This is a genomic window from Paenibacillus sp. J22R67, assembly GCF_059692175.1.
Window position 1 is genome coordinate 115344 of record NZ_JCAUAX010000014.1, and the last position, 55383, is coordinate 170726.

Below are 55383 nucleotides of genomic sequence, written 5' to 3' on the forward strand. Positions count from 1 at the left end.
ATATTATTGTAGTTAATGGAAACACCAACAGACCCATAACCGTAATATCCCCCCCTACTCTCCATGAAATCATTGATCCCGCTTTAAATGAGCGAACAAATCGACTGTATTCTGCAGATCCTGATGGTGGCACGGTAAGTTCAGTAAATTTGCGAACAAATCGGATAATCCAGACGGTACGTACTGGCGAATCTCCAGCTGTTATCAATGTTGACCCTATAAGAAACCTTGTATATGTTCCGGAATTTGGCGGCAATGTTATCGTGATAAATGGGGCGGATAACACGATTCTTACACGTATACGTACGGGAGTCGAACCTTTTAACGGTGTTTTGAATGCCCGAACCAATCGTTTGTACGTCCTGAGTAACAGGGATCGTAAGGTTGTCGTTATACAAGGCTTATGATTACGACTTTATTTTAAACCAGCCTCAACTTTTCCTGTCACTCACTAATTAACCTACATTAATTGAGATAGGCAGCGATCATATGACCGGCTGCCTTCCGAATGGCGGATGTTCTCTTACTTTCCTGGATTGATCCGCAGCACAGATGTGATCTGATTGAATTCCATGAGGACATCCCCCGCTGTTAAATCCAACTGTTCTGCAGTTCGCGGTGTAACTTGGATGAATGGTTCAACAAATATGTCATTTCCTATAAGTATACGGAGGCTTTTACTATCTAGGCCGTGCTTTAATAGCAGTCGTTCACCGATGATCCCTAACGCAACTTCTCCGATGGCGGATATATAGATCTGCCCGTCCCGGATCGTAATGACCTTAGGATTTTCGCTATCTCGATCCTCAACGACTTGTCTGCCGACTCTCAAGAAATGCCTCCCTCTTGTAACCGGCTTACTGAACATGTCCATTACTCTGGTCTCCGTATCAAACACAACACGGTACCGTCGGTTCTTCAGCATAAGCTTCTGTGCAATATTGTGTCCGACCGTAAGAGTTTGATCGATACATTCCCCACCCTCCTCTCTCTCCAGCTCGGCATTGACAATCGTATTTCTTCTCCTCATTATTACTGGCCCAGAGGAAATAGCTAATGAATCAAACGGATAACCACCACAGTCAGTTAACAGATTCACATTATTGTTACCGTTGCGGATAACACCTACATCCACTATCCCTTTTACGATCATCGAGATCACATCCTTCTCTTTGGCTAGACTAATCTATGAGGGAAATAAGTTGTTGGTATGGACGTTTGCCCGAAAAATGTAATAAGCGTTCACCCAATTGAGTAAACGCCTACTTTAAGTGCTTTTTCGTCCATAGTTATCGCCTTTTCAATCGTAAGCATTCGATGCTTACAATTTGACTTATTGGGATAATGTGATTAAAAATGGTAATTACTTGTTGTGGATGCTCCGCTATTATTTGAACAAATTCAACATAGTCTTTCCCCTTTTTTACATTAAAAGCAACAAAACTTGCTTGGATCGCATGAATAACAGCGACATTTTTTATCGGCGGAACTCCTGTTGTTATTTCAAATCTGTAATCAGCCAATCTTGTGAACGGAATTATCCTTAGCCGATTAGTATCCAGTTCCCTTAGTACAAAGGCTTTGTTTCCCACTTTTCGAATGACTCCGTTAATTGACCTACCATTTGTAGTTGTAAAAACAGGATCTGAACCAAATCCGATTTGCTGGGCGAGACGTTGTTTTAATGTCAGATTAACGGGAATGGGGCATTTTCCAAAAATTTTCGAGTGATTTTCATTTCGTGACACTCTCCTTAAACTCTTATGATTCATGGTATGAGCATGGTTTTTATCCGATTGGGTATTCTGTCAACAACTTTTACCTCTCTCGTTGAAAGTGTTTAAGTTCATTCGTTACTGCACGTTTAGTTGAGAAGGCACTGAAATCTTGGTGTCAGCAGCCTTTTTTGATATTTATTCAGCTATTCTGCCCGTTCGTATTATGAGGTCAAGGATTAACTGCCTAACCACTGGCAATATCAACCACGCTCTACTGCCCGTTAGGTGAGCGAAAGGCTGCCGATCGTGCCGGCAGCCTCCTATTGCTGTGTAATTAAACAAACATTCACCAATAGTTTAATCAAATACGACCCTATGGCTTGGGTGGTCTATAGAAAAAATTACTTGTTCTTCATCAAATCGAGTAACTCTTTTTACTTCATAAAACCCAAGTTTCTTTAATAAGGCACATGACGAAGTGTTTGCCGATTGCGCCTCAGCAAGTATCTTTTTATATGCTTTATCTTCAAAAGAATGGCATAATACTTGACTTACCGCTTCCAATGCAAAACCATTACCCCAAAAACATGATAAAAACATATATGAAATTTGAGTATATTCTCCATCATAATGTGGTGTTAATAAAATGCTTCCTACGAATGCACCTGAACCTAGTTCTTTAACTGTCCAATAATGGCAGTTTTCTTGGGGATTTATCCATTCTGTAATTCTATCTTCAATTTGCTGTGAACTTCTTTGACCGCCCAAGTAATCCCATACTTTAGTTAAATTTATTAGTTATTCTTATGAAGCTAACTAATCTCGTCCTATTCTAACACGACTTCCTCAACTAATACTCCCGTTAACAACAGGCCATCTGAGTTTATCACCAGCAGCCTGTTTGATTTTTGTTATGAATTTATCGTTCTTTCGTTAGTTCAATGTGGTTCAATATTCTCCTATGTGTAATTAAGGTTTTCATTAACGATGAGTTGCATAATACTTTTTATAAATTCAAAAGATCTCTTATTCTCTCAAACAACACATATGAATTTACCTTCTCATAGTTCCACAACATGATTATATTCACTTTTTTCTCAGGAAATTGCCAAATGTCTGCTTTATATCCCGGAGATCCTCCAGGAATCCACCTGAAATTATTACCCAAAAACCAACCATAACCATACTTAAATTTAGGATCAAAATCTACAGATGCATATGGTGTAAACATAATATCTCTAGAAGCTCCTGATAGAATTGTTTCGTTTAAAATAGCTTCACACCATAAATTGAGATCCCTAACAGTTGAATATAATTCACCTGGTGCTTCAATTTCAACCAATTTATCGTAATCTGCGTTCCTAAATTCTCCATTTTCAATCGTGTATCCATACGCGCGATTAACAACAATTTGTCTGGGATTATGAAGTCCAGTACTTTTCATATTTAGTGGATTAAAAAATAATTCATTTAGTAAGGTTTCAAATGTTTTTCCTGTAACTGCCTCAAGTACATACCCCATCATAATAAAACCAGTACTGTTATATTTCCATCCTACACCTGGGACAAACAGTTGTTCCTGATTGCTCAAATAATTAAGAAAATCACCTTTTTCGTTGTTTAACTTGCTCATTTCAAATCGAATGTTCGGTATCGCATAAATATCATATAATCCAGAGGTATGAGATATTAGATGGTGTAATGTGATTTTATGATGCACATTTTTGAGCGTATCAATATAAATTCCTGGATGTGCATGTAGTTTAATTACAGCTTCTTCATGTAGTTTAATAGCAGCGGCAGCTATGAACATTTTTGTTACTGATGCAATGAAAAACTTCATATCCAGTGTATTTTCAACACCGAACTGCATATTAGCCTTACCATATGCTTTCTCAAATAATACTTTACCATCTTGTGACACTAGTAAAGTGCCACTCAAATGGTTTTCTATTTTATAATTTTCAACTATCTTGTTTATTTCATCCCAAACATTAACCATACAAATACCTCCCCTTTAGTTGAGCAAAAGCTGCCGATCATGCCGGCAGCTCCATTTTGATTGTTATTTATAAACTAACGTTCCCTTTAGGTTAATCATCCGGTTTTACGGCTGTCAATTTTTTAACAATTGTAAATTGAAAACCTTCGTAATCTCGGCATGGCCTACAATTCTAGATCCTTCTTGAATATTTATTATTTTACCAATCCACAGAGTATTCGGATAAGCTTCTGGAGAAATGAAGGTAATCGTTCCTAGTACAGTCTCACCCATTTCAACTTTGTCTCTTTCATAATAATGGTGTGCTCCAGAAGTTAGGTAATTGTCAGTAACCAGATGGTTAGGACGATAACCTGTAAACACAGGTCTTGTTCTTATGCCATTCTTTAAAAAAGTTATTTTCGCTTCTACATCAGGTGTAGACATGTTCATCACTCCTAGACCCTGTGCATTATCCTATACGTCGCTCTTGCTGCTGATTGAACTATAGTTCTTTCGTTAGCGTAGTGACTTTTTCACTCGTATGCTTTACCAGCCAATAAAGAGGTTGCAAGCAGACTCCAAGTAGGCGTTTTAGAATTAGCATCATCAGAATCATTTAACCATGCAGCTATAGCCTCCAAAAAGCCTTCCAGTGTTTGGTTCTCCCAGCTCGTAGCATTATTAGTTAGATCACGTCTCAATGTATGAAGAAATGCAACCAACTCATCTTTACTGGATACATCAATAGGGTTCAAGGTTTCAGATCCTCCTCGTATTATTCAACAAACGTTATTCCGTTAGTTTAGCGGAGAAGAGGTCTTATCAAGAACTCCCTGATCATTTGCAACATACCAAGTGTGATCTGGTGATTCACTCTCGGGTATTCGATCAATTGGATATGGTCAGCTGTTTTATCCTTATTTGACATCGCATTCACAAAATATCTTTGACTATCGATAGGTATTGAAGTATCATCTTGGCAATGCAGTAGTAATAATGGTTTTAATGGATTTAAAGAAATATTTGAAAGCGGATCATTTTGTTCTAAATTTTCTTTGTCGTTTGCTTCCATTGGATTCAAACCGAGTTTTTCGCGATAAAGTTCTTCAAATTGAACCCAAGCACAGGACGCATTAATAACAATTGCAGAGTGAACCTTTTGATGTTTAGCAAAGGTACCAGCAGTAATAAAACCGCCTGTTGAGTGACCAATTAAAGTTAATGGAGTATCATTATTTTGTGATAGTTCCGATGCAATTTCCATTGCTTCTTGTACACCTTGAAAAACGACTGTCCAAAAATGAGTTTGTAAGGTTGTTTCATCAAAATAATTAAGGTTTCCACGCTCTCCATGGCAAGGTAGTTCAGGAATAATTACTCTATATTGCCAATTTGAAATCAATGACGCAAAGAACTTATAACTTTCCATCGTAGATCCCCATCCATGATACAACAATACTTGACCAACAGGTTCTGACGTAGGGTCAAGTATTATGCAGGGCACTCCACAAATGTCGCGATATTCAAAGTGTTCCATTTGATTGTCTCCTGTGAGTATTTATTAACGCTGCCCAATTTTGCCACAACTAAGGTACTGAGTATCAATTTCAAAATACTCGTTTATTGTTTTAAACTGCCCTTAAATTAAGAAAGGGCTACCTCGCGGCAGCCCTTACTGCCTTTGTTTTCGTGGCGGAAGCCTCATTTTGTAGTTTATTGAAGTAACGTTATTCGCTAGTTCTATGATCTGATTAGAACAACTTGGCAAGTTTAATATCTTCTAAAGGTACGTTTGTTTTGATATCAAATACCCGCACGAATGTTACATCGAAACTTGGAAAAGGAAGTAATGCTTCTCTCGCAGCCAATTTCATTTCTATAATTTCTGCTTCATTCATACCCCATTTTGTTTGACCCAAAGTCAAATGTGGAATGAAGTTATCCAACTCTATATTACTGTCAATAAGTTCGGTTGGTGGGGAAACCGCATCTACCAAATTCTTGTGTAGATTATATATCTCTTTCGATTCAACGCTAAGGAATGTAACCTCTGTTCCAAATGTTCCTGGTTCAGACAAAGTTAACTGGAAGATTGGAAATGAAGAACAAGTTTCTCTTACCTTTTCAAGCCAATTCATATCCTCCGCAAGTCCATTTGAGAGTTTAACAGTAATATGAGGCTCCACAGGTGCCCTAAATCCGTTATTATCCCATCGATTTCGAAATGTCTTAGCCCATTTATTACGAAATACCAAAATTTGCTCTTTATAATCTTCAGGTGGAACGATTCCTATGAAAAAAGGCATTTTTACACCCCTTTATAAATAATATGTATTTTTCTCGGAGCATTCCTATTCATTTCAATCTTCAACTTTCGAAACATTTATGTTTTTAGAACGTATTCCTCAAATATTTTCCAAATACTGCTTTAGTTTTAAACTACCTTTAGCTTAAAGAGGCTGCCAATCAAATTTCGCGGCAGCCTCACTTTGTAGTTTATCTAACTAGCGTTCTTCCGTTAATTCAATGAGGATTGATCCACTTTAATTTAGCCCCGCCGTATCAATTCGGTTCATTATGATATTGCCATTCCGTATCAACATAACCTCTTTCAATAAAAAACTCCGCAAGCATTCTTCTCTGACGAATCTCTAAATCCCGATAAGGAGCTGATTCAATAAGAATCTTACTAAATCGTTCTAAGAAATGAGGCCCTCCCGAAAACTTTCTCATAGCCCCCATCCCAACATCATTCGCAGCCCAAACAACCCTATCAATGCTAAAAGATAATAAAATAGTACAAGTACACATAGGGCAAGGTTCACATGTTGAATACAATGTGTAGCCTTTTTTTAAAAATTTCTTTTTCTTGATGTCCAGCATGGTTGATCCCGCTTTTCTTATTGCATCAACCTCTGCATGCGCTGTCGTATCTGCTTCCGAAAAGACCCTATTACGTCCCCTACTGATAATTGTGCCCTCAGAATCAACAATGACAACGCCAATTGGATATGTCCCTTCGTCTCTAGCTTTGTCAGCTTCAGTGAATGCTTCTAATAGAAATTTACGATCAACATCCAAGATTATTTACCCCCTATATGATTAATAGATATCCTCGATAAAAGGTTCTTATTAAACTTATACATTCTATTTTAACCCATATAATTCCTTTTTTACTCAACTCTACTGCCCGTTAGGTGAGCGAAAGGCTGCCGATCGTGCCGGCAGCCTCCCATTATTATGTATTAAACAAACGTTCTCCGTTGAATCATGCCCAGTTCAGTAAAGGTATTAAAAGGTCCTATATATTACTTCAGAATAATCTAAATTAGGAATTTTATATTCACCTTTCGGACTTAATCTGTTGTCATGTTCATTCCAAAATAAATTCGAGCCGAGCTTATTGATAATTTTCCTCTCTATATCACTTCGAGTCACTAAGTTTCTAGGATCATCGTTAATAGTCAAGGTAAAACCTTCGTTCGTGAATATATCAACTTTGCAGGTTCCTTCGAAGTCAATTTCATTAACTGGAATCAATTGTTTATAAGCTTCGCCAAAATATGTTTTCCAATGCAGTCTAGGAATACATCTACCGAAACCCCAGCCAAGATAATTATTGCTGCTCTCAAGATTACTATACAAGTGGCATTCTCCATACCAAGAATTCAAAAACTTACACAAGTCCAGCCAAATACTCTCAACTATACTAAATTCCTTTGAATTATTTATTAATCCCATTCCGTCATCAAAGTGAATCCAGATTGTGTTATAAACTAAATCATTTTCGGAAACTAAACTTTCAGGGCACCTTGTCCACTTGATATAAATTGAGAAGATCTGTCTGAATTTATATAAAGATGCGTATCCCCCATATCTATAGTCACCAGGTACCTTACTGATAAATTCATTCGGATTATCAAATGAGAATTTTCCCTTATTCTTGCTTGTATAGTATTCAGATTTGGTTGGGTGGTATTTAGTCGGGAGCTGTCTAAGTTTTTCAAAAATGTAGCGTGCAACTTCCTCAGATCCCAAGAATTTTGTAGTCGTTATATGCATTCCTAAGGTTTGTGGTTGACCTTTTTCAGCCATATTAATCTCCTTTTACAGTTCGCTCTACGCATATCCATATTTATCACATTCAAATAAAGAATATAGTTTGACATCCTCACGTTATAGCCCCTTAGTGTTTTATTCGAGACGAGATTAAAACTATCCTGCCCGTTAGCGGGGAAAAGGCGGCCTCTGGATCTCGGCTGCCTTCAATGGTGTTTTATTAAGCTAAAGTTCGCCGTTAGCGGAATGAGTTTTTTTCAACTTTTCGGGACAATCCCGCAAAGGATAGACCTTAAAGATATTATTTATTAATATATTGTAGAACATCACTAATGTAATAGTCTACAGGTTGTGAGGTGTCTACTTTTATACATTCCAAGTGTGTTGGCTTTTTCGCTCGGTCGATAACCTCTTGCCATCTTTCTTCAGGTATATCGACTGGTCCAATTTGAGTAATCATTCGCTCGCGATTTTTCAACCTATTGTTAAGTTCATGAATGTCGTTCAATACACACTCTATATACTTGTATTTGGCACTATGTTTTTCAGCCAATACAGTTCCTTTCTCAACCAACACTTCGTACAAGCAAGGACTATCTAGAATAACGTTATGTCCTTGCGAGAGATAGAAATCGACTAATGACCATTCAATATGATAAGCAACCCCGCCAGCACGTTTGGAATCTACATTTAGTTCCTCTAACCCTAGTCCCTCTAATAATCCTGTTTTCACGATATCATGGTCTATAATTACTACTTTAGTGAACTTCGCAATTTCCCTGGCAAGAGTTGATTTGCCCGACCCAGGAAATCCGGACATTTGCAAAAAAAACATGTTTACGCCCCCATATTTGTGTCCTAGTGTCTCATTATTAATTCTAAATAAATAGACTAAGGGAAAAGGTAATATGTTCACATTTTATAACTTAACTGTATTACACGCTGACAGTTCCACTAAACTCCCGTTAGCCATCCATGCACCTGGTATTTGCACCACAGAGCATTAAAGTTAATTCGTTCTTTCATGGTAGTTCAACAAAAAAAAGGACAGCTGCCTGCCATGGCGATCTGTCCCTTATTTCTGCACTTTTGTTATTCGTTACTTCAATGACTTTCGTTCATAAACATGAAAGTAATAAGTGTAGGGATTTTTCAAATCAGTAATCCCTGCTGTAACAGATACTTCTTTCCATTCACCAAAATCGATATCCGGAAAATAGGTATCCCCTTCAAATTCATGGTATATCTTTGTAATATACATCTTTGTAACATATGGCAAAAACATCTTATAGATCTGTTCTCCTCCAAAAATGAAGACTTCTTCCTCACTTTGACAAATATTAAAAACGTCATTAATGGAATGGGCAATTTCGCAGTCTTCTATCCTCAGTTCTTTATCACGGCTTAGGATAATATTACGACGATCAGGAAGAGCCCTTCCAATAGATTCATAATTTCTTCTCCCCATCACGATTGTATGCCCTTTTGTCGTTTTGTTAACGTGCCGCCAATCATTAGGTATCCTCCAAGGAATGTCGTTGTTTTTTCCTATTACCCTGTTTTTGTCCATGGCAGCGATTAGTTTGAATTCCACATAAATCTCCCCTTTAAAACCATGAGTCTGCTCTGCTCCTGTGACGTACCACTAACGTATCCGTTAGCGTAGTGACTCCAAAAAGCCTTCCAGTGTTTGGTTCTCCCAGCTCGTAGCATTATTAGTTAGATCATGTCTCAATGTATGAAGAAATGCAACCAACTCATCTTTACTGGATACATCATTAGGGTTAAAGATTTCAGATCCTCCTCGTATTATTCAACAAACGTTCTTTCGTTAGTTTAACTACTCGGCATTTTCAAATAATCCCAACACTGCTATTACCTCTGGTTACCCTATCTTTCTCTAACCCTCCAAGAAAACCCTTTAGCTTCAAGCATATTTTTTTGTATAAGTTGTTAATCCCTACAAGCAGCTCTGCTTTTTCGTGTATATTTTTAGAAAGTTTATCCTATGACTTGTTAAACCCTGTAGACTTAATACTGATGTATCCGCATGCACTTCATGAAACAGTTCTCATACATACGAACCCTAAGAGTATAAATGATCCAGTCATGGATAAATTATAAAGGCATAACCAATATTTTCGATTTTTACTACCCACTTTGTAAGGATGGTGTTTATGTTTTGGAAGAAGCTTAAGATTGGACACCATTTTGAGAAACCTGAACCTCAGAATACTGTCCTAACGATAGATTCATTTAGACAAATTTTGGCCAACATGGACGATGCAGAAATCATCGAACGCAGGACCAATAATGATCAAATGGTGATGTTTCTCTACATTAGAACATTAATTGACCAAGAACGCTTAAATGAATCCGTTATCGAACCGCTGCTGCACTGTGATCTTGAAGAAATAAATGAATGCATAGCCACAGCTAAGGTATCCAGAATTATCACGATGGAGGAAGGTCAGCAGAAACTATTAACGGGATCCATCCTTCTCTATGAACCTATGAAGAATCAGTGGTGGGCAGCACTTCTTCCAAATCCATTGACTCGTGCCATCGAAACATCGGAAACCGAAACCATTATGTTTGGACCCAAGGACAGCTTCAGTGAGCAAATCGATCAAAATGTGACAATGATTCGCAGACGGCTTCCATCGACATCTTTAAAATCAGAAAGGTTTTCTGTCGGTTCTGTAAGTAAAACAGAGGTTGTCATGTTGTATATGGAAGGGGTGACCAATTCCGAATTTATTTCCATTGCAAGAAGTAAACTATCTACCATTGATTTTGATGTTTTTATGGATTCATCCCATGTTGCGGCATTCATGGAAGATAATTATCATAGTATATTCCCGCAATTTCAACAAAGCGACCGCCCGGATCTATGCGCTTTCACTTTATCGATGGGAAAAATTACTTTTTTAGTAGCCAATACACCATTTGCGTTAGTGGCTCCCATCACATTTTTTCATCTATTTCAATCTCCAGAGGATTACATTAATCGCTGGCTGGTTGCCAGTTTTTTGCGGCTGCTGCGATATGTAAGCTATGTACTTTCGTTAATATTAGTCCCGATCTATGTTGCGTTAGCCACGCATCATTATCAGATGCTCCCGTTGCAAGTTCTTTTTGTATTATTAGAATCTAGAACCAAATTGCCGTTTACGCCATTTTGGGAAGCATTTTTAATGCTGCTTACCCTGGAGATCATCAAAGAAGCAAGTCTTAGGATGCCCACAAAGTCGGGTCAAGTACTAGGCGTGATCGGTGGCATTGTCGTAGGACAAGCTTCCGTTGAAGCTGGTTTTGCAAGCAAAATATTAATTGTTTTGGTAGGTGTTACGGCTATCGCTTCGTTTCTAGTCCCTAATTATCTCGTCACCAAATCAAACACACTGCTTCAATTCGCTTTCCTTTTCCTTGCCAACTATATCGGAATGTTAGGGATAGTATTCGGGATAATTGTTATTCTTGTCCATTTGAATAGTATCACATCTTTGAAACAACCTTATTTTGCCCCCTTAGCTCCTCTTTACTGGAGGGATTGGTTAGATCTTTTCATTCGGGGTCCTTTCCATTGGATGAAGGAACGTCCTGAATATTTACATACCCTACAGAAATGGCGAACCAGTCAAAGGAGAAAATAATGTGAAGGCATCTTCCTTATATGAGAGAACGGCCACGTTTGGCGGGATCTATGTCTTTTTTATGGTCAACCGAAGTCAAATGCTATATTTCGTCTTAGTCACTCCTTCCAAATTGGTTTATCCCTATATGATTTGGGCATTAATTGCCGTGGGGATTTTATCACAATTGAATATGATCTTGATTGCAAAATGGTTTTCATCAGACATTTCCACCAAAGGATATCAAGGATTCGTTCAACTATTTGGAAAGCGGACGGTTCGTGTCTTGGCCTTCGTTGGTCTGTTTTTCATTTTTGCTAAAATATATGTAAGTACACTGGGGACTGTGGAAGTGATTAATAGTATTATCTTCCCTTCCATGAATCCTTTGTGGTTGATTTTATTTCTCTTTGGGATTTGTTTGTACGCGGCCTCTCGAGGAATGACGAATGCGATACGCTTTGTCGTTATTGCCTTTTTTGGTTCCGCTTGGATGATTTTATGTTTTATTCCTTTCTTCTTCCCATCGATGGCGTCACTTCACGATTTATATCCCTTGATCCCCGCAGACTGGTCGACAGTCTCCTGGAAGAATCTTTTATTCATTTGGCAAGCGTTCTCTGGACCGGAGTACTTGGTCTTTATTGGGCCGTGGATAAACCAAAAACAAAAGATGTTGAAATATTTGACATTTGCTAATATCGCGTCTGTCTTTGAGTATTTGATTATGTTTGTTGTTTCCTTATTATTTTTTAGTTCCCAATACTTGAACAAAAGCAGATTTCCGGTAACGGACCTTATTCGTTATCTGCAAACTCCTGTTTTTGAGCGAATTGATATCATTTTAATTTGCCTGCAAATGTTTTATTATGTGTGGGCTATTTCCATTTATTTCTTATGGTTCTACGGGGCTATTCGAATAGTTTCAGGAAGACTAAACGAACAGAGCAATCGAATTGGTTTTATAACCTGTTGGATCATGATTTTAATAAGTACGATTATTCTAGACAAGTGGTTTGATGGAACTGAACAAAACCCTTTGATGAGCCTACAGATTTGGTTACGGGCATTTACCTACTTGTTCATCCCAACCTTCCTTCTGATTGCTTGCAAACGAAAGGGGCTTATCTAGCATTGAGGCTGTTTAAACATACGATGTTCCTCGTCATAATGAGCAGTATGCTATGGATGATTGGATGCTCCCCATTTGTAGATAACAATCAGATCGAAGAAATCTCTCCTGTGATTTGGTGGTCGATTACTGAGGGTGCAAAAGGGAAGCTAAGAATAAGCACAGTGGTACCACCTATATATTCTGAACCCAAAAAAATGCTTGCCCAAGAAGTCGATCTATTGAAGGAGGGAGGAAAGGATTTTAATTTAAGCTATTATCGGGAAGTAAAATCAGGACAACTTCGTATGGTATTTATTGAACAAGAACTGGCGAAAAAAGGCATTACATCACTTATGAACACTTTATTTACGGACCCCGATATTTCTCAACGCCTTTATATCGTCATCGTCAATGGAAGCTTTGATGATTACATTAAAAATCAAATAAAAATACAAGACATTCCCGGCTATTTTCTTTATCGTTTGCTTAAACACTATGAAAGTAAGAAACAAGGAGATATGACTATTGTAAATCTACATCAGTTTATGAAAAGGTACTATTCACCATACTCCGACCCAGTCGCACCTATTTTCAAGGTCGATAAAGAACATTTTATCTACGAAGGAACTGCCTTCTTCAAAAAAGATAAACTGCAAACGAACATCAATAAGAGAAATGAACAAATATTCCAACTGATTGATCATAATCATCATCTTAAAGTCCTTACCATCCCAGAGTTATCAATAACGATGGGGAATGTCACTTCAGAGACAAAGATGAGATTAAATCTCGACTACTCAACATTATCTCTCAACGTCAAGCTCAAAGGTCGAATTGAAGAGTACCGTGGAAAGGGAGATATAGACAACCTTGATCAATTAACGGTTATTCATCAACAGATAAAATCGCTTTTCGAAAAACAAACAACAGAGCTGCTAAAGAAAATGCAAAAGTCGGAAGTGGACCCTCTGGAAATAGGTACTCTTACACTAGGTCCTTTTTCGAAGCCCATGAGCGAGGATGAATGGTCTACTCTCTGGGCGAACGTGAAATTTAACGTTACATATGAGATTCATATTCAACCTTTGACGAATGTGCGAAAATAAGCTTGCACAAACACAGAACGAGAACCATCTTCTTAACGGTTCTCGTTCTGTGATATTTTCCAATGCAGGCATGCTGGCATTCTTGTTGAATAAAAAAACGCAATAAATAATTATACTGAAGAATTTTGTATTAACTCCAACTTAATGTTCTTCAATTAACTAACTTCTATAAATTTTAAAAATTCTTTTCCAAAATCCGTGATATTCAGCATAATAAGACCTTCTTTACTCATATCCCCGACAGTATTTCCTACCGATTTGCTATCTATAAGCAAGACCTTTGATATTAGGCCACAGATATAGAATTCATACTTGCCTTCTACATCTACTATACCTAAGCAAGGATTGTTTTCTTTGATGAGTAATTAATCCTAGTCAGTATGCAACTGAGAGCTTTGCTCAAACAGACATCAGATGGGCATTCGTAATTTTGAATAATACTGCATCACCACTAAGAATAAAAGTACACATAATAAGTAAGCTTGCTTAAACTTCTTCTCTTTGACCACCACGCATACATGAACCCTTTCTAAGGGACACCATATAATACATGATCAAATTACCATTAAAAATGGAGGTTAACACTTATGTATCGTTCCTTTGGTTCGGTTTACCCGCCAAACTACTATCATTATCCATACCGTCAAGTTTTCCCGTACTTCTTGTATCCACCGATATATAGAGAGCAATATTTCACACCGAGTTTTGGATTGATGAATCCATTTTATTTTGAACAATTAACAATACCTTATAGTAGATCCTCTTACGTGTATCCTTCATACTCCTACACTTATCCGAATCCTCAACAATACCCTGGTCTATACCCAAATCAGGAAAACACTAAGAGTCCTATTGGTTTAAATGCAGGAGGTAATTTTCACCTTGGAGGTCATATAAAAGATCATACTATCGGTATTCATACTGGAGGCAAGTTAAATAACCTTGGTGTCGTAGCTCACCTTGGAGGAAATATCAATGATCATAGCGTAGGTTTCCATACAGGCGGTAAAATTGAAAACTATGGTGTAGGGATCCAAGCTGGCGGTAATCTAGACGATAAAAATCTAGGAGTTCATATCGGCGGCGGAGTTGAAAATCATGGTGTTGGTGTTCATGCTGGTGCTAAGTTAAACGATCATAACATTGGTGTTCATGCTGGGGGTAAGTTAAGCAGTCAAGATGCAGGAATTCATGCCGGTGGTAATATTGATGACCATACTATCGGAGTTCACCTCGGTGGCAATTTTGATGAGAACGGTGTTGGGGTTCAAATAGGTGGAGGATTTAATGATCACGTCGGTCAATTAGGTATCCATATTGGAGGTCAGAAGTAATATTCGTGATATCTACCCTTGCCTCTATTGCCGAGGGTTTGGTAGTTAATATATTCCTATTATTTTATTTTTTTGGATAGGATTCGCAACTTTGTTCTCCACATAGCAGAGTTATAATGACACGGCTTCCCGACTATTTGGTGTTACTCATTGCAACTTCCTTCGGTATTTATAATCATCTGTTGTATATATTTCTGACAAAGTTAAATTCTTGTTCATCACAATTACGATAGGCTAAGTAACTACTATCGTTCCAAAAATTACAAACCAACTCTTGAGATCAACGCTTTCAAACTTATTTCAAAGCATTATTTACTATGTATCACAGCCACATAAAAATATCCATCTTTTCTAACTATGTCTAACGCTACATTGTATAAAAAAAGAGCTGCTTTAATGCAGCTCTTGCGCTATAGTGTCCAGGTGGTCAAAAGTAGCTGAGAAAATAAAAGCCAAGCTCTTCCCCCGGGCTTATGACTGATCTCCCAGACTCAAAATATGATGAGGTATGTAGTTTTTCTTCTTCAAATGGCTTTGACACATTGGTTTCTATACGATCTTCATCATATGTCCATCCCCGCGGGAACCCTTATAAAGACTGCTACTTTCAAAATCGTATCTGGTGAGTACGAAAGATTGGTAGTTGCATCTTCCTTTTTAACGTTATAAATGTATTGTCGATATTTAGTTGCAAATGTCTAAATGGTCTTGGTGATCGTATATATTAAATATTCCTCCTGAGGGCATTCTATAATAAAAATGGATGGGGAGGAACAAGGTTGGAACAGAAATACGTTAGAGAGACTAGATGCTTCAAAACTTCAAGAGTGTTTCCGCTGGATGTCAATAACCACAACACGATGTTCGGCGGTAAGCTCATGTCCCTGATCGACGATATCGCATCTATTACGGCTTCCAAATTATGTCGGGTGACGGCAGTAACGGCTTCTACGGACTCCGTCGATTTTCTGAAACCGATCCGTCCGACGGATTATGTATCTTTAGAATCTTTCGTCACTTGGACGGGCAAAACATCCATAGAAGTTTTCGTCAAAGTTATTACGGAAGATTTGCGCACTGGAAAAAGGGATATAGCTGCAACTTCGTTTTTAACCTTCGTTGGACTTGATGAATGCAACAATCCAATCCCTGTACCCAGAATCCTGCCAGAAACCGAAGAGGAACGAAAGCTATACGAGACAGCAAGCCACCGCGCGGAAATGCGTAAAACCAGAAGAGAAGCAAGTAAAAATTTCGCTCACTATTTGGTCACAAAGTATCCGTGGGAATGAACATATCTAGGAAAGGGAAAGAAAAAATGACTAGTTTTCAAACAACTGCTGATGAAATGAATGAATACTCCTACATCTTAAAAAATGCATTATCCATGGAACTGAGAGTAGATAATTCGAAAGTGGATCACATCGTGAAAATCATGGAGGATCTAGGCTTTAAAGGTAAAAACTCATGGGCCTCCATGCAATTATCCGACCATACTGTAATTGAGTTTTGGAAAAAAGAGCTTATTAAATCCTGAGTTCTCATATAAAAACGGCACTATTCAGGAACCATAACTTGACTTCATAGCGTTGCAATTCTGTATCTTTGAGCTGTAGTAAATCGGGAATCATTATAAAAGATCAAATTCGGCGGCGACAGTTGTATTTTCTCGTACGATATCCAGACTGGACTCGCATATGATAAGGGATTCATTTGAAACTTTGTCGCGTGTCCGTAAAAAAATAAACATACTCGACGAGAGGAGGCCGGTACGTGTTGCCCGTGAAGAAGGGTATCGCAATCAAGTTAGCGGTGTCGTGGACATCGAGCTCGATCCAACAGGGGATCTAGATGGTAATGATCCCTGCCAAATGGAGGATTTACTGCTAACATTACTTAAATGCAGCAAGAAGCTCCTTTGGAGGGTTCTCGTGGTAAACCCGCTTCCAGACATCACGTATATTCATTCGATTCGTTGCGATTCCATCCATCACAATAAAATTGGGAACCGGCTTACCGAGTACGGCAGAAAGCGCTGCTGTCGCTTCGGTTACACCCGCTTCATATACCGTCTGTGCGCCGATCCCCTTAATCATACCTCCCTTTGCCATTTCAATAGCTACATCCTTGCCTAGATCCACCGTGGTAATGATAAGGTCATTTCGTCCGGCTTTCTTGGCCGCTGTCAAGATCCCTTTCGTAGGAATATCCCAGACCCCCCAGATGGCTTGGATATCAGGATTGCGTAGAAGCATGCCGTAAGCGGCATTTTCTGCATCTGATTCGAAATCTGGTCCGGCGATACCCTGGGCTTCTGCAATTGTAATTCCTGGATACTTGCTAATGGCGTCTTTGAACGCCTCATAGCGGATTCTTGTTGTGGAAAAATCGGCCGCGTGGTAAATAACACCGATTCTACCTTTCCCTCCAAGTTCTTGTGCTATCAAGTGAGCCCCGCGAGCACCGTTCCCGTAATCATCCGGTGAAACAATGCTTACATAGTCTTTATTTGGCCTAAGTCCAAGTGCGGCCTGATTCATGAATACAATTTTAATGCCTTGATCCGCAGCTTTTTGGTAGACGGGTGCTGTAGCCACAGTATCAACAGGAATGGAGATCAGAATATCCGGTTTTTTAATCAAAATCGACTCTATATCGGCAATTTGCTTTACCGGTTTAAAATTCGCATCAGTAACAGCGACTACCTCGACACCCAGATCGTCAAATTGTTTCTTTAAAGCTCTAACTTGAACAACGCTCCAGTCGCTTCCCATGTACTGCATAGAGATCGCTGCTTTCAATTTCATGTTCCTAATCTTTTGTTTATCAGCCTCTGTTAGTATAACTTCAGAGGATGAGGCAGGCTTTTCTCCATTTGGTCCTCTCATTGGCGGTGACAACGAAAGATCAGCCAGCTCTTTATTCGGATTCGGATGTTTATCCGAATTATCATTGGAATCACGTTCTATTTTCAGTGGTCTCTCGATCAGATCGTTTCGGAATGGCTCTTGTTCGTCAATTCTTTTGAAGCAGGCGGTCGTACTCAATAGAATCAATAGCAAGATGGCATATTTCAGAACAATCGTGCAGGGTCTAACCGACATATCTTTTCCCCCTATATGCGATAATGGGCACCCTTACTCATTATTAGCTGTAATCGGGTGACGAATCATAACCCGGAATCCTGTAAGCTTATCGGTATCAATTTGAATACCATAACCGGGTCCAAAATGAAGTTGCATACGCTTATGAACATTCCTTAAACCAATTCCGCCATTATATTCATTCCCCACGGAGCGATCAAGCTCCAGCACAAGCTTATCCACAACACCTGGACCGTTATCTTCTATAATGAAAATCAGATCCTCGCCGTTTCTTTTAGCCGTCAATCGGATCTTCCCCTTACCTTCCGGAAGTCGATTAATGCCATGCTTAACCGCATTCTCCATAATTGGTTGCAAGAGCAACTTAATTATTTTTAGTTTCCTGATTTCCGGTGCAATTTGCACAAAGATTTGAAACGATCGATTGCTTCGGAGCAGCTCGATATCCAAGTAATTGCGCGCATGCTCAATTTCCCTCTCAACGGTCGTCCATTCTTCCCCATTGTTCAGACTGAATCGTAGCAGGTTGGCTAACTTTGTAACCATCGTCGCTATCGTCGTTTCATTCCCGGATTCCGCTCTCCATTTAATTGCATCCAGCGTATTATAGAAGAAATGCGGATTGATTTGGTGATTCAGCGTTTGCAGCTCTAGTTGTCTTTTATCCGATTCCATCTCTTTGGTCGTCTCGAGCAACTCAGTCATGCCGGTAACCATTTGGTTATATCCGCGAACAAGTTGCCCAATTTCATCTTGCCTGGAGTTGTATGAACGGAATTGAGTGAGTAGTCCTCTCCTGACTTCATTCATATGCAAGACCAGCTTTTTAATCGGAATAGTAAAAGTGCGTACAACTACAATAAGAAACAGGGTTATGACCAGCATGCTTCCTAATACGATCCAATAAGTAAAATCTTTAATCTGATCGATATTACCTGTTAATTCTTTACGCGGCACAGCCGCAACTAATTTCCAGCCAGCCTCATTAAGCTGGATTTCTGCTTTTTTCCAATCCTCTGTTGGGAAATACTCCTCATAGTAATATTTTTTGTTATAGAAGTCGGGTTGTGGGTGGGAGATAATGTAGTTCTCATGATCCACAATGATTAAAGTATAATTTTTAAAGGAAGACGGAAATGCCAGTGCATCACGCACAAAATATTCAGGTACTTGCAGGGTGACAACACCCAGCAAGTCTTTATCTTCAGAGTCGCGGACAGCTCTAACATAAATAAAAAGCGGTTTTTGCAGATTATTGTCCCATATATGCATCCAGTACCCTTTGTTCTTCAAAACTCTCGCACGATCAAAAAATTCAGCATTTGTTACCAAACCCGTAATTTTCATCAGTTTGAGATAATGAGGGTATTGCTCGATATTACTGGGAATCACATGCATTGTGTAAGGACTATTCAGCTGTGCGATGATCTGACTCATCCGATTGCTTAGCTCTACTTCATTCTCATAGGATTCAGGCGCCTTCAGGCTCAGCAAGCTCTGCATCGCTCTCGAAGCAACCATTCGATCAGTTTCATCTTCCACACTGGACAGAAGTTTAATAATTTGTTTGGCGTTCAAACCAAGATTATCCTGAAGAAATTGTGAAGTGACGGATTCGAGCGTTTCTCTCGATTTATCATAGGACAGTATGCCAAGCAAAGCGATAGGAATCAGCACGGCTAACGCCATAACCAGAAACATTTTGTTGAAAAGTGTATTAAAGCGGCTGCTTATTTTCATTTCCCATACCTATACTCTTTAGGAGTTTGCCCTGTCCGTCTTTTGAAAAGGTTTCCGAAATACTGCAGATCTCCATAACCGACATTCTCTGCAATTTCATAAATTTTCAAACCAGATTCTCTCAATAACACTTTTGCTCTTCCGATTCGGGTTTCGGTCATATAATCCATATATGTTTGACCCGTTTCTTTCTTGAACAGTTGACTTAACCAAACAGGATGTATACTAAGCTCTTCAGCAATAATATTTAATGTTAAATTCTCCATATATCTCGAAGTAATGATATCTTTAGCCCGTTCCACAATCGCGTTCATTGGTGAAACGTGTAATTGATTGCTCAGTTTCATTAGGTAGCCGATGAGCACAGTTTCATATTCCTCAATGGTCTTGCATTCGTCAAACGTTTCCCATACACTCATTGGTATTTCATCAAGCTCCCTAGAGGTCTCTTCGCTAAGAGCAATATGGATTTGGGAAATATAATTCAGGATCAGCCGTATGATATCCTCTCTTTTATCTGTCCCCTCAAGCAAAATGGTTTGTTGGATAAACTGAATCGCGGCATGCTTGATCAAATCTTCTTCCTTAAGATATATCATGGTCGCCATTTCTTCAGGGGATGAAACTTCAACCGATTCCGACTGCTTCGACGAAAAATAATAATCAGATTCAATTGATAAAGAATGGATTCGAAATGCTTTTAATGCTTCATTGTAAGCGGTATATATATTTTCAAACAAAGACTTTCTTGAGCTGACACCTAATGCAAGAGTAATTTTCTGGAACTGCTTGACGCGGTCAACGATAATTTGAACTAATGCTTGGATGTGTTCTGTTCCGGTCATCAGCACCCAACGATTCTTGGTGTCCTGTAAAAAAATAGTCGGTGAAAATTCTGCAATCAATTCCTTCATTATGTTACCAATTGCGAACGTCTGGAGTGAAAACTCACGACCAAGCGGTTTACCATCAGGGTAACCGGAAGTGTCAATCACAATAAGCGAATACGACTGATTCGCAAGCCACTCTATTTCCCATAAGCGCAGCCTCTCGTAGAGATGTTCTTCCAAAGGAGTCGTTCTCAAGCAAAAATCAATCAAATAGTTATCACGCATAGACCTGTTACCAATTTCCGCATACGATTTTTGCTGTTTTAACTGATAATCGTTAACTTTTTCCACTTGAATCAGACTAAGCGATCTACGAATTTTATCAGCGAATTCTTCTGTACTGAATGGTTTCAGCAAGTAATCAACGGCACCGAGACGGATGCTCCTTCTTGCATATTCAAAATCATTGTATCCGCTCACAACAATAACCTTGGGCTGGTAATATTCATCTGTAAAACGTTCCACCATATCCAGTCCTGTCATGCCAGGAAGCATAATATCGGTAACGATGAGGTCAGGACGATGTTCCTGTATGATTTCAAGCGCCTGTTCCGCCTGATTAGAAGTGAACAGCGTAAATTCCATGTCTATCGATTCAATTGTCTTCCTCATTCCCATTAATGCATTCGGTTCATCTTCAACAACAATCAGCTTCAACTGTTCCATCCTCCCTTAACAGATCATCGTAACTCATATACTAGACACCTGCCTAAACCTCGTCAACTCGAAAGGAATGGAATAAGCTCGTACATTTATTGGAAAAACCCCAGCAAGAGAGCGGCTCCCATGTTTCCGCATCCTTACTGAGGGTGATTAATTACATTATAAGTGCTTACATGTGATCATAAACTTTTTTGTTAAATTCCCTTACAGGGCTAACGAATTCTTCGTACGGCTCATCGAATGGATCCTTGATGCCCCATCCTCTCGCTTTATTCTCAATATGAGCACACCAGTGCCAGCCAAGGAACCATGGCTCCTCAAGTACCGCGCGAATTGATTCCCTATAGTCATGTCCGCGGTCTGCCTGACACTTGAGCTCGCTTACGCGATTTGGATTCATCTTTGTCTGGCACCAGTTGCCGATATCCGCGATAATAACCGGTTTATCGATGAACGCCTGCCATTTCGCCAGATCTTCCTTCATCTGCTGGTAACCGGCCTCGTTGTTGCTCGGGAAATACTGAACGGATAGTACATCCACATAAGGTTTAGCCGCTGACAATACTTCATCCGGAATTCCTTTATTGCCGTTATATCTGTCACCTAGAATTAGATGGTTGGGATCATATTTCCGGATGTGTTTCGTAATCGTCTCATAATATTTGGAAGCGACGCCGAAGAGCTTTGCATTTCGTTCTTCCTGGGTCAATCCTTCCAAACCCTTGAAGTCTCTTCCGCTTGCATGGAGAAGCCAGCCGGGAATATCTACCAGGAAATATCCGATAAGATTCTTACTTTCCGCGTGGTCTGCGCAAATGCTTCTTGCTAAATACTCGCAATACATATCAAACTCTTTGGAGAATACGTCCGGGTAAGCAGGTTGGCCGTTCCAGTCCTCAATTTCTGAAACCCGAATTTGCAGGCAGTAAGGCATATCCGCAACCTTATAGTCCGCAGAAGACCAACTTGCAGAATGTCCCAGGTTGATCGGATCCCCGAACCAATCCAGAGCAACGCCCCAATCTCCGCTGATGTAGTCTCCCGTCCAGCCAATCGTATTGAAGCCCCAATCCTTCAGATCTTTAACCAAACCGTTCTTTATCCAATTTTCCCTGGATCCGTACTTTTGTTTCCAAATATCGAAATTATGATCATACTTCAAGTTCGTTTCATCCGTATGATTAACGCCGATGGTGATGAAAGCTCCACCGTCAGGATCGACCATAAACCATTTATCGTCGGCTCTTTCCAATCTAAAGTAGCCTGTTGCTTTAAATTGTTGCTTTTGCGTTCCGCCATATGCAGTCACTTTTGACATTGTTGTATTCGCTCCTTTTGGAATTGCTTATTTAAATTGAATTTTTTCATCTAATCCATGTAAGCCTCTCTACTTAACTGCACTTATAAGTTCTTTCGGCGGATCTTCATGGTACACACGTTTCCAGGTTTCCAGAATATTCTTTTTATCCGTAGAAATACCATCCATTGCAATAAAAGGAGGTACCGGTTTGCCAATCATGGCGAGTGCTGCTGCTTTGGCTTCCGTAATTCCGGCATCGTACACCGTCTGTGCGCCTAACCCTTTCACAATCCCGCCTTTTGCCATCTCAATCGCGACGTTTTTGCCTAAATCTACAGTGGTAACAAACACATCCTTCTCACGTCCTGCGTTACGAACTGCAGCGATGATGCCTTCTGCCGGCACATCCCAGATGCCCCAAATCGCTTTGATGTCAGGATCTCTTAGCAGCATGGCTGCAGCTGCCTTCTCAGCATCCCCCGTGAAATCAGGACCGCCGATTCCCTGCTTTTGTGCAATCGTAATTCCAGGGTAGCTTTCCAAGGCTTTTTGGAACGCTTCGTATCGGATAGTAGTCGTAGGGAAATCAGCTGCGTGATAGACAACACCGATTTTACCTTTGCCGCCTAATTCACGCGCGATATAGTGGGCTCCTCGAGCCCCATTTCCATAGTCATCCGGAGAAACGATTGTGACGTAATCCTGGCCCGGCTTCAAGCCTTCTGCTGCCTGATTCATGAATACAATCTTAGCCCCCTGTTGAGCGGCTTTTTTATATGCAGCTGTCATTGCTACAGCATCTGTTGGAATCGAGACCAGAATATCCGGCTTTTTTGCCATTAGAGTTTCAATATCCGAAGTTTGCTTATCTGGCTTGAAATTAGCATCTGTTACCCCAACCACCTCAACACCCATCTTGGCGAATTGCTCTTTCAGCGCTTTGACTTGTGTAACAGACCAATCATTACCCATGTATTGCATGGAAATAGCTGCTGTTAGCTTCTTTTCTTTAACCTTCTGCAAATCATCATCCGTCATCTGGATAGTAGATGCCGGAAACGGTTCCTCACCGTTCTGCCCCTTGGTCATCGGCTTCGCATCCAGCTTCGCCAGTTCCGTGTTAGGATCAATACTCATTTTCGCATCGTTGGCGGTTGCACCCGCTCCCGGCTGCTTACTCGCACTAGCCGACTGCTCTTTGCTTGCCTTTTCAGGTGCAGTGCTTGCAGTCTGATTACCCTGATTACCGCATGCTGCCAGTGTAACCATTAGAATAAGTGCGCCTAGCAGTGAAAGTTTATTCGTTTTTCTTTTCATCTGCATTCCCTCCATTTTTCTTAGTTCGCTCGATATTACTTCCAGCTGAGTTGTAAATAACCCCAATTATTCCATCCATCCTAAGAAAGTGCTCAAATTGATTTGAGCGGCATTCCCCCCTCTCGATGCACAACCACCTTGAACATCTGTCAGGAAATGACCTCTACCGATTGCCAGGTGCCGGTTTCCGCACTTTTGACGACCGCATCGATAATGAGCATAATATTGCAGCCCTCTTTAAAAGAAGCAACAGAGTTAGAGCGTTCCTTCTTTCCATTCACCGCATCGTAGAAGTTTTGCATCATGTTTTTAATGCTTTCCGGCCATCCTTCCTCATGGCCTCCCGGGTAGTGGAGGAACGGATAGGCCTCTTTTTTTACCAGTCCAGGATCCCGGAGTATCTTTTCCCCTGGTCGATCCCGATAACCTACATCCAGCCTGAAAGACTCTTCTTGTTTCCAACTGCTTGATGCGATTGAACCGTCAATACTCAGCTCCAGCGCATTCTTCTTCCCTGCTGATATTTGGGATACCGTAAATACACCTCTGACACCGTTTTCAAACTTAACCAGCACTGAACAATAATCCTCTGTTTGAATATCAATGGGCTCGGTTTCTACTTGATTCCCGGTTTCGAAGGTGGCCTGACGGTTTTTCGGCTTATATCGCTTTGGAATCACAATGGACGTATCCGCTAACACTTCTGAAATCCGTAATCCAGTCACATATTGGGCGAGGTCGAACAGATGAGAACCGATATCCCCGATGGCACGCGTTCGTCCGCTAAATTCCGATTCAATCCGCCAATTATAGTCGGTGTCGTACAATAACCAATCCTGCAAGTAGCTTCCTCGCACAAGCCTGACATCTCCCAAATCCTTGTCCTTGATCATACTGCGCAAATGCTGGACCATCGGAAATTGTCGGTAATTGAAATTTATCCCGCTAACTACGCCTTTCTCTTTCGCAAGCAGATATAGTTCTTTCGCTTCTTCGCTTGTCAGCGTTAAAGGCTTCTCAGATAGCAAATGTTTGCCATGATACAAAACCTGCTTATTGATTTCAAAATGCACATGATTCGGCGTACAATTATGAACGACATCAATATCCGGATCCTTAAGAAGATCCAAATAGTTCCCATATGCTTTCGGCACATGTAACGACAGGGCGGCTTCTTCTGCTTTTTCCTGTCCGGTAAGCGCTATCGCCACAAGTTCAACATTCCCCATCCGTCTAATAGCCTCGATATGGGCTTTACCGATGAATCCCGCTCCTATTACAGCGGCTTTGATTTTTCGCATAATCGTATCCTTCCCGCTATTTACTTATCGCTTTACGTCCAAAAGCAACAGCTAGAATGATAATTGCTCCCTTGACGATCATTTGCTGACTTACATCCAGCCCCATAATGATCAAGCCGTTGTTAATTGTGCCAATCATCAAAGAACCGATGACAGTACCGATTACCGAGCCCACGCCTCCGAACAAGCTGGTCCCTCCCAGAATGACGGCGGCGATCACAGACAATTCGTCCCCTTCACCAAAGGTGTAACGGCCGGAGTGCATCCGTCCCGCATACAGCATGCCAGCCAACCCAGCTGCCATGCCGGAGCCAATCAGGACATACAGCTTCGTTTTGGCTACATTCACCCCGGAAAATCTGGCTGCACTTTGATTTCCGCCCGTTGCCAGGGTTCTGCGTCCGAAGGCCGTTTTGCGCAGCACGACATGACCGAGAGCAACCGCAATCAATGTCCAAAACAACAAAACGGGAATGCTGCCGATATTACCGGAGCCGAAGATAAATGCATAGGAATCATTTGTAATCGGCACCGGCGCTGTGCCAGTAATCCACATCGCCAGACCTTTGGTTATTCCCATCATGCCGAGAGTCACCAAAAAAGATGGAATAACAACCTTGGTTACTAGCAGCCCGTTAATCAAACCGATGATCATACCTGTGCCCAATCCTGCAACCAGCGCGCCGATGATACCGAATCCGGACTGAAGCGCCAGCGATGTTGTTAATGACGATAGGGCTGCAATAGAACCGACCGACAAATCGATCTCCGCTGAACTAATAACAAATGTCATTGCAACCCCGACAATCGAAATAATTGCCGTTTGGCGAATGATGTTTAACAAATTATTGGCGGTCAAAAATCCGTCATCACTTAGCGCTGCTGAGAAATATATAAGCACGCCTACAAATGCGATATAAACGATATACTGTCTCCAATTAAATTTTGGGACGAGCGCCAACTTAGAAACATCCTGGGCAGACATATCAGCTACTTTAGAAACCTTGGATTGCATGCTCCAAATCCCCTTCCGAACAGATTTCCTCACGCTTAAATTGCTTCAAGACTTTACCTTCATGAAAGACAAGTACCCGATCGCTAACAGCAAGCAGTTCTGTCATTTCGGAGGAAACCAGTACAATACTTTTCCCCTCATCGGCCAATTCGCGTACGATTTCGATAATCTCCATCTTAGCTCGTATGTCAATCCCGATGGTCGGCTCATCAAGAAGAATGACCTCTGGTGAGTTTGCGAGCCATTTGGCGAAAACAATTTTTTGTTGATTACCGCCTGATAACAAGCGGGATTCTTTATAAATAGAGTCTGTTTTGATATTCAGCTTCTGAACCCATGCTTCGGCTATTTTCTTTCCTTCGGCATCGTTCACTAGACCGTTTGTGATCTTGTTGAGAGACGGAAGTAAAATGTTATCTTTCACTTCATGCTCCAGCACCAGGCCTTGTACCCTTCGGTCCTCCGGCACTAAAGCCAGTCCATTATTGATTGCATCCTTTGGAGAGCGGATCATGGCCCTCTTCCCCTTTAGGAAAATCTCACCTTCAATGATAGGATCGATTCCGAAGATTGCCCGCAGCGTCTCCGTTCGCCCGCTTCCCATCAAACCGGCGATCCCCAACACCTCCCCCTGCTTTAGCTCAAAATTAACACCATTAACGCGGTTATTCGTCTTCAGGTCTTTGACCTCCAGAATGACATCGTCCGAAACAATAGCCTTGCGCGCTTTCCATTCGAATCTATCGAGGTTTTTACCAGCGATGTGCGCAACGACGCTTTCCATATCCAATCGGCTGATTTCTTCTGTGATGATATGCTTGCCGTCTCCCATAATCGTAATCCGGTCGCATATTTGAAAAATTTCTTCCATGCGATGCGAGATATAAATAATAGAGATCCCTTTTTGCTTTAACCTTTCCATAAAGGCAAAGAGGACTTCCGTTTCTTTTTTAGTCAATGAAGACGTCGGTTCGTCCATAATCAATATTTTCGTTTCCTTGGACAGCGCTTTCGCAATTTCGGTCATTTGCCAATATCCTACTCCGAGATCTGCAACCATATCATTCGGTTTTATGTCTACATTTAACTCATCGAGAAGAGTTTGGGTAATCTGTGCGCATTTCTTATCATCGATAAATCCAAGGGCTGTCCTCGGTTCTCTTCCCAGAAAAATATTTTGCGCGACTGTTAATGTCGGAACGAGACTGAATTCCTGAAAGATCATGGTCACGCCATGAGCTTCAGCATCACTCGGCTTTTTAATCTGAACTTGGGAATTATTGATATGGATTTCACCCTTATCCATATCATAGACGCCTGTCAATATTTTCATCAAAGTTGATTTACCTGCTCCATTTCCACCCATTAAAGCATGAACCTCTCCCTTTCTGAGTTCAAAATGGACAGCATCAAGCACTTGAATTCCATTGAACGACTTGGAGATATGACGCATTTCCAAAAATGGTCTTTCCATAAGTACTCCTTTTGTAAGGATATACCCGGGGCCTCTAATCTTCCCGAGCTATCCTTATACTTGTAGATTCTAAAGGGTTTTGACCCATTTTCCGTTATTTGCGGATTCAAGAATTGCATCGGAAATCACACTGATTCGATATCCGTCATAGAAGTTTGGTGAAACGTCTGTGTTATTCACAATTGCCGAAATGAAATCATGCGTTTCGATAATCTTCGTCTCGCCATAACCGATGCCTAATGCAGGAATCGGCCATAATGCGGCACCGTAAGGATGGTTAGGCCCTGTGTAAATCGTTCTGAAGCCCCTTCTGTCATCCGGATCATCAGAAAAGCAAACCTGCAGCTCATCCCGGCGTTCGTAGTTGAAAACAATAGAGCCCTTCTCACCATGCACTTCAAAGGTCAAAAAGTTATTGCGCCCCCATGCGTTCCGGGTTGCTTCAATGCTGCCTACCGCACCATTCTCAAACCGGAGCAGCGTACTGATCTCGTCGTCCACATCCACCGCTTCTTTTTTCACGTCGACAGCAGCTTTAACGGTACCAAGCTTATCAATGGAACCGGATTGGATCGGACGTTCCTTGACCCATGTGTTCGCTACCCCCATAACTTCACTGATTTCGCCTACCAGATATCGTGCGAAGTCAATGACATGTGTTCCGATATCCCCCAGAGCACCCGAGCCGGCAATGTCCTTACGGAACCGCCAGGAAAGCGGCGAATTCGGATCAGCTGACCAGTCCTGAAGATAAGTACCCCGGAAATTCAACACTTTCCCAATCGACCCTTCCTCGATGTATTTCTTTGCCAGTGCAACAGCAGGTGTTCTGCGATAATTGAAGGCGACCATGTGTTTCACACCCGCCTCTTTCACCGCATCCAGCATTTGCTTAGCCTCTTCAGTCGTTCGGGCCAGAGGCTTCTCAGAGATGATATGCTTCCCAGCTTTAGCTGCAGCGATAGCAATTTCTGCATGTGTGTTATTCGGTGTTACGATATCAATGATATCAATATTCGGATCTTCAACGACGCGTCTCCAATCCGATGAATAGGATTCAAAGCCATAACGGTCGGCAGCAGTTTTGGCCAATTCGTCGTTGATATCTACTACCGTTTGCCGATGAGGGATGGCAGGTGCCGGCCAAAAAAACATCGGCATTCCCGCATACGCCAAGGAGTGTGCCTTTCCCATAAATCCTCCGCCAATCATAGCTACATTTAATTTTTTCACTTAACTCGCTCCCTTGTGCATAATTTGGTAAAGTTTATTTAATCAACAGTAAACAGGTTATCCAAGTAAGCCTTACTAAGCAATGCGCCCTTAAGCGGATCCTGATAGCTGTCTAACTCCACCGTAATCCATCCCGAATAATTAGCTTCTCGTAGCGCTGCTTCCATCTCTACAAAGTTTTGATTACCTTCCCCAAGCGGCAAAAACGCCCCGTATCGGTAGTCTTTAAAGTGGATATATTTGATTCTCTCCGAGTATTTCTTAATTACTGCCAGCGGGTTACCGCCCCCTGCTTCTACATGCGCTGTATCCGGGCATAAATGAATCGAAGTCATGCTCATGATCTTATCCAATTGCTCCGGACCCTGAACGATTGTGCCGAGGTGAGGATGATAGCTTGGGATCAGACCGTATTTCTCTGCAAGCTCGACCATTCTATCCAAGCCCTGTGCCAGTTCAACATAATCCGCTTCTAAGATCCCTCCTCCTCGTATTGCTCCGCCACCAATCACAAGATGCTCCGCTCCGAGCTCGGAAGCTAATTTCGCAACCTTCTCCAATTTCCGGAATTCATCATCCTGTATATCCTTATAAATAAAATTAGCACCTGTATAAACAGCGATTAACAATAAGCCATGATAAAAGAGTAAACGACGGAACTCATCTGGACGATCTTCGTACTGCATCAAATTTCCGTCAAATAATTCGATTCCTTTATAGCCCGCCGAGGCAATGTCTTTTATCGCCTGTTCCGTGGAGCCGTTAGCCATATAGTAAAGATCATTGACTGAGGTAACTCCGGCAGGATGGCCTACGACTCCGCCCCAGGTATTCGTTTGGTAGCCTAATTTCAAGTTGCGAACCTCCCTTTTATGAATAATATGAATGATTCAAGAGCAGCTTTTATACTTGCTATGTATTCATTTTAGCTCTATTAGAATTCTTAAATAATAGGGTGATCTTAATGTTTCCTCCTGTTTTTTTAGTGAGTTTATAAATTAACAAGTATTGATATAATTAGTTGGACTATTTAGCCAAGACAGATTGGGTCAACTCACTTCGGTAGAAAAGGTTCACCTACGAATCGCAACAAGTGTGAGAACCCACACTTTATACAAACAGCTACATGTTGTGGATTCTCAAATGGCCCAGTCATTAAAATCCCACCTTTGAATGGGGGCACTGACTGTAGGCCGTGTAGTTGTCCGATGAAAATAAAGTATTAGACTGGAATCGTTGATTTGCCGCTGTTTTTAGGGGTAGAGGATCAGCTGCTTTTAAGAAATAAGTATTAGACTAAAATCCACAATAACGAAAGGCAGTCTTAAGACTTGGAAAATAAAGTCGTAGACTGCCCCTTATTATTGAGCTATCAAATCCGCTAGCGGAATAGACAAACTGATTTTCAACGAAATCTATCACAGGGGATCGCCGGCAGAATGACGTAAACCATTTTGTGTTCTAACATCAGGTGCGGTCTCGGTTTTAGTCTTCGACTGCCTGATAGACCGTGGTCCAGAAGTCATGGATAACCCGCGCTGAATCTGGGGTGGACATCCCGACCTGGGTGAGCAGGATTCCGGTGAGCTGTTTGTCTGGGTCGGCGTAGGTCGAGGTGCCGCTTCCGCCGTCCCAGCCGAACTGGCCGATGGGCGCGTAGTCGCCGCGGTAGGTGCGCACTGCCATCCCCATGCCCCAGCCACCGTGCTGCCCTTGGCCGAATGATATATGGACGTTGTTAGTAGCCATTTCGTTTCGGACGGCTTGTTGCTCAGGCGTTAGGCGATTGGTGGTCATTAGCTCAACGGCGGCCCGAGACAAGATCCGTTTGCTCTCGTGCATCCCTTTGTTCAGCAACATCCGGAAGTAGGCGTGATAGTCGTCGACTGTGGAGGAAAGTCCACCACCGCTGCTCTCGAACGCCGGAGGCTGGCTATGGAGTCCCCCTTTGGCCTCGTCCCACACGATGAACTCTCTGGTTTGCGGATCGGGGGCGTAGAGGGGCGGCAGCCGGTCGATCTTGTTTTCGGGCACATAGAAACCGGTGTCTTTCATGCCCAGCGGATCGAGGATACGTTCGCGTAGGAACGTTCCATACGACTGGCCCGTGACTCTAGAAACGAGCACGCCGAGTAGATCGTTGCTGATGTTGTATTGCCAGCGTTCTCCGGGCTGGTACTGCAGCGGAAGCGCCCCAAGGCGGCGCATCCACTCATCCGGTTCGGGCATCGGCGGTACATTGAGCGCGAGATTGTTCTCGAGGATCGCGTTCATGATCGGAGTGCCCAGCGCCGTAAAATCCAAACCGAGCCCGAACGTGGAGGTTAGCAGATCCCGTACGGTAATCGGCCGCCGTGCTGGCACAGTATCATCTAGCGGACTGTCGGGTCGTTTCAGCACCTGCCGATTGGCAAATTCAGGCAGCCATTGCTCTACCAGGTCATCCAGCCGCAGCCGGCACTCGTCGAGCAGGATCATCGCCGCCGCGACCGCAACCGGCTTGGATGTCGACGCCATCCGGAAGATCGTGTCCCGGCGCATCGGCGCGCCACCATCATGGCGCATCGTCCCGATCGCTTCGACATGCGTCTCACCGCCCCGGCTGACCAGGGCGACCAGCCCGGGAATCTTCCCTGACTCGACATGCCGTGCCAGCACCTCTCGCATTCTGCGCAGCCCTGTTTCGGAGAAGCCAACAGCATTCTTCATATTTTCCGACGAACTAAAATTTTCTGTTAAGACTTCTGTGTCCTTGAAAGACTTTCGCAGACCTTTCACTTCAATTGCATTTTCCATCCCGATATCCCCCTTTTACTTTTTTTTATCCATAACCTTTTTCATAGTCTTATTAGCTTCTTGGTCAACAGATGCTTGATAGATGTCAGCGTAAGTTTTTGAATCTTTGATTAGATCGTCGCAGAAAGCCGCTACGTCACTGCTCGTCACTTCAAGCACGCCTTTCCCCAAGGCCGCGCCCTCTTCAAAAAGATCGATAATCCCCGAGAGCAAACCCGTCCCGTTTGTTAGCTCAACAGGGCCGACCTTAAAGAGATATTTTTGAATCTCTTTATAAACTATTTGATAATCTTGCGGGAGCGCTTTGACACGCGCCACGTGCGCTCGCCACACTTTTTTGCCTTCGATGATATCTCGTATACTCATCATTTTACCCTCCTATTTACCTAATTTTTTAGCGATATTATTGTAGAGTTGCTCACGCCACTTGTCGCGAAAAGACTTTGCCCCTTCTTCGCCGGCCAGCGCTGAACAGAAGCCTTTGATATCGTCACCCAAAACCTCTTGGACACGCTGACCGTCCGCCGCCGTTTCTTCGAGCAGACCAAGCACACCTTCAAGAATTGGCAAGAGGTTGCGACCGGAGAAATCGGAGTAGTGCCAAATGTTGGCCCAAACTTCTCCCCATGCCGCTTGATAATCAGCCGGCAGCTTTTTGACTCGCGATTCAAAAGAATTCAATTCTTTAGTCATGTCGCTGCCAGTGATCTTTTCCCAAAAATTCATGATTTTTTCTCCTTTAACTCGTTAATTTTTGATGATACGAACTCCCATTTTTCCCAGAACCGCCGCAGCTCCTCGCGTCCCGCGTCGTTGATCGCGAAGAACTTACGCGGCGGTCCCATGTCGGAGGGCTTCTTGGTGATCTCCACCAATTTGTTTTTTTCAAGCCGGATCAGGATGGTATACACCGTTCCCTCCACAACATCTGTAAAGCCGAGGGCGGTCAGCCGCCGCGTAATTTCGTAGCCGTAGGTTTCTTTGCGGCTTATAATTTCAAGGACACAGCCCTCAAGCGCCCCTTTGAGCATTTCCGTTAGATTTTCCAGCACAATCACTCCTTGCTATTCTGTATCACTGGTATGAAGTATTACTTACTACAGCTATAAAGTATCACGTAGTAGTTTATTTGTCAATTGCGTTTGCTCTGATATGGATTTTACATTTTCAACTATAATGCCAATTAGCTCAATGCCCAGCAGTATATATACACAAAATGCCTAAATTTTATGTACATGTCTATGCCCTTCGAACATGGATCAGGTATCTCAAGAATTAAATTTAGGGAAAGGGTGCAGTCCGTGAGATTTCGCGACCTTTCAGCGCCGTCGGTGGGAGTCTAATACTTTATTTTCTCAGTCTACAACTTTATTTTCGCAGTCTAATACTTTATTTTTCGGTCTAATACTTTATTTTCACTGAACAGTAGTAGTAATTCCTCCACCCCTGAATTTTTGGATTCAGCCATTCCACATGTTCGAGAAATGACTTATGCCTCATGTTCGGCAGTGCGAGACGTTCTTTCACGACCTCCCGGATACGTTCTTCCGCTTCCCGGGTTAGCCACTACTGGGTTGTTTAATACACCTTCCCTTGGGAAGTTTCTGCTTTCGTTTTGCACACGACGATCAGATCATGCCGCTCCTCTTGCGCCGGAGGATTCTTCACTGCCGCTCCAAGTTCTTAGCAGCTTCCGTGGCCATCGTCTAATTAAACGAGACTCGGCTTCCTCTTGTCCCTCTTGCGAGGTCGATACGCTTCCACGTACAGACAGATTTCGCCATACACAGGTATCCTAGCTACACGGGGGCTCGCCCCTCCCGTGACCGTACTTTCACCGGCTAGAAGATGCGTGCTTAGCTGGGCACGCCATAATAGAAAAAACAAGGTCAGACGTCTTTTAGCCGTCTGACCTTGTTTTTTCTCTCGTCATTCATATTGCCTAAATAGGGAATTACGTAAGCCCATTTAATAATCGTCTTCCGTTTATTAACCCTTTAACGAACCTGCCGTAATACCCGAGATGAAATTTTTTGCAGAAAAACAAACAAATCACCCTGGGTATGGAAGTAACCACGACTACAGTCAACAGCATTCGTCGCCACGGCCAACGGTCACCGCCATCGATTTTAGCCGATTCATAGAGTTCGTTCCGAGTTGATTAAATAACCCGGCACCATCAAATTAGGAGTTCCGTCTTGATTCCAGAACAATTTCTGAACTCGCATATGACAATTTGATATTATGGAATTTACGAATAAATTAGTCAACCATTATTCCCTTATTCAGTTAAAGCGCACCTTAAGCATTCAACTTCTACTGTCATCCATTGGCAAGTGTATTTTCTCTCATCTCTTTCTCCTTTTGAAACATAAGTTTTTGTTCATTTTAACATCCATATGCTCTTTAATCCCAATATCGGTACCAAGCCCACGTGAGTACAGGGATGGATCGCCTATCACGATGGCGTATTCAATACCCTCACCTGTCGAGTCCATGCCTTTCAGACTCACACGGCCAATCATCCGCTCGTTTATAAATATGGCGTAATAACTAGCGTCGGTACGGTTAATCTTTTTTGCCAGTATTTGGTCAATTCTTCGATCGTGTAGGGGTGAAACGTTTTGGCGTTCGCAGTTTCATGCAACTCACGGTTATTATACCAGTCCAGCATGATGGGAACATCTAAAAGGGCGATACGCCGGTAAGACCATGCTAATATCTCCATTATTAATAGGGCTCCTCATGTTATTATTAATAAAAGTAAAATCCTACCTGCGATTTGTATTTTTGTGTTCTCGTTTTCCGGTAGTTGAAGTCAATCGCAGAAGTGCTCCCACAAGTGGGATACTACCTAAATAGTCTTGAGCTCCTAGTTGCTTATCGTTTCAACTTCGGCAGCGAGCACATATTTGATATTCTTGATTTTGCTATAAACCGTCGTCGTACGATGTTTGTCTGCGGTTGAAATAACTAATTGTATTTGTTGGTTCTCGTTCAAGTCTTTGATTTTGATATGCTTCACCTTTATGTATTCCGCGCAGATTTCATCAATAAGTGTGGACATATCCCCATCAGGACTGAATACAATATTGACAGCCAAATCCTTTTCCCTTAACTTTCTTGGGCCTAGCAGCTTGATAAATATCGGAAACAGATTGATAGCCAAAATAATGAGAATGACGGCTATAGTCGCCTCTAGAAAAAATCCTGCTCCAGTTGCGATGCCAAGAGCGGATGCTGCCCATACCAAAGCCGCTGTCGTTAGTCCCGAAATAATCTCATTACTACGTCTTAAAATAACACCCGCCCCTATAAAACCTACTCCGCTGACGATTTGAGCTGCTAATCTCATAGGGTCCATATTCGTAAATCCAGGAATGGAGTATTTTTGAACAGCTCCTATAGATACAATAGTGATCAAGCAGCTCGCTACTGAAATCACCATACTCGTTTTCAAACCTAATGGCTTATGTTTGAGTTGGCGGTCTATCCCGATCAGCAAGCCTAATAATAGCGCCATGCTAAGCTTCTCCAATACAAGTAGGCTCATATCTGATCCCCATTTCTCCAAATAAATGAAGAGTAAAACCCCGTGAACCGGGGCTTTACTCATAGTATGTTATGTTGTTACAGAGATTCCCTGTCTTGCAACAAAGCTTTCAGCTTGCCAGGGAAATCCGTAATGATGCCTGTAACCCCAAAATCAGTTAACTTCAGCAGATCTTTTACTTCGTTGGCCGTATAAGGGTAGACATAAAGCCCACTCTCTGTCGCCTTCAGCACATCCTCCAAATCCAACATTTGAAAGTAAGGATGAAGTGAGTACACCTCCACATCAAAGCTACGTGCGTATGCGGTAGGATCAAGCAATGCGGTTTGATACAAAAGACCAATTTTAGCTTCAGATTCCATTTGTTTTATCCTTCTGACACACTTATGGTCGAAAGATGAAACGATTACATTACTCAAACGTTTACGTCTGCGCAGAAATTCAACTAACTTACGCTCTATTCTGCCTTCATATGCGTGCTTAACTTCCACGTTAATCATAATGTTATCGGGTACTAGATCAAACACTTCATCCAAAGTAGGCACAGTCTCCCTTTTGAACTCCTCACCAAACCAATGACCAGCATCAAAGGTTTTGATTTCCGATAAGCTTTTCTCTACAATTAGGCCTTTCCCATTTGTAGTCCGGTCTAACGTCATATCATGGCACACGACGATTTCCTCGTCGGCGGTCAAATGAATGTCAAGCTCAATCCCTTCGCATCCCTGTGTTAACCCTAACCGGAAGGAAGCGAGCGTATTTTCTGGAGCCATTCCTTTGGCCCCACGGTGTGCAATAATCATTGGTTTATTAATAAGCATTCCTTTTTCCTTTCCAGCTTGTGGACTCAAGCCTTTCCTAATATTTACTTGACTGTTTTGTTATACGTTTGTATCTTCGATGTGATTTCTTTTTCCGCTGCATCCAATGCTTCCTTCGGTGACTTCTTGTTGTTGAGCACTTCTTCGATCGCCCCTTCTACAATTTGTCTTGCTTCAGGGAATACCCCCATTACCGCCCCCTGCGTTGCCGTGTTCAACTTCGTTTGGTGCAGTTGATCAATCGCTGTCTGGAACTGAGGAAACTTTTTCAGATTTTCCTTTACAATGTCTTCGTCATAGGCTTTTTTGGTAATTGGGAAGTATCCCGTATTGACGTGCCAGTAAGCCTGTTCTTTAGGTGTAGTCAAAAATTTGATGAAATCCCACGTGGATTTTTGTTCATCATCTGGGCGGTTATTCATGATCCATAAGCTGGCTCCACCGACGATAACACCGCCATCTTTCGCATCTGTCGGTTTCGGCAAGAAGCTGGTCCCGACTTCGAATTTGCCGCTGGCGCTGTCAACAAGTCCCTTAAGTGCCGCTGTGGATTCCAGAATCATACCTACTTGACCTGCGGAAAATGCTTTTTTGGAATCGTCCGTTTTGCGTCCTAGATTGTTAGCCGCTTTGGTGTCGATCAGATCTTTCCACCATGTCAGTACCTTCACACCTGGCTCCGTATTCACCAGAGATTGGGTTGCATTAGATGTCCGACCATTTCCATTGTTTACGTATTCGGCGCCCTGATTGGCAAAGAACTGCTCCATGAACCAGCCATAAATAGCAAAGTTTGCCCCAGTAGCTTTACCAGATTTGGAAATGGCATCTGCAGCAACTTTTAATTCCTCGAAAGTTTTTGGCGGTTTCGCAGGATCAAGGCCAGCAGCTTTAAATAAATCTTTGTTATAATAAAGAACCGGATTCGACGTGTTGAACGGCATCGAGTAAAGTTTGCCACCTAACGTATAGTAACCAGTGATGTTGGGCTCAAGCTGTGACAAATCCCACTTATCCGCATCAATGAAGCTTTGCATCGGAGTAATTGCTTTGGAATCAATCATGAAGCGACTGCCTATCTCATACATCTGGACAACCGAAGGTCCTTCGCTTGTACCCATCGACGCCTTTAGCTTGCTAAGCAAGTCGTCGTAATTTCCTTGATACACCGCTTCTACCTTGATTTTATTCTGAGATGCGTTGTAATCGGCGACCAGTTGATCAACAACTTTCGTATTTGCTCCTCCCATCGCATGCCAGAAAACGACTTTCTTCGGACCGCTAGCTTCAGCTGCTCCCGATTTCGTTGCCTCTGGTTTCTTGCTTTCTGTACCTTCCCCCATATTTACGCTGCATGCCGCAAGTAAAAGCATCGTTACCACTAAAACTAAACCCGTAAGCCCTTTTTTTCCCATTGTTTCTATCTCTCCTCGCTTAAAGTGGATAAATATCTATGATAAACCTGTTTGATAACAGGTGGATCATTGCTCGCTTAACCTTTTACAGCACCTGCGGTAATTCCACGTACTAATTGTTTCACACCTAATGCCAATAAAAGGAAAGAAGGTAGCAGAACGATCGTAACTCCCGCCAAAATCAAATTCCACGACATGACTTCTGCATGCTGCAGCATAGAAACCCCAATTTGTACAGTTCGCATTGACGCCCTATTTGTAATTAACAGAGGCCATAAATAATGATTCCAGTGTGTAAGGAAAACATAAACCGCTAAAGTAGAAAGTGCAGGACGAGATAGCGGAAGTACGATAGAGAAGAAATTTCGGAGATGCCCGCATCCGTCAATTTTTGCTGCATCAAACAGCTCATTAGGAAGCTGAAGGAAAAACTGGCGAAGCAGGAATACCCCAAAGGCCCCAGCCATAAACGGAACGATCAGCCCCTGGTAGCTGTCCATCCATCCCCAATTTTTGATGGTCAGATAGTTAGGAATAATGGTAACTTCCCATGGAATCATCATGGTCGACAGAAATATGGCGAACAATACTTTCTTTCCTTTGAAATTCAGAAATGAAAAAGCGTAGGCAGCCAAACTAGACGTGATAACCTGACTTACCGTAATCCCCGAAGATACAATAAAGCTGTTCAGGATAAAGCGCACGATTGGAAAGCCCGAAATAGCGTTCTTAAAGTTTTCAAGATATAACTGAGAAGGAAATAATGGCGGTGGAAAGTTAGAAACTTCCTTCTCTGTCATAAACGATGAGGATACCGTAAATAACAGTGGATACAGAACGACAAGGGCCAGCACAACTAGCAACATGTAATTCAGGGTGGGTGTGATCCTTTTCGCAATCATTGATAATGCACCTTCTTTTCTAAAACTTTAAACTGCACCACAGTCAAGATCATGATAATCACGAAGAGAACCAAAGCCTGCGCGCTGCCGATACCGAAACGAAAATTAACAAAAGCGTCCTGATAAATGGAATACACCATCACATTGGTCGAATTCATAGGACCACCCTTTGTCAAAATATGAATTTGTCCAAAGGCCTGGAAAGCGCCGATCACGGACACAATAAGAGCGAAAAAAATCGTTGGTGACAGAAGCGGCAGAACGATTTGTATAAATGTCCGCATCGGGTTTGAACCGTCTATTTTAGCGCTTTCATAAATTTCTTCCGGAACTCCTTGAAGACCGCTTGACAGCACAATGAACAGAAACCCCATATTCATCCATATTGTCAGTAGCGATATAGAAAACAGTGCCCACGAAGGGCTTGTTAACCAAGGAACCGGATTGATGTGTGCAATGCTTAGAAAGTAATTCAGCATGCCTGCGGTTGGATGGAACAGTAAGAACCAGATAATCGACCCTGTACCTACTGAAATGACAATTGGCAGAGAAAATATGAACTGGAATACTTTCATGCCCCGCAGTTTGTTGTGAGTGATCGCTGCCAGAAACAGGGACCATACGATTGATGTTGGTACCGTAAACAAGATAAACAACAATGTCACTTTTAAATTGGAATAAAACTGTCCTGATGCAAGTAAATCGATGAAATTATCAAGCCCGACAAATTCAACAACCCTACCGCGAGGATCCGTGAGTGTCATACTCAGGTAAACAGATTTAACCATTGGATAAAAAAGAAATATTGTAAACAAAACTAAGGAAGGTGCAAGAAATAAATAAGCTAAGATGTTCTCCTCCCACTTCTTTTTCCTTGCTGGTGCACTCTCAGTTGCCTCACTTTTTAAAGCGCTTTCATTAACTAACAAGCTGCATACCCCTCTCTTTCAAAAAATTACATTTTCACGCTAAGGTCACTCGTATCCCTATAACGCTTTGATATATCTTTATTTTCCGTCTCGCCCATTCGGAGGAAACGGGTGAAAGATGCGAAAAAAAAACACATAAATTGCCATGCCCATTGGCATGCAATCTACGTGAATCTCCTTGTCTCCATCACAATTATTAACTTATACTCATAATACACGTTATTAAAGGTTACTGTCAACCATAATTTCCCTATCGTTACAATTCGTGTAATTTTCAAAGATCTTGATGGATCAATTATTATCAGAATGCCGATATCGACCGTCGCTATTTCTCATTCCATTCGCAAATTCGGACATACGGAACGTAAATATGTCAAACTTCTGCCGATACCTTCTACAACGTCGTTCGTTTGTTCGTATTCAATTAGATAAACGCCCTGGAAGGTAACTTCCTTTAACAGGGCATTATAATCCAGATCGTCATCTCCCGGCGCACAGGTCGGTTTGGCGTTTTTTCATACTCTAAGCTGGACCGAGTGACATCACGGCCAACCAGTCATTAAGCCTTTTCTATATTTCACGGTCGAAGAGCTCCAGGAGATTCTCGGCATGACTCTTCAACGCTACGCGCATTATGGCACCATTAATTTTGCTTATAGAGATGTGAACTTCCACATTTTCGCTTCGAATTAGCATTTTCAGAAACAGGCAATGAAATAAGGCAGATCGTAAGAAACTACGATCTACCTTATGTTTATCCTTTCAGACCCCGGAACCCCACAAACCGTTTGCTGCTCTCGTCCCACAGTCGGTATCGAAGCGCCTGCAGGCTCAAACGAATTCCGATGGCAGGAACGTCATGCATGGCGGCGTTGCTCTCGTGTATTTGCTGCAAGTTATAGTTCGACACCTGAGGATCCAGATGATGAATATGGTGGAAGCCGATATTCCCCGTCATCCATTGCAGGATTTTGGGTAGCTTATAATAGGAGCTGCCGTTCATAGCCGCGCTGACGAAATTCCACTCATCTGTACGCTCATAATAGGTATCCTCAAATTGATGCTGCACGTAGAAGAGCCATATGCCTGCAACGCCAGACAAGTAGAGGATCGTCCCCTCCACCAGTAGGACCTCCTTCCAGCCCAGCAACCAACAGAGCAGTCCCATCAAGCCTGCTAACGCTGCGTTCGTTAGGTAAGTGTTCATGCGCTCTTTGCGTCTGGTACTCTTCCGGTTAAACCGGTATACAAACAAGAATATAAATACCGGTCCGAGCCCGAACATGACAAATGGGTTGCGGTATAAGCGATATCCTAGACGCTCCCATGGAGAGAGTGCCGCGTATTCCTTCGTAGTCAGCGTCCAAATGTCGCCTGTGCCTCTACGACCCAAATTGCCGCTAGTCGCATGATGAATGGAGTGCTCATTTTTCCATTGCTCATATGGGAAGAAAGTAAGGATTCCCGTTATCGTTCCGATGATCGTATTCGCCTTCCTCGCAGCGAAGAACGACAGATGGCAGCAATCATGGAAAATAATGAAGATTCGGATCATGAATCCGGCTGCTGGAATTGCAAGCGCCAGTGTGATCCATATTGAGATAGACAGAGTTTCATAAGCAAGACCCCACAGCAAGAGGAAAGGAACGATGCTATTGACCAACTGCCAGACGCTCTTCCTCAAATCCGATTTACCGTGAAGAGCCATGTCCTTCTTCCACCGGGTGTATTCTTGAAGTGATTTCATAGTAATCCCCTTTTCTTGGAAACCATTCGCAGCAATGAATTTCCGGAACTTACCAAGAGGTTTCTGACCTTTGGATTCGAAAAGGCCATGTAAAGGAGGCAACCAAACAAAAGGCATCCCCCCCAAACAGTGAAGAAAACCGAAGAAAAAACACAGGAAATCATTATCAACCACGAACTCTTCTTAATTGTTCTTACAGGTCGGTTGTAAAGAAACATTTCTCTAACTATGATATATCATCCCTTTCCTTACTTTTGTCATTCTGTAAATTGGTCAGATTGGCTGCTTTTGTCTGCAAACCCTGTTTGGAATAATAATTAATAATGTCATCAATAGTAGAAAATACGACACTAACGTTCAAATCATGTGTACTTATGTTGATAGAAAACCGCTTTTCTGATGTAGTAACATCTTTATTTTATATTAGCATTTGATGACTTTAAGCTTAATTTAAAGCTTCTTTCAGAGTAATTCCTGCCGTGAATATAGGCACTTTACCTGCCGGAAGTTGCACCTCTTCACCGGTTTTGCGGCTTTTTCCCATGCGTGCTTCTCGATTACGGATATCAAAAATCCACTAGATTTAGCTACTTCTTCTACTAATTGTTCTTTGTTCATTTGCGATACCTCACTTCTATGATTATTAATTATGAAAATGACAGCCCTCGTACGCAAGCAAGAATAAACAAAAAGCTGTCCCACGTTTAGGACAGCTTGAAAGATTTTAATATACTTTAGAAACGTTCTCAGCCTGCGGTCCGCGATTGCCTTGGGCAACATTGAACTGGACGCGTTGACCTTCATCTAACGATTTGTAACCATCACCATCAATCGCGCTGAAATGAACGAATACGTCGTTTCCGTCTTCGATTTCGATAAAGCCAAAGCCCTTTTCAGCATTAAACCATTTAACTGTACCTGTTTGCATAGAATTCCTCCAAATTGATTACCCATGACCATTTCAATGGCCGCTAATTTAGATTAGCGGTCATTATATGTTATCAGAACGCATACTTGATGTCCGCTATTGTTTTAGTTAAGATAAGGATACCATGTCCGCTAATGTAAGTCAATATTAGGAGGTCTCACTAATGAGTGAAACGACCGGGATTTCTAAACAGGGGGAGCAGACGATTCACGACTTCATTCACGCTCTCACCACCCACGAAGATTTGAATCCCAAAACGTTAAAGGAATACGCAAGCGATCTGAAACACTTCATCGGTTGGTTTGAGACATCCGACCACCAAGAGGAAGAAGTAATATTTCGAATTGAAGAAGTGGCTACTCCAACATTAACACGATACAGGGAAGCCGCTCAAAAAGTAATGGAATTGAAACCGGCGACCATTAACCGGCGACTTATAACACTGAAACGGTTTTTCGGTTGGGCCGTGTCGGAATCAAGGCTTCGTCGCGACCCTTCCAAGCCGGTTAAATTGGTTCCTGAAGAAAAGGTAAGCCCCAGGCAGATGTCAGACAAAGAAGAAGCTGCATTGATCGCTGCGACTGAGCACGGTGGTTCCCTTCGGGATCAGACGCTTCTTATCGTGATGTTTCACACCGGATTACGAACAATGGAAGTGTGCGACCTAGCTCCCGGAGATATTCAAATCGGAAAACGCAGCGGCCAGCTCACGGTCCGATCCGGAAAACGGAATAAACAGCGGGAAGTGCCCTTGAATGCTATTTGCAGAGCTGCTTTAGAAAAATATCTGGCAGAACTCCCTCCGGACAGTGCTTATCTATTTCCATCGGAGAAAACTGGCGATCGATTAACAGAACGTGCTTTACGCCATTTGATTCAAAAATATAGGAAAGCAGCGCGGCTCGAAGGATTCAGCGCCCACGATCTACGGCACCGGTTCGGGTACGTGATGGCAGAAAATACGCCGTTGCACCGATTGGCACAAATTATGGGACACGATAGTCTAGATACAACGATGATTTACGTCAAGGCGACTCGTGCAGATTTGCAATCTGAAGTAGAAAATAGCTTGGCAATAAGGGGAAGCAATAAGCTGAGTAGCCTTCTCTAGCCCTGTGGTTCCGCCTGCTCATTTCATGTGTGCTTTCTCCAGCTTGCTATGACTTCTGCTGTAGTCACCCCAGGTAAGTCTGCTGGAGCAGGGAATTCATAAAGCGTCCCCATAGATTGCTTGCAGGTCCAATCCGAAAAAACTGAAGTAAATTCGGGGTAACGGATATTCAGCCTTCGAATGATTCGGTTCTGAAGCCGTATGCTATTCGCACCCAAAACTCTCGATCGCTTATGATAACGCGTCCCGAGCGGGGAACTGTACGGGATCAATACGACCAACCACGGACACGTGATCGTGTTCGGAGGGGGGATTCCGTTGTCATTCGAAGGGAGAATCGTTGGGGCGGTCGGCACAAGCGGCAGGACGATCGCAATTGCAAGAGCGGCGGTGCGGGCATTCGAAACCTATTTGAAGGCGCGGATTGGGTCTTCCGGGAGCTTGCTGTAATCTGGCGGTTTTATGCCCATAACGAAACTGGGTCCAGCCAATATTAACGAAAAATCGGCTTAACACATGGGGCTGTCCCACAGGGTACAATACCCCATGGCACAGCCCCTCTTCTCATGTCATCATTTATGGCTTCAGGACGAATTTAATGCATTCGTCCGCATGGTTGTAAAAGGTGTTGTACGCGTTATGCGCCTGATCGAGCGGCACTTTATGCGTAATGATCTCCGTCGGATCGAACTCGCCAGCCATAATTTTTTGATACAGCATCGGCATATAATGAATCACGGGTGCCTGTCCCATGGTCAGCTTCACGTTTCGTTCCCAAATGTTTCCGAACATGAACTGGTTGTATTTTGAACCGTATACCCCCGTAATCTGAATCGTGCCGAATTTCCGCACCGCATTCATCGCGATGTTGATCGGACTGAGCGTTCCGCCAACCAGCTTGGCTTTCTGCTCTTCTTCCTCCAATAGCGTCTTCTTGCCGTCCATTCCGACGCAATCGATGACGACATCCGCACCCCCGCTTGTTATTTCTTTTATATGCAGCCCCATGTCTTTGAAATCTTCAAAGTTAAAGATTTCGACGTTATTCATCTTTTTGGCATGGTTCAGCCGGTATGGGAGATTGTCGATCGCGATGACCCTTTTTGCGCCTTTCATCCAGGCGAATTTTTGCGCCATCAAGCCAACGGGGCCGCAGCCGAGCACTACCACCGTATCTCCCTGCTTCACACCTCCGTTGTCCACGCTCCAATAGGCCGTCGGCAGCACGTCGGACAGGAACAGGAGCTTCTCATCCTCCAATTCGCATGACTCCGGAATAACGAAAGGCATGAAATTACCGTACGGCACGTAAAGCATTTCGGCTTGTCCGCCCCAATAATTCCCGTAACGTTCGGTAAACCCAAAGTAAGCTCCCGTATCCACTTGGGGATTGGGGTTGGAGTTGTCGCACTGGCTCTCCATTTCATGCTGGCAGTAATGACAGCTGCCACACGAGATATTGAACGGGAGCACGACCCGGTCCCCTTTTTTGACCTTTGTCACCTCAGGGCCCACTTCTTCGACGATGCCCATCGGTTCATGTCCGACCACGTATCCGGTTTGGGCTTGAATCGCCCCCTGGTATATATGGAGATCGGAACCGCAAATGGCGGTCGAGGTGATCCTGACGATAATCCCATCTTTTTTCTCAATCGTCGGATCCGCGACCTGCGTCACTTGCATGTTCTTCATGCCATGGAAAGTTACAGCCTTCATAATCGCCTCCAGTTATGACATGCCTTGAATTTGCATGCATAATTCTATTATGGAATTGGAGAGTGAGGATCATACATTCGATGTACTGTATTTTCGACAGCCGCGGAGCGCCTAAGAACAAGAAAGGAGACGGAAGACGGAACGATTCACGTGAAAGTAAATTCTGAAGGTAGTTCCAATCCCCCTAACCTTGACAAGCTGAAGAGCAGCGAATTTGAAGTCATGAATACCGGTAGGATCGAAAAATAGAATGGACGAAACATCTTTCTGGCAAGGGCTACGCGGATGTCTATTACGGTTCATTCAGCATAAAAGTTCCAGTCGTGATAAACAATATGCCCCTATGGCACGCGCTGAAAAAGATATAAAGCCTGCTTCACAAGTATGTTTTTCAGCCTTATCTAAATCATTGACCAAGTGAAGTAAATAGGATATCCATGTCCATGAACTGATCCTTTTTGTTGGATTTTAGACAAGAACTACCTGCCATTCCATTGGAAAGGATTTTTTTTGTATGGATTCAATAAAGATTATGAAGATTCAAAGGAAATTAATGCAAAGCTAGTGTTATGGTCTATATAATAGAGAGTTTTCCTTAATCGACTGCTGTTGTTCTATATGATTAAACCCGATCGTCTCCATATAATCTTTACCCCAATTATACATTGCATCAAGAATTGGCATCAAAGTTCTTCCTTGTTCAGTGAGGGAATATTCCACTTTCGGCGGAACCACTGGGTAGACTTCTCGTTTAACAATCAAGTCTTCTTCCAATTCACGCAATTGGTTAACAAGCATTCTTTGAGTGATCTCTGGCATTAGTACCTTCAATTCACCAAAACGCTTTGTTCCTTCTTTGCCGAGATGCCACAAAATAAGCATTTTCCATTTACCTCCGATAACTGAAAGGGTTAATTCCTTTTCACAATTAAACACCTTATCCTGCAATCGTGACATTTCAGTTCACCTCCAAGGCTATCATAATCCATAGTATACTTTTTAGCACTATGTAAAAAAAAAGTGCGTACTTTTAAAATAATACTATACATTATATACTTGCAATTGTTCAGCGACATCAATCCCTACTGCTGCTACAGATAATATCCATTAAGAAAATATTACAGTAAAAGTACTTTTACTCTTTCGAGATATTATTACTGTACGACTATCAATAAAAATTATAGGAGTGAATATAGATGGAATTACAATTAGCTTTAGATTTAGTAAATATTCCAGAAGCTATTGCGTTGGTAAAAGAAGTGGAGGAGCACATTGATATCGTAGAAATCGGTACGCCGGTTGTGATCAATGAAGGTCTCCATGCAGTAAAGGCTATAAAAGAAGCATTCCCTAATTTAAAAGTATTAGCAGACCTTAAGATCATGGATGCTGCTGGTTATGAAGTGATGAAAGCGGCTGAAGCAGGTGCAGATATCATCACTATTCTTGGAACTGCTGAAGATATGTCTATTAAAGGTGCTGTAGAAGAAGCTAAAAAACAAGGTAAAAAAATCCTTGTTGATATGATTGCAGTTAAAGACCTTGCTGACCGTGCTAAAGAAGTAGATGCAATGGGCGTAGATTATATTTGTGTGCACACTGGCTACGATCTTCAAGCAATTGGCAAAAACTCTTTTGAGGATCTTCAAACCATCAAAAGTGTTGTAAAAAATGCAAAAACGGCCATCGCAGGCGGTATTAAATTAGAAACACTTCCTGAAGTCGTTAAAGTACAACCAGACCTTGTCATAGTAGGTGGCGGTATTACTGGGCAAGCTGATAAAAAAGCTGTTGCTGCTAAAATGCAACAAATGATCAACTAAGGGTACTGAACAGCATGAATACGACTCAATATTTAGCTGAAATTATAAAAGAGTTATACGGTTCCGTAAACTTAATTTCGGATGATGAAGCTGAACAATTAGTAAATGGGATACTTGAATCAAAGAAAGTCTTTGTTGCCGGCGCAGGTAGATCTGGATTTATGGCTAAATCATTCGCAATGCGAATGATGCACATGGGGATAGATGCCTATGTTATAGGTGAAACGGTAACCTCTAACTACGAAAAAGATGACATATTGATCATCGGATCTGGTTCTGGAGAAACAAAAAGCTTAGTTTCCATAGCTGAAAAAGCAAAAAGTATAGGTGGGACGATAGCAGCTGTAACTATTTTCCCTGAGTCTACTATTGGAAAATTAGCTGATATCACCATTAAATTACCTGGATCTCCAAAAAATCAGTCCAAAGGTGATTATACAACCATTCAGCCAATGGGCTCATTATTTGAGCAAACTCTTTTAGTATTCTACGACGCAGTCATTCTGAGGTACATGGAGAAAAAGGGATTGGATACCGATAAGATGTATGGTAGACATGCTAATTTAGAATAAAGAAATCTAAATGGAAAGACCGCAAACTATTCAAATTAAAGATTGCGGTCTTTTATTAGGAGTGGAAAAATGAGTTCTTTAAATGGAAAAACTGCTCTAATTACTGGGGCAGGAAGAGGTATTGGTCGAGCTACTGCTATCGCCTTAGCAAAAGAAGGTGTTAATATCGGAATGATTGGATTGAACATGACCAATCTTGAAAAGGTATCTGCTGAACTAAAACAATATAACGTAATAGTATCAGCTGCAACAGCAGATGTTACTGATCTCGAATCAGTTACTCATGCTCTTGAACATATCAAATCGGACTTAGGACCGATTGATATCTTAATCAACAATGCAGGTATTGCTAAATTTGGTGGTTTTCTTGATTTAACTCCTGAAGAATGGGAGAAAATCATCCAAGTAAACTTAATGGGTGTATATAATGTAACAAGAGTTTTACTACCTGGCATGATTGAAAGAAAATCAGGTGATATCATCAATATTTCTTCATCTGCTGGCCAAAAAGGTGCTCCTGTAACAAGTGCATATAGCGCTTCTAAATTTGCTGTTATAGGACTAACAGAATCACTCATGCTGGAAGTAAGAAAGCATAATATCCGTGTAACAGCTTTAACACCTAGTACGGTCGTAACAGATTTAGCAATTGATACAAACCTTGTTAGTGGCAATGAAGAAAATGTTATGCACCCAGAAGACCTGGCTGAATTAATCGTAGCTGGATTAAAACTTAATCCAAGAGTATTCGTAAAAACTGCGGGACTATGGTCAACAAATCCATAAAGAAACATAAGCAGATCCATTGGATCTGCTTTCTTTTTGTAAATGACCTTATTTACCTTCTATTATACATGGACATTACTCTCTAAATCACAAATTAACATAGTTTCAAATACTAATCCCTTTTGAGGAATGACAAGTGGATGGGTAAAATCACATCAACAATGGTTCCTTCGTTGACCGTGCTTTCGAAGTGAATACTCCCTCCGTGTTCGTGGACAATCTTGTTGCTGACCATTAGGCCTAATCCCGTTCCCTTTTCTTTGAAACTATAAAAGGGTTCTCCAATTGATTTAATTCGTTCCGCCGAAATGCCACTTCCTTGGTCTATAAATCGAAATTTGATAAACTCTGAATCGTGGCATAGAATCTGTGTTTTGATGATTCCACCGTTTGGCATAGCATCAACCGCATTCTGGAGAATGTTAATAAACACTTGCTTGATTTGATTCTCATCGCAGTAAATACGCGGTACTTCCGAGTCGTGTTCTTCAATAATTTCAATGTTGTTCAATATGGATTGTGTACTGAATAACAACACCACCTGTTGTAAAATAAACGCTGTATCAACTTCCTGCATTTTCGGAGTTTTGGGTTTGGCAAGTGTTAAAAATCTCCATACTACATCTTCCAATTTCCCAACCTCAGATAGAATCAATTCAATATGCTCGGGTTTTTCGTTACCTTGTTGTAACAGTTGGGCGAATCCCTTGATAGTGGTTAAAGGATTTCTAAACTCATGTGCAACCCCTGCCGCCATTTGACCTACTATCGAAAGCTTTTCAGTTCGTAGAAGGAGTTCTTCTGCCTTCTTTCGTTCCGAAATATCACGAGACCCGTACACGCATTGCACTACTTTGCGATTTTCATCAAATATTGGAGTGCCCTTGGTCTCGATATATACCCAACTGCCATCTGCTTTTTTACACCTCCACTCAAAATCAAACGTTGATTCTAATGTAACCATATCATCGAATTGCTTCTTAACGTACGCAAGATCGTCAGGATGAACGAAATAAAAAGCAGAATTTCCTTTAAATTCGTTGGACGGAAACCCTAAGACCAATTCATGGGACGGCGAGGCGTATAGAACAATACCTTCCATATCCACGACACCGACTAAATCCTGGGTATTTTCGGCAATAAAACGATATTTTTCTTCTCTCTCAGCGAAACGTTCAGAGATATCACGATACCGTTGTTCGCTCTCACGGAGTTTCCGTTCCTGTATCTTGCGTTCTGTAATCTCCCGACCAGTTACCAAGATGCTATCAATCTTACCATCGGACGTTAGAATGGGAGTCCCTATGCCTTCTAGCCAAATGCAAGTCTCGTCCACTTTAACGAATCGCCACTCAATACGTACCGAAATCTTGGTGGATATCATTTCATCCCGAGATTCTCTGATGAGTGCAAGATCATCGGGGTGTACCAAAGAGAAAGCGTAGTTTCCTTCAAATTGGGAAGCTTCCCCCCCGAATACCCGAATGTAGGATGGCGAAGCGTACTGTAATACGCCATTTATATCCAAAATGGCAATCAGGTCTTGTGAATTCTCCGTAATCAATCGGTATTTTGACTCTTGCTCCACGAGGTATTGTGTGAGAAGGGACGCTTCCCTTTCTTTTTTAATACGATCACTTATATCGACAGCAGAGCCGATTACCTCTGCTACTTGTCCCCCTCTATAGATGGGGCGTAAGGAAGCCAAATACCAAATTCCATTGTAATGACCTTCGTAAGTGACGTTCTCCTCGCCACCCCAAGCTCTTTCGTAATATTGAGACTTCCGCTCAGCATCATTGAGCGGGAGGAATTCGTGAGGCTCCTTTCCTACGACTTGTTCGGGTGTTAGACCCATGCGATATAACAATTCACCATCACACAAAGTATGAATAAATTTTCCAGCATACCGTGTAAACTTAAAAGTCATTCCTTGCTGGTATCTCAACGTAACTGCTAATTCCTGCTTTGTTTTGTGCAAAGCTTCTTGTAACCATTTTTCTCTGCCTAATGTTGAAGGTATTCCATCTCTGCTAATAATCTTCTCTATTTGATGGAATGCCTCCAGAAATTCCGATGGCGGCAAAGGTTTGCTAAACAAATAACCTTGCCCTAAATCGCAGAGGTTTTGTTGGAGAAATATCAATTGCTCTTTCGATTCGATCCCTTCAGCAACGACCTCAACATTTAATTCATGCCCCAGAGCAATAATTGCCTTGACAATTGTTGCATCCTTCATGTCCACCAGGCAGTTATTCACAAAACATTGATCAATTTTTAAAATGTCAATCGGCAATTCTTTGAAATTAAACAGGGAACTATACCCTTTCCCGAAGTCGTCCAAACTGATTTTTATACCGATATTTTTTAAGCGTCTCAGAATTGGAAGTATATAGGAAATTTCCATCGTCATGTATTCCGTAATTTCAAGCTCCAGATACGATGGAACAAGCCCTGTTTCATACAAAATGCTTTCTACAATTTCCACAAAATCAGGTTGATAAAGTTGACGTACAGAGAGGTTGACTGCCATTATAAGTGTTGGGGCACCTGCATCCTGCCATGCCTTGCTCTGAGTACAAGCGGTTCGCAACACCCATTCCCCGATGGGGGAAATCAGATTAGTCTCTTCTGCGAGGGGAATAAACTGTGTTGGAGTAAGCAGACCTTGTTCTGGATGCTCCCATCTGACCAATGCTTCAACGCCTGTTATTTTTCCCGAAGCCAAATCCAATTTTGGCTGGTAGTACAGTTGGAACTCTTGACGTTCTAATGCTTCTCTTAAATCTTTCTCTAATTTTTCAACCCCCATTGTTACCTCCCCCTACTCGTGTAGTTGATGAGACGACAAAGTACCTGTGTTATCGTGGATGAATTTATTGGGTTTGCCATTTCAATTGATAAACTTTACCACATTATGCCGTGGTTCGACAATCTTCTGCAATACATTCTTTGTGCATGAAAATTGACTTTGCAAGGATTCCAAGTTAATTAGGGTTTCGAATGAGCTTTCGGACAAATGAAGCGCTTTGGGCACGGGATCACCGTACTATTCCTCGCGACAACAATAGCATATAGGTTAACTACGATTATAGATTTGACAGCATATTCATAGTTGGGGAGACATCGATGGCATTCCTTTCAAATAGGGGATATGGGGGAAATTTGCCGTTCATTCAGTCTTTTCCTAATTTTATAGTTTTCCTTTTTGTTTATTACCAACAATCTAAATATTTCGTCATCTGCTCAAAAAGTCCTTTACGTTTTTATATCAATTTTGTTTAACGGCTTGTCATTATGTATTTCACCTTTTCGGCAATAGAGCCCAAAATGCATCTCTCCATTTTTGTCTTTGTTTATTAGAAAAGTCCTAATAATCTGGAATTTGTAATTATCGGGACTTTCTTAACATTATTCAGGAACCAACTATTTTATAAAAATACCTACTATAATGTCTAGGCACTAACTTTAATGTCACTGAACATTAACTATCACTCTACGTTAACGCCGGTTGTGGTGCAAAAATTAGAAAAGATAGCAACTACCCGACAAATTGTACGTTAACTATGCCGCTAGACCAAATATTTTATTGAGCCATTCAACAGCTGAGAGGGCAGACGAATTATCAACAGCCTGCCTTTTCCTAATCATATGCATAGCATCGATTCCCTTCAACGTCCGTTCTGCAGTTAGAAACGTTTTAAAACCAAGCATCGGTTTTGTAATTTTCTTTATGAATCAATGATCTTGCTCCACGCTGTTGTTTAGATACTCTATCTGTCTAATCAAGATTTCCTTTGGTAGAAATTTCTCATTTATTAATTCTTGTATTGCTGGTGGATAAGCTGGAGTTTTATTTAAAGTGATTACACGTGGGATTTGAATATGAGGAAAGGACAAAGCCTTTGTAAAAAAGCGTTTGGCTGCTTGCATATCCCGATTTTCAGATTAATGGTTTTACCCCTAGAATCAACTGCTCGATATAAATACTTCCATTGACCTACTGCTTGTTTCAGTAAGAAACCAAGTGGCACATGAGGGAAGATATTGGAATTTTAGTTTTATTGGTGAGGAATCAGAAGAAAGAGTCCCTCTTATGAATAGATTCTCTGCGAAGAAGGGAAAGAACACTCCCCTGAGTGTTGTTCTTTTTACTATTACTATGAAGTTTTCTGAGTTACGGGACATATTTATTAATGGATATTTTTCTTTATCAACCAGTATGGGTCTGTTAATGCTCTGGATTAATGATCAAATTGAGCAATTAAGAAGAACACACCGAAATCTAACTTCTTTACCACGAAAACGGTATCCAAAAGTTAGTGCCAAAAACCGTAGAACATCTGGCCGTTGGAAAGCTAAACGAAAATGATGTACGTTCATTAAAGAAGTAATATTATCCGAGATATTTACGTGTATTTCTTGAAAGGAATCCAAAGGTGGTAATTCCTTGGGATAAGGAAGATATCGATCGATCTTGACCTTTGCTTGTTGAAGTACGTTATTCATATTATAAAACAACTCCTCTTTTAGAATGAATAGAAAAGAGGCTGCACAGGTGTGCAAGCCTCTTCTTTGTACATAGGGTTATCCAAACGAGAGCAGCAATTGATTTTCCATAATCCTCGCCGGCCGTTTGGCTTTCTTCTTTCCAGTTGCAGACGCGAGCTCCGCAAAGGTTAGAAGCTGGATTGTTTCGATCTCCTGCTTCTGCTTCTCCGTTGCCACTTCTGTAATAACTGTCTCTGCAGATTTGGTGCCGAAAATATCAAAGAGATCAAGTATCTCCACATCGACATCCATAACCTCTTCCGTGCGCTGATATGCCGCAGCTGGAGTAAGAACCTGTTCATCTTCGTGCTGTGAGTTATCTCGACCAGCGCGCCATGCTACAGGATCCAGTCCGCAAAGACGGATAGTGGCATCCGCAAGTTCCTTCATACGCTGCATCAGAATCTCCTTAAAATTGTCCTCGGCAATCATTTCTACGCCCTCTAGTTCCTTCGCTGCAAGCTTTTGCCATGCCTGTGCCACATCCGCAGATGCGAAGCAGGAAGCCAAATCACGTGCGAGGGAAGATTGCGTGTCTCGTGAGTACTGAGCAAGTTCGCTCTTGTCGATACGACCCTCCGTTTGGAGGGCGTGCCCCCGTCCATTCATAATGTGAATGAACTGTTTCATGGCCTGTGAACCTTGGTAGCAAGGGTAGTAGATCTTGCAAAGCTTATCTTGCCCTACGCGCCATGCTCGACGAGAACTCTGCGGAACTGTACTCACTCCATAAGACATTTGATAGAAAATGATAGTAGGCCAAAATAAAAGATCGAGGCCACACTCCACTATTTTTTGGTTACAAATAATTACTGGGATGCCCGCTTCACAAAAAAAGCCACATCTTGGCCATTCGATGTGACTTTTCAGTAACTTATTTTTTAGAATAAATGATTTTTTTAATACTGTGACGTGAAAGATGGAATATATCTGAAATCTCATCCATAGACGCACCTTTTGAAAACCTTTGACGGATCTCTTCATTACGGGTGTTCAAGTATTCTCTACTCCCTGAACTTTGGCCCCATTTCTTACGCCATTCTTCAGGTGTTGGAATATATGACCCCGCCATGTACATATTTTTGAAGTTCCTTCAATATTTGTTCCAGCAGGATGTCTTCAGCGTTTAAATATTTCATTGTAGCTCTGCTCCTTAAATTTTTTAGAGTTTTAAGGTAGCAAAGTCTATACTGTAAACAGTTATCGAATCCCTAAATTTTACGACGGCACTTTATTTTTTGCTCCATACAAACAACCGCCGTTGTTCATAGTATAGACTTTGCATGGAGCAAAACCACATCAGTTAGTATTTGAACGAAATGAATCTTTTTCAGCAACATCAACCCCTCCTTTTTTGGATTAGAGACGATTTTATTATCAAATATTCGATAAGACTACATAATATCCTTTGTCGTCAACGCATATTCCTATTTCCTCATTAAATATTAACTTGAGATCATCTTTACGGATTCCTGAGTGTTACTTCAACGGACAACGGTAGCGGATTGTGTGCTGGCTGCCGTCATGTGTGATTTAAATAAAGCTTCCGTTAGCTGAATTTTTATCTTAATTCGTCAAGCTCCAATAGCGTGATTACTGTTTTTTACTTTTGAACTTTTCAACCAGTTTTAGAAACTCAGGTGTCGTCTTTACACTAACAATACCAAGATCTCTGGGGACATTTTCATCTACTACTATTTGAAAACTTAAGATAAACTCCGAAAATGAATTTGCTACTAAGTAAACATTATTCCACAATTCTTCTTCTGTGGGGTCGAAGTGTTCTTGGTCATGATCCCAAAAGTAAATTTTTCCCCATACATCCTCAGTAACTCCAATGCAAAGTTGATCCCCACCTGTTATATCCGCAAAAGGTATCATGCTTTCAGGCATTCTCCCTAGATAACTTTCAATATTACTAATTAAATCGTTATTGTCATTTTGCAAGTAATAAAAATACCCCATTCTCCCTCGTTCATCGTGCTTTGGAATATTGGTTATTTGTGAATAGCTTATTTCATGGTTATAGTTTATTCTCCCATATGTCAAAAGAAATTTTTTATAATCTTGAGGCAAGTGAAACCCATATTTCTGCTCAAATGAAATAATTAAATCATCAGAGTGAATACCACTTTCACTAGTGATGCCTACCTCTAATAATTTCTGTTTTACCTTTTCAAAACTACTCTGCATCTTTATTCACTCCACCCATATAGAGACACATTTACTGGAAATATCTTACCACAAATTACTTATACTTAACTACGTTATTCTGCCCGTCGTATTATGAGATCAACCAGAACTTACTGGTTGATCCTTTTTGCATTTGCTTGGAGGATTAAGGTAGTCGGGTCGAACGTATCTGCCCGTGGGAACAGATCCCGAGCGCTATAATGTTCACCCCTACTTGTCATTACCATGATTGAGGCTGGTTGGGACGAAGATCCCGTATCACATGCGATGCTATGGAGCGACAAGAAGAATCTTAGGGGCTGCCGGCAATATAAATCAAGGAGTGATTGGATGAATCCAGTTATCGGTCTAGACATTTCTAAAGAGGAAAGCCATGGACAGGCATTTTTAGATCGAGGTAAACCATTCAAAGGGACGTTTCATTTTGAGCATACACAAGAAGGACTCTTGAAATTGCTTCATGTTATTCAGGATGTTGCACAAGTCTCTGGACATCGTCCAACGCTTATTCTCGAAGCAACTGGGCATTATCAAAGCCCCGTCGTTCAATTTT

The 55383-nt window shown here is 41.8% G+C and carries 55 protein-coding genes and 2 pseudogenes (1 of these 57 cut by a window edge); 13 read left to right on the forward strand and 44 right to left on the reverse strand.

Annotation, left to right across the window (positions count from 1 at the left end; genetic code table 11):
• Positions 1 to 407, forward strand: partial view of a YncE family protein gene (locus AC58VC_RS33385; RefSeq protein ID WP_497375500.1) — the end only. Its footprint begins 637 nt before the window's first position; 407 of the gene's 1044 nt are visible here — the last part of the coding sequence; its start codon lies off the left edge, out of view; its stop codon occupies positions 405 to 407.
• A gap of 116 nt (positions 408 to 523) precedes the next feature.
• Here the strand turns inward: AC58VC_RS33385 and AC58VC_RS33390 are convergent, their stop codons facing one another.
• The 13 genes from AC58VC_RS33390 to AC58VC_RS33450 form a co-directional block, all read right to left on the reverse strand.
• Complete coding sequence (locus AC58VC_RS33390; RefSeq protein ID WP_497375502.1) at positions 524 to 1153, reverse strand: hypothetical protein; 630 nt, start codon at positions 1151 to 1153, stop codon at positions 524 to 526.
• Positions 1154 to 1289: 136 nt separating this feature from the next.
• On the reverse strand, positions 1290 to 1772 hold the full coding sequence (locus tag AC58VC_RS33395) for a hypothetical protein (RefSeq protein WP_497375504.1): 483 nt from the start codon (positions 1770 to 1772) through the stop codon (positions 1290 to 1292).
• 303 nt (positions 1773 to 2075) lie between these two features.
• The gene (locus AC58VC_RS33400) at positions 2076 to 2513 is read right to left on the reverse strand and encodes a GNAT family N-acetyltransferase (RefSeq protein ID WP_497375604.1); all 438 of its coding nucleotides are present in this window, start codon (positions 2511 to 2513) and stop codon (positions 2076 to 2078) included.
• 211 nt (positions 2514 to 2724) lie between these two features.
• Positions 2725 to 3720: a serine hydrolase domain-containing protein gene (locus AC58VC_RS33405; protein ID WP_497375506.1), complete on the reverse strand. Its 996-nt coding sequence runs from the start codon at positions 3718 to 3720 to the stop codon at positions 2725 to 2727.
• A 114-nt stretch (positions 3721 to 3834) separates the two neighbouring features.
• Positions 3835 to 4146: a hypothetical protein gene (locus tag AC58VC_RS33410; RefSeq protein WP_497375508.1), complete on the reverse strand. Its 312-nt coding sequence runs from the start codon at positions 4144 to 4146 to the stop codon at positions 3835 to 3837.
• An 89-nt stretch (positions 4147 to 4235) separates the two neighbouring features.
• The gene (locus AC58VC_RS33415) at positions 4236 to 4457 is read right to left on the reverse strand and encodes a DUF7660 family protein (protein WP_497375510.1); all 222 of its coding nucleotides are present in this window, start codon (positions 4455 to 4457) and stop codon (positions 4236 to 4238) included.
• Positions 4458 to 4504: 47 nt separating this feature from the next.
• The gene (locus AC58VC_RS33420) at positions 4505 to 5239 is read right to left on the reverse strand and encodes an alpha/beta hydrolase (RefSeq protein WP_497375512.1); all 735 of its coding nucleotides are present in this window, start codon (positions 5237 to 5239) and stop codon (positions 4505 to 4507) included.
• A gap of 214 nt (positions 5240 to 5453) precedes the next feature.
• Entirely contained in the window at positions 5454 to 6008 is a 555-nt protein-coding gene (locus tag AC58VC_RS33425; protein WP_497375514.1) for a 2'-5' RNA ligase family protein, read from the reverse strand.
• Between the two features lie 256 nt (positions 6009 to 6264).
• A complete protein-coding gene (locus AC58VC_RS33430; RefSeq protein WP_497375516.1) occupies positions 6265 to 6783 on the reverse strand; it encodes a nucleoside deaminase in 519 nt (172 codons plus the stop codon).
• Positions 6784 to 6993: 210 nt separating this feature from the next.
• Positions 6994 to 7797 carry a hypothetical protein gene (locus AC58VC_RS33435; protein WP_497375518.1) on the reverse strand — a complete coding sequence of 268 codons (804 nt, stop codon included), beginning with the start codon at positions 7795 to 7797 and terminating at the stop codon, positions 6994 to 6996.
• A 265-nt stretch (positions 7798 to 8062) separates the two neighbouring features.
• The gene (locus AC58VC_RS33440) at positions 8063 to 8596 is read right to left on the reverse strand and encodes a P-loop nucleotide/nucleoside kinase family protein (protein ID WP_497375520.1); all 534 of its coding nucleotides are present in this window, start codon (positions 8594 to 8596) and stop codon (positions 8063 to 8065) included.
• Positions 8597 to 8860: 264 nt separating this feature from the next.
• Entirely contained in the window at positions 8861 to 9355 is a 495-nt protein-coding gene (locus AC58VC_RS33445) for a dihydrofolate reductase (RefSeq protein WP_497375522.1), read from the reverse strand.
• A gap of 63 nt (positions 9356 to 9418) precedes the next feature.
• Positions 9419 to 9517, reverse strand: a complete 99-nt coding sequence (locus AC58VC_RS33450; protein WP_497375524.1) for a DUF7660 family protein — start codon at positions 9515 to 9517, stop codon at positions 9419 to 9421.
• A 421-nt stretch (positions 9518 to 9938) separates the two neighbouring features.
• Between AC58VC_RS33450 and AC58VC_RS33455 the strand changes: the two genes are divergently transcribed.
• The 6 genes from AC58VC_RS33455 to AC58VC_RS33480 all read left to right on the forward strand — a co-directional run bounded on the left by AC58VC_RS33455 (position 9939) and on the right by AC58VC_RS33480 (position 16487).
• Entirely contained in the window at positions 9939 to 11417 is a 1479-nt protein-coding gene (locus tag AC58VC_RS33455) for a spore germination protein (RefSeq protein WP_497375526.1), read from the forward strand.
• 1 nt (position 11418) lies between these two features.
• Complete coding sequence (locus AC58VC_RS33460; protein WP_497375528.1) at positions 11419 to 12528, forward strand: GerAB/ArcD/ProY family transporter; 1110 nt, start codon at positions 11419 to 11421, stop codon at positions 12526 to 12528.
• 23 nt (positions 12529 to 12551) lie between these two features.
• The gene (locus AC58VC_RS33465; RefSeq protein WP_497375606.1) at positions 12552 to 13616 is read left to right on the forward strand and encodes a Ger(x)C family spore germination protein; all 1065 of its coding nucleotides are present in this window, start codon (positions 12552 to 12554) and stop codon (positions 13614 to 13616) included.
• A gap of 587 nt (positions 13617 to 14203) precedes the next feature.
• Positions 14204 to 14950, forward strand: coding sequence for a hypothetical protein (locus AC58VC_RS33470; RefSeq protein WP_497375530.1), 747 nt, complete (start codon positions 14204 to 14206; stop codon positions 14948 to 14950).
• Positions 14951 to 15729: 779 nt separating this feature from the next.
• The gene (locus AC58VC_RS33475; RefSeq protein WP_028554763.1) at positions 15730 to 16242 is read left to right on the forward strand and encodes an acyl-CoA thioesterase; all 513 of its coding nucleotides are present in this window, start codon (positions 15730 to 15732) and stop codon (positions 16240 to 16242) included.
• A 26-nt stretch (positions 16243 to 16268) separates the two neighbouring features.
• A complete protein-coding gene (locus tag AC58VC_RS33480; protein ID WP_497375532.1) occupies positions 16269 to 16487 on the forward strand; it encodes a hypothetical protein in 219 nt (72 codons plus the stop codon).
• A gap of 355 nt (positions 16488 to 16842) precedes the next feature.
• Here AC58VC_RS33480 and AC58VC_RS33485 read toward each other — a convergent pair whose 3' ends face one another.
• The 24 genes from AC58VC_RS33485 to AC58VC_RS33600 form a co-directional block, all read right to left on the reverse strand.
• Positions 16843 to 18054 (reverse strand): substrate-binding domain-containing protein, encoded by a 1212-nt coding sequence (locus AC58VC_RS33485; protein ID WP_497375537.1) that lies wholly within the window; start codon positions 18052 to 18054, stop codon positions 16843 to 16845.
• Between the two features lie 33 nt (positions 18055 to 18087).
• Entirely contained in the window at positions 18088 to 19794 is a 1707-nt protein-coding gene (locus AC58VC_RS33490) for a sensor histidine kinase (RefSeq protein ID WP_497375541.1), read from the reverse strand.
• Positions 19791 to 21341 carry a response regulator gene (locus tag AC58VC_RS33495; RefSeq protein WP_497375543.1) on the reverse strand — a complete coding sequence of 517 codons (1551 nt, stop codon included), beginning with the start codon at positions 21339 to 21341 and terminating at the stop codon, positions 19791 to 19793. The genes AC58VC_RS33490 and AC58VC_RS33495 overlap by 4 nt, the downstream gene beginning before the upstream one ends.
• A 175-nt stretch (positions 21342 to 21516) precedes the next feature.
• Positions 21517 to 22665: a glycoside hydrolase 5 family protein gene (locus AC58VC_RS33500; protein ID WP_497375545.1), complete on the reverse strand. Its 1149-nt coding sequence runs from the start codon at positions 22663 to 22665 to the stop codon at positions 21517 to 21519.
• A 69-nt stretch (positions 22666 to 22734) separates the two neighbouring features.
• Positions 22735 to 23964 (reverse strand): substrate-binding domain-containing protein, encoded by a 1230-nt coding sequence (locus tag AC58VC_RS33505; protein WP_497375547.1) that lies wholly within the window; start codon positions 23962 to 23964, stop codon positions 22735 to 22737.
• A gap of 149 nt (positions 23965 to 24113) precedes the next feature.
• Entirely contained in the window at positions 24114 to 25265 is a 1152-nt protein-coding gene (locus tag AC58VC_RS33510) for a Gfo/Idh/MocA family protein (protein WP_497375549.1), read from the reverse strand.
• Positions 25266 to 25281: 16 nt separating this feature from the next.
• Positions 25282 to 26280 carry an ABC transporter permease gene (locus AC58VC_RS33515; RefSeq protein ID WP_497375550.1) on the reverse strand — a complete coding sequence of 333 codons (999 nt, stop codon included), beginning with the start codon at positions 26278 to 26280 and terminating at the stop codon, positions 25282 to 25284.
• Positions 26261 to 27754 carry a sugar ABC transporter ATP-binding protein gene (locus AC58VC_RS33520; protein ID WP_497375552.1) on the reverse strand — a complete coding sequence of 498 codons (1494 nt, stop codon included), beginning with the start codon at positions 27752 to 27754 and terminating at the stop codon, positions 26261 to 26263. Before AC58VC_RS33520 ends, AC58VC_RS33515 begins: the two co-directional genes overlap by 20 nt.
• 69 nt (positions 27755 to 27823) lie before the next feature.
• Positions 27824 to 28987 (reverse strand): levoglucosan dehydrogenase, encoded by a 1164-nt coding sequence (locus AC58VC_RS33525; RefSeq protein ID WP_497375554.1) that lies wholly within the window; start codon positions 28985 to 28987, stop codon positions 27824 to 27826.
• 38 nt (positions 28988 to 29025) lie between these two features.
• Positions 29026 to 29841 (reverse strand): sugar phosphate isomerase/epimerase family protein, encoded by an 816-nt coding sequence (locus tag AC58VC_RS33530; protein ID WP_497375556.1) that lies wholly within the window; start codon positions 29839 to 29841, stop codon positions 29026 to 29028.
• 631 nt (positions 29842 to 30472) lie between these two features.
• A complete protein-coding gene (locus tag AC58VC_RS33535) occupies positions 30473 to 31696 on the reverse strand; it encodes a serine hydrolase domain-containing protein (RefSeq protein ID WP_497375608.1) in 1224 nt (407 codons plus the stop codon).
• A gap of 102 nt (positions 31697 to 31798) precedes the next feature.
• On the reverse strand, positions 31799 to 32149 hold the full coding sequence (locus AC58VC_RS33540) for a DUF1048 domain-containing protein (protein ID WP_497375558.1): 351 nt from the start codon (positions 32147 to 32149) through the stop codon (positions 31799 to 31801).
• Between the two features lie 12 nt (positions 32150 to 32161).
• Complete coding sequence (locus AC58VC_RS33545) at positions 32162 to 32509, reverse strand: DUF1048 domain-containing protein (protein WP_497375560.1); 348 nt, start codon at positions 32507 to 32509, stop codon at positions 32162 to 32164.
• Positions 32506 to 32814, reverse strand: coding sequence for a PadR family transcriptional regulator (locus AC58VC_RS33550; RefSeq protein ID WP_497375610.1), 309 nt, complete (start codon positions 32812 to 32814; stop codon positions 32506 to 32508). The genes AC58VC_RS33545 and AC58VC_RS33550 overlap by 4 nt, the downstream gene beginning before the upstream one ends.
• A 370-nt stretch (positions 32815 to 33184) precedes the next feature.
• Positions 33185 to 33310, reverse strand: coding sequence for a group II intron maturase-specific domain-containing protein (locus AC58VC_RS33555; protein WP_497375562.1), 126 nt, complete (start codon positions 33308 to 33310; stop codon positions 33185 to 33187).
• Between the two features lie 1006 nt (positions 33311 to 34316).
• Positions 34317 to 34511, reverse strand: coding sequence for a hypothetical protein (locus AC58VC_RS33560; protein WP_497375564.1), 195 nt, complete (start codon positions 34509 to 34511; stop codon positions 34317 to 34319).
• A 144-nt stretch (positions 34512 to 34655) separates the two neighbouring features.
• Entirely contained in the window at positions 34656 to 35336 is a 681-nt protein-coding gene (locus tag AC58VC_RS33565) for an MgtC/SapB family protein (protein ID WP_497375612.1), read from the reverse strand.
• A 77-nt stretch (positions 35337 to 35413) separates the two neighbouring features.
• The gene (locus AC58VC_RS33570) at positions 35414 to 36157 is read right to left on the reverse strand and encodes a glycerophosphodiester phosphodiesterase (RefSeq protein ID WP_497375566.1); all 744 of its coding nucleotides are present in this window, start codon (positions 36155 to 36157) and stop codon (positions 35414 to 35416) included.
• Positions 36158 to 36201: 44 nt separating this feature from the next.
• Positions 36202 to 37572, reverse strand: a complete 1371-nt coding sequence (locus tag AC58VC_RS33575; RefSeq protein WP_497375568.1) for an ABC transporter substrate-binding protein — start codon at positions 37570 to 37572, stop codon at positions 36202 to 36204.
• 77 nt (positions 37573 to 37649) lie between these two features.
• Positions 37650 to 38474 (reverse strand): carbohydrate ABC transporter permease, encoded by an 825-nt coding sequence (locus AC58VC_RS33580; protein ID WP_497375570.1) that lies wholly within the window; start codon positions 38472 to 38474, stop codon positions 37650 to 37652.
• Positions 38471 to 39325, reverse strand: coding sequence for a carbohydrate ABC transporter permease (locus AC58VC_RS33585; protein WP_497375614.1), 855 nt, complete (start codon positions 39323 to 39325; stop codon positions 38471 to 38473). Before AC58VC_RS33585 ends, AC58VC_RS33580 begins: the two co-directional genes overlap by 4 nt.
• Before the next feature lie 832 nt (positions 39326 to 40157).
• The gene (gene desA, locus AC58VC_RS33590; protein ID WP_497375572.1) at positions 40158 to 41150 is read right to left on the reverse strand and encodes a Delta(5) desaturase DesA; all 993 of its coding nucleotides are present in this window, start codon (positions 41148 to 41150) and stop codon (positions 40158 to 40160) included.
• Positions 41151 to 41595: 445 nt separating this feature from the next.
• On the reverse strand, positions 41596 to 41694 hold the full coding sequence (locus tag AC58VC_RS33595; protein ID WP_497375574.1) for an HU family DNA-binding protein: 99 nt from the start codon (positions 41692 to 41694) through the stop codon (positions 41596 to 41598).
• 180 nt (positions 41695 to 41874) lie between these two features.
• Positions 41875 to 42078 carry a cold-shock protein gene (locus tag AC58VC_RS33600; protein WP_119792120.1) on the reverse strand — a complete coding sequence of 68 codons (204 nt, stop codon included), beginning with the start codon at positions 42076 to 42078 and terminating at the stop codon, positions 41875 to 41877.
• Positions 42079 to 42241: 163 nt separating this feature from the next.
• Between AC58VC_RS33600 and AC58VC_RS33605 the strand changes: the two are divergent.
• Together AC58VC_RS33605 and AC58VC_RS33610 are read left to right on the forward strand one after the other, a co-directional pair.
• A pseudogene (locus AC58VC_RS33605) lies at positions 42242 to 43157 on the forward strand (tyrosine-type recombinase/integrase).
• A gap of 299 nt (positions 43158 to 43456) precedes the next feature.
• Complete coding sequence (locus AC58VC_RS33610) at positions 43457 to 43639, forward strand: heme-binding protein (protein ID WP_497375616.1); 183 nt, start codon at positions 43457 to 43459, stop codon at positions 43637 to 43639.
• 126 nt (positions 43640 to 43765) lie between these two features.
• On the opposite strand, the gene AC58VC_RS33615 is transcribed toward AC58VC_RS33610, so the two are convergent.
• Both AC58VC_RS33615 and hxlR read right to left on the reverse strand, forming a co-directional pair.
• Positions 43766 to 44905, reverse strand: coding sequence for a zinc-dependent alcohol dehydrogenase (locus AC58VC_RS33615; protein WP_497375576.1), 1140 nt, complete (start codon positions 44903 to 44905; stop codon positions 43766 to 43768).
• Between the two features lie 567 nt (positions 44906 to 45472).
• Entirely contained in the window at positions 45473 to 45862 is a 390-nt protein-coding gene (gene hxlR, locus AC58VC_RS33620) for a transcriptional activator HxlR (protein ID WP_497375578.1), read from the reverse strand.
• A gap of 239 nt (positions 45863 to 46101) precedes the next feature.
• Between hxlR and hxlA the strand changes: the two genes are divergently transcribed.
• The 3 genes from hxlA (at position 46102) to AC58VC_RS33635 (ending at position 48086) form a co-directional block, all read left to right on the forward strand.
• Entirely contained in the window at positions 46102 to 46728 is a 627-nt protein-coding gene (gene hxlA / locus AC58VC_RS33625; RefSeq protein WP_497375580.1) for a 3-hexulose-6-phosphate synthase, read from the forward strand.
• Between the two features lie 14 nt (positions 46729 to 46742).
• The gene (hxlB, locus tag AC58VC_RS33630) at positions 46743 to 47300 is read left to right on the forward strand and encodes a 6-phospho-3-hexuloisomerase (protein WP_497375582.1); all 558 of its coding nucleotides are present in this window, start codon (positions 46743 to 46745) and stop codon (positions 47298 to 47300) included.
• A 69-nt stretch (positions 47301 to 47369) separates the two neighbouring features.
• Positions 47370 to 48086 (forward strand): 3-ketoacyl-ACP reductase, encoded by a 717-nt coding sequence (locus tag AC58VC_RS33635; protein WP_497375584.1) that lies wholly within the window; start codon positions 47370 to 47372, stop codon positions 48084 to 48086.
• 112 nt (positions 48087 to 48198) lie between these two features.
• Here AC58VC_RS33635 and AC58VC_RS33640 read toward each other — a convergent pair whose 3' ends face one another.
• The 5 genes and pseudogenes from AC58VC_RS33640 to AC58VC_RS33660 all read right to left on the reverse strand — a co-directional run bounded on the left by AC58VC_RS33640 (position 48199) and on the right by AC58VC_RS33660 (position 54830).
• A complete protein-coding gene (locus AC58VC_RS33640; protein ID WP_497375586.1) occupies positions 48199 to 50898 on the reverse strand; it encodes an EAL domain-containing protein in 2700 nt (899 codons plus the stop codon).
• Between the two features lie 752 nt (positions 50899 to 51650).
• A pseudogene (locus tag AC58VC_RS33645) lies at positions 51651 to 52087 on the reverse strand (DDE-type integrase/transposase/recombinase); the annotation flags it as partial.
• A 586-nt stretch (positions 52088 to 52673) separates the two neighbouring features.
• Positions 52674 to 53267, reverse strand: a complete 594-nt coding sequence (locus tag AC58VC_RS33650) for a hypothetical protein (RefSeq protein ID WP_497375588.1) — start codon at positions 53265 to 53267, stop codon at positions 52674 to 52676.
• Between the two features lie 244 nt (positions 53268 to 53511).
• Entirely contained in the window at positions 53512 to 53715 is a 204-nt protein-coding gene (locus tag AC58VC_RS33655) for a CD3324 family protein (RefSeq protein ID WP_497375590.1), read from the reverse strand.
• A gap of 515 nt (positions 53716 to 54230) precedes the next feature.
• The gene (locus AC58VC_RS33660) at positions 54231 to 54830 is read right to left on the reverse strand and encodes an SMI1/KNR4 family protein (protein ID WP_497375592.1); all 600 of its coding nucleotides are present in this window, start codon (positions 54828 to 54830) and stop codon (positions 54231 to 54233) included.
• Between the two features lie 330 nt (positions 54831 to 55160).
• Here AC58VC_RS33660 and AC58VC_RS33665 point away from each other — a divergent pair.
• A partial coding sequence (locus AC58VC_RS33665) for an IS110 family transposase (RefSeq protein WP_497375594.1) occupies positions 55161 to 55383 on the forward strand: 223 nt, incomplete at its 3' end.

Bases quoted from the DNA above. Each gene is read 5' to 3' on its own strand.
- AC58VC_RS33435 (WP_497375518.1), bottom strand. From the start codon at position 7,797: ATGGCTGAAAAAGGTCAACCACAAACCTTAGGAATGCATATAACGACT.
- AC58VC_RS33465 (WP_497375606.1), top strand. From the start codon at position 12,552: ATGTTCCTCGTCATAATGAGCAGTATGCTATGGATGATTGGATGCTCC.
- hxlA (WP_497375580.1), top strand. From the start codon at position 46,102: ATGGAATTACAATTAGCTTTAGATTTAGTAAATATTCCAGAAGCTATT.
- AC58VC_RS33655 (WP_497375590.1), bottom strand. From the start codon at position 53,715: ATGTACATGGCGGGGTCATATATTCCAACACCTGAAGAATGGCGTAAG.
- AC58VC_RS33540 (WP_497375558.1), bottom strand. From the start codon at position 32,149: ATGAGTATACGAGATATCATCGAAGGCAAAAAAGTGTGGCGAGCGCAC.
- AC58VC_RS33480 (WP_497375532.1), top strand. From the start codon at position 16,269: ATGACTAGTTTTCAAACAACTGCTGATGAAATGAATGAATACTCCTAC.
- AC58VC_RS33560 (WP_497375564.1), bottom strand. From the start codon at position 34,511: ATGGAGATATTAGCATGGTCTTACCGGCGTATCGCCCTTTTAGATGTT.
- AC58VC_RS33470 (WP_497375530.1), top strand. From the start codon at position 14,204: ATGTATCGTTCCTTTGGTTCGGTTTACCCGCCAAACTACTATCATTAT.
- AC58VC_RS33485 (WP_497375537.1), bottom strand. From the start codon at position 18,054: ATGTCGGTTAGACCCTGCACGATTGTTCTGAAATATGCCATCTTGCTA.
- AC58VC_RS33410 (WP_497375508.1), bottom strand. From the start codon at position 4,146: ATGTCTACACCTGATGTAGAAGCGAAAATAACTTTTTTAAAGAATGGC.
- AC58VC_RS33575 (WP_497375568.1), bottom strand. From the start codon at position 37,572: ATGGGAAAAAAAGGGCTTACGGGTTTAGTTTTAGTGGTAACGATGCTT.
- AC58VC_RS33455 (WP_497375526.1), top strand. From the start codon at position 9,939: ATGTTTTGGAAGAAGCTTAAGATTGGACACCATTTTGAGAAACCTGAA.
- AC58VC_RS33520 (WP_497375552.1), bottom strand. From the start codon at position 27,754: ATGGAAAGACCATTTTTGGAAATGCGTCATATCTCCAAGTCGTTCAAT.
- AC58VC_RS33615 (WP_497375576.1), bottom strand. From the start codon at position 44,905: ATGAAGGCTGTAACTTTCCATGGCATGAAGAACATGCAAGTGACGCAG.
- AC58VC_RS33565 (WP_497375612.1), bottom strand. From the start codon at position 35,336: ATGAGCCTACTTGTATTGGAGAAGCTTAGCATGGCGCTATTATTAGGC.
- AC58VC_RS33550 (WP_497375610.1), bottom strand. From the start codon at position 32,814: ATGCTCAAAGGGGCGCTTGAGGGCTGTGTCCTTGAAATTATAAGCCGC.
- AC58VC_RS33580 (WP_497375570.1), bottom strand. From the start codon at position 38,474: ATGATTGCGAAAAGGATCACACCCACCCTGAATTACATGTTGCTAGTT.
- AC58VC_RS33545 (WP_497375560.1), bottom strand. From the start codon at position 32,509: ATGAATTTTTGGGAAAAGATCACTGGCAGCGACATGACTAAAGAATTG.
- AC58VC_RS33515 (WP_497375550.1), bottom strand. From the start codon at position 26,280: ATGCAATCCAAGGTTTCTAAAGTAGCTGATATGTCTGCCCAGGATGTT.
- AC58VC_RS33510 (WP_497375549.1), bottom strand. From the start codon at position 25,265: ATGCGAAAAATCAAAGCCGCTGTAATAGGAGCGGGATTCATCGGTAAA.
- AC58VC_RS33570 (WP_497375566.1), bottom strand. From the start codon at position 36,157: ATGCTTATTAATAAACCAATGATTATTGCACACCGTGGGGCCAAAGGA.
- AC58VC_RS33420 (WP_497375512.1), bottom strand. From the start codon at position 5,239: ATGGAACACTTTGAATATCGCGACATTTGTGGAGTGCCCTGCATAATA.
- AC58VC_RS33660 (WP_497375592.1), bottom strand. From the start codon at position 54,830: ATGCAGAGTAGTTTTGAAAAGGTAAAACAGAAATTATTAGAGGTAGGC.
- AC58VC_RS33405 (WP_497375506.1), bottom strand. From the start codon at position 3,720: ATGGTTAATGTTTGGGATGAAATAAACAAGATAGTTGAAAATTATAAA.
- AC58VC_RS33505 (WP_497375547.1), bottom strand. From the start codon at position 23,964: ATGAAAAGAAAAACGAATAAACTTTCACTGCTAGGCGCACTTATTCTA.
- AC58VC_RS33600 (WP_119792120.1), bottom strand. From the start codon at position 42,078: ATGCAAACAGGTACAGTTAAATGGTTTAATGCTGAAAAGGGCTTTGGC.
- AC58VC_RS33390 (WP_497375502.1), bottom strand. From the start codon at position 1,153: ATGATCGTAAAAGGGATAGTGGATGTAGGTGTTATCCGCAACGGTAAC.
- AC58VC_RS33535 (WP_497375608.1), bottom strand. From the start codon at position 31,696: ATGAAGAATGCTGTTGGCTTCTCCGAAACAGGGCTGCGCAGAATGCGA.
- AC58VC_RS33440 (WP_497375520.1), bottom strand. From the start codon at position 8,596: ATGTTTTTTTTGCAAATGTCCGGATTTCCTGGGTCGGGCAAATCAACT.
- hxlB (WP_497375582.1), top strand. From the start codon at position 46,743: ATGAATACGACTCAATATTTAGCTGAAATTATAAAAGAGTTATACGGT.
- AC58VC_RS33395 (WP_497375504.1), bottom strand. From the start codon at position 1,772: ATGAATCATAAGAGTTTAAGGAGAGTGTCACGAAATGAAAATCACTCG.
- AC58VC_RS33635 (WP_497375584.1), top strand. From the start codon at position 47,370: ATGAGTTCTTTAAATGGAAAAACTGCTCTAATTACTGGGGCAGGAAGA.
- AC58VC_RS33650 (WP_497375588.1), bottom strand. From the start codon at position 53,267: ATGAAACAGTTCATTCACATTATGAATGGACGGGGGCACGCCCTCCAA.
- AC58VC_RS33490 (WP_497375541.1), bottom strand. From the start codon at position 19,794: ATGAAAATAAGCAGCCGCTTTAATACACTTTTCAACAAAATGTTTCTG.
- hxlR (WP_497375578.1), bottom strand. From the start codon at position 45,862: ATGTCACGATTGCAGGATAAGGTGTTTAATTGTGAAAAGGAATTAACC.
- AC58VC_RS33595 (WP_497375574.1), bottom strand. From the start codon at position 41,694: ATGGGAAAAAGCCGCAAAACCGGTGAAGAGGTGCAACTTCCGGCAGGT.
- desA (WP_497375572.1), bottom strand. From the start codon at position 41,150: ATGAAATCACTTCAAGAATACACCCGGTGGAAGAAGGACATGGCTCTT.
- AC58VC_RS33500 (WP_497375545.1), bottom strand. From the start codon at position 22,665: ATGTCAAAAGTGACTGCATATGGCGGAACGCAAAAGCAACAATTTAAA.
- AC58VC_RS33640 (WP_497375586.1), bottom strand. From the start codon at position 50,898: ATGGGGGTTGAAAAATTAGAGAAAGATTTAAGAGAAGCATTAGAACGT.
- AC58VC_RS33425 (WP_497375514.1), bottom strand. From the start codon at position 6,008: ATGCCTTTTTTCATAGGAATCGTTCCACCTGAAGATTATAAAGAGCAA.